Origin of the sequence: Streptomyces sp. 1222.5 (assembly GCF_900105245.1) — a bacterium.
GTDB lineage: Bacteria > Actinomycetota > Actinomycetes > Streptomycetales > Streptomycetaceae > Streptomyces > Streptomyces albidocamelliae.
The window spans coordinates 4,505,169-4,560,768 of the sequence record NZ_FNSZ01000001.1; the positions used below are offsets into that span (position 1 = coordinate 4,505,169).

Below are 55,600 nucleotides of genomic sequence, written 5' to 3' on the forward strand. Positions count from 1 at the left end.
CGCCGTCGCGCAGACCGAAGGGCGGGCGCCGTCCTTGGTGGCCGCCGTCGTACGGGGCGGACAGGCGGTGTGGCACGGGGCGCGGACCTCGGTGGACGGGCACGGGCCCGACGAGAATGTGCAGTACCGGATCGGGTCCATCACGAAGACCTTCACCGCCGTGCTGGTGATGCGGCTGCGGGACGAAGGCCTCCTCGACCTCGGGGATCCGTTGGAGAAGCATCTGCCGGGTACCGGCGCGGGGGAGGCGACGATCGCCCAACTGCTCGCCCACACCGCCGGCCTGGCCGCCGAGTCACCCGCGCCCTGGTGGGAGAGGACCCCCGGCTCACTGCGGCCCGAGCTCGGCGACGTGCTCGGCGAAGAGCCCCTGCTGCATCCCGTCGGCCGGCGGCACCACTACTCCAACCCCGGTTACACGGTGCTGGGTGCACTGGTGGAGGAACTGCGCGGGGCCCCCTGGGAGGAGGTGCTGCGCGCCGAGATCCTGGAGCCGCTCGGTCTGCGGCGGACGAGCGCACAGCCCGAGCCGCCGAACGCGGGAGGATGGGCCGTGCACCCCTGGGCCGACGCCCTGCTGCCCGAGCCGCTGGAGGACCTGGGCCGGATGGCCCCGGCCGGGCAGCTGTGGTCGACCACCGGTGACCTCGCGCGGTTCGCCGCCTTCCTGGCCCGCGGTGACGACCGGGTGCTGTGCGCGGAGTCCGTACGGGAGTTGCGGACCCCGGCGGCGCCCGCCGAGGCCGCCGATGTGCTGGAGGGGACAAGTTACGGACTGGGCATGCAGATCCAGCGCCGCGACGGCAGGCTGCTCGTCGGGCACTCCGGTTCGCTGCCGGGCTTCCTGGCGAACCTCACCATCGGTGTGGAGGACGACGTCGCCGCGGTGGTGCTCGCCAACTGCACCAGTGGGCCGCTGCTGGGTGCGGTGGGCGCCGACCTGGTGCGGATCGTCGCCGAGGCGGAACCCCGGATCCCCGAGCCGTGGCGGCCGCTGCGGGAGATCGAGCCGACGGTCCTGGAGCTGGCGGGGCAGTGGTACTGGGGGACGCACGCGTTCGGTCTGCGGGTGACCGCCGACGGCCTGATCGCCCTGGGGCCGCTGACCGGTGGCGGCCGCCGTGCCCGCTTCCGTTCCAACGGGGACGGCACCTGGACGGGCTTGGAGGGCTATTACGCCGGAGAGCTGCTGCGGCCCGTGCGGAGGCCGGACGGGTCACTGAGTCACCTCGACCTCGGTTCGTTCGTCTTCACCCGGCAGCCCTACGACACCCAGGCGCCGGTACCGGGCGGTGTGGACCCCGAAGGCTGGCGGGGCCTTCGGTAGTCGTCAACGCGTAGGGGGTGTTTCACGTGAAACACCCCCTACGCCCATCTGTTGCGGTCGGTCAGAGCCGCATCTTGAAACCCTCGTGCGAGGCCGTGAAGCCCAGCCGCTCGTAGAAGCGGTGAGCGTCGCTGCGCGTCTTGTCGGAGGTCAGCTGCACCATCACGCAGTCGAGCTGCCGGGACCGGTCCACCGCCCACTCGATGAGCCGGCTGCCCAGTCCGCCGCCGCGCTCGTCCGAGTGGATCCGCACGGCCTCGATGAGCGCGCGGGTCGCCCCTTTGTGGGAGAGCCCGGGAATGATCGTGAGCTGAAGGGTGCCGATCACCTGTCCCTCGCGCTCGGCGACGACGAGATGCTGGTTCGGATCGGCGTCCAGGCGCTCCAGCGCGGCCCGGTACGGACTCAGGTCGTGAGGTGACTCACGCTGGGCGCCGAGGGGGTCGTCGGCGAGCATGGCGACGATCGCCGGCAGGTCGCCGGGCGTCGCATCCCGTATTTCAAGATCTTCCATGCCCGCACCCTATGCGGGCACGTTGAGGGACTCCACGGCCCTTACCAGCGGCGCCAGTTCGGGGTTCCGGGAGGCGTCGTCCAGAGCCTCGCGCAGGGCGGCGTCGTTGGTCGGCCGTGCCTCCTCCAGCAGTCGCAGCCCCGCCTCGGTGACGTTGGTGTAGATGCCGCGCCGGTCCGTGGGGCACAGGTAGCGCTCCAGCAGGCCGCGGTCCTCCAGCCGGGTCACCAGGCGCGTGGTGGCGCTCTGGCTGAGCACGACCGCGTCGGCGACCTGTTTCATCTGCAGATGTCCGCCGTCGCCGTCGTGCTGCCGGCTGAGTACATCGAGCAGGGAGTACTCGCGCACGCTCAGGTCGTGCTTCGCCTGCAGGGCCCGCTCGATGTGCGCCTCGATCCTCCCGTGCAGCGCAGAGAGGGCGCACCAGCCCTGTGCGAGAGCGGTGAGCGCGGGGTCCGTCGCTGTCATGGGGTTCTCCTCCGTCCCGGAGCGGCTGCTCCAAGGGTAGAGCAAGTCCGCAATATCCTGCGGTTGCATATAACCCGCGTCTGCAACTATTGTGAACGCACGCAACGCGCTCCTGCAATCTTCTGGAAGGTGTACCCTCACATGCCTCTCGCGCTTCTGGCCCTCGCGATCGGGGCCTTCGGAATCGGAACGACCGAGTTCGTGATCATGGGCTTGCTTCCCGAGGTCGCGGGCGATTTCGGGGTCTCCATCCCCACGGCGGGCCTGCTCGTGACCGGCTACGCCCTCGGCGTGGTCATCGGAGCCCCGCTGATGACCGTGCTCGGCACCAAGGTCCCGCGCAAGCGCATGCTGATGCTGCTGATGGGCCTCTTCATCGCCGGGAACCTGCTCTCCGCGGTGGCCCCCGCATTCGGCGTCATGCTGATCGGACGCGTGGTCGCCTCGCTCGCCCACGGAGCCTTCTTCGGCATCGGCTCGGTCGTCGCGGCGGAACTGGTGGCACCCGACAAGAAGGCCGGCGCCATCGCCATGATGTTCACCGGCCTGACCGTCGCCAATGTCGTCGGCGTCCCGCTGGGCACCCTCGTCGGGCAGACCGTCGGCTGGCGGGTCACCTTCGCCGTCGTCGCCGCCCTCGGGGTCCTCGGCCTCGTCGGCATCGCCAAGCTGGTGCCCGACATGCCGCGGCCGGAGGGCGTGCATCTGCGGCACGAACTGGCCGCCTTCAAGAACGCCCAGGTCCTGCTCGCCATGGCGATGACCGTCCTCGGCTTCGGCGGCGTCTTCGCGGCCATCACCTACATCGCGCCGATGATGACCCACATCGCCGGCTTCGCCGACGGCTCGGTCACCTGGCTGCTGGTCCTCTTCGGCCTCGGCATGGTCGGCGGCAACCTGGTCGGCGGCAAGTTCGCCGACCGCGCCCTGATGCCCATGCTGTACGTCTCCCTCGGCGCCCTCGCGGTCGTCCTGGCGCTCTTCACGCTGACCGCCCACAACAAGATCGCGGCCGCCGTGACCATCGCCCTGATCGGCGCCCTGGGCTTCGCGACCGTTCCGCCGTTGCAGAAGCGCGTCCTCGACCAGGCGCACGGCGCGCCGACGCTCGCCTCGGCCGTCAACATCGGCGCCTTCAACCTGGGCAACGCCCTCTCCGCCTGGCTCGGCGGCATCGTGATCGCGGCGGGCCTCGGATACACCGCGCCCAACTGGGTCGGCGCCGCCCTCGCCGCGGCCGCCCTGGTCCTCGCCGTCCTCTCGGCGGCCCTGGAGCGCAGGGACGCACGGCACGGCACCGTGACCGTGTCCGGCTATCACGCCGAACAGCGGACGCCCGTCCATCACTGAGCCACCTCGGCTCACCCCCGTACGCCCGTACCGGGCGCGTCCCGGTTCGGCAGGCAACCACCCTCGGCACCACCAAGGAGAAAGCTCCATGAGCACCACCGTCGTCGCCCCGCTCACCATCGAGGACGCCGAGCTGCTCGTCGCCACGGCCCGTCGCGCGGCAGAGGACGCCGGAGTCACCGTCAGCGTCACCGTCCTGGACGCCGGCGGCCACCTGCTGGCCTTCCGCCGGGACGATCGGGCAGTGCTGATCTCCGGCGAGACCAGCACCCGCAAGGCCTACACGGCGCTGCAGCTGAACGCTCCCACCGCCGACCTGGTCGACGCCGTGCAGCCCGGCGGCCTCTTCCACACCCTGCCCACGGCTCTCGACCGCCCCCTGCTCTTCATCGCGGGCGGCCTGCCCGTGCACCGGGACGGCCGGCTGATCGGCGCGATCGGCGTCGGCGGCGGCGCGCCGGACCAGGACCACGGCTTCGCCACCGCGGCCGTGCAGGCGCTCGTCTGATCACCGAGCCCGGACGGACAACGCCGGCCCTCCACCGCTCCGGGCGGTGAAGGCCGGCGTTCGTCGTACGCCTCTCAGCCCGCGGCCACCGTCAGCGGGGCGAACCGCCGTGTCCAGTCTCCCGGGAGGTCCGTGATCCCGTAGGTCATCACGGCGTTGAACGCCACCGAGGCCAGCCCCCGGGCCTTCGCCCACGCCAGCAGCTCCTCGTGGCGTACATCGATGTCGGTGCGCAGCGGGCGGTCCGTAAGAGCGGCCAGGGACGCGATGAGGGCCTTGGCGGTCTCCGTGTCCCGGGCGATCAGCGGGCCGACCACATGGGTGTCCATGTTGGGCCAAGCGCCCGCGTACCCGATGACCCGGCCGTTCTCCTCCGCCACCCGCAGCTGGTCGGCGAAGGCGGGCAGCCGGGCGATGAGGGGCGTGCGATCGGCACCGAACACCTCCTCGTCGAGACGCAGGATCGCGGGAAGGTCTTCGGCGGTGGCGGCCCGTGTCGACACCCCCGGCTCCGCGGCACCGGGAATGAAGCGCCCCCTCAGCATCTCCGCCCGGCCCGTCGACTTGAAGCCCAGCTCCTCGTACAGGGGGCGTCCATAGGGCGTGGCGTGAAGAGTCAGCGGGGTGGTCCCCATGGCCGACACGACGTGCCGCATCAGGCGGCGCCCGATGCCCTTCCGTGCATGACGTTCGGCCACCAGGACCATGCCGATGGCGCCCAGTTCCGGCTGGTCCCAGGGTCCGTACTCGGTGACGACGCACGCGGCGACGAGACCGCCCTCAGGATCGTCGATACCGAAGCCCTTCCCGGCCGTCAGAAGGAAGCCCCACTTGTGTTCTTCACGGGGCCACCCCCGGTCCTCGGACAAGTCCGCGCACGAAGTCATATCGCGGAGGGTCAGACGGCGGATGGGCAGAGAGGCGAGGGAAGGAGTCGGCACGCAGGTCAGGCTGTCCGACCGGCACCCCCGGCGTCCACCCGTTTCGACGGAGACGCACGTGCTTTTGGCCATGTCGTAGCCCTCTGCTCAGCTCCCGGACAGCTGCCGGTGTTTCACGTGAAACACCGGCAGCCCGGTTAGCCTTCAGGGCCATGGCAAGACTTCATCTCTTCGATCTCGACGGCACACTGCTGCACGGCACCACGGCCCCGGTGGAGATCTCCCGCCAGCTGGGGCTGGAGGCGGAGACGGTCGCACTGGACCGCGCGATAGGGGCAGGGTTGATCGGGCCGCCGGAGTACGCGGCTCAGGTGTACGACCTCTGGGCGGGCCTGACCGAGGCGCATGTGACCGCCGCCTTTCAGGCGGCTCCCTGGCTTACCCGGATCCGCGAGGTGTGGGCGGAGATCCGAAGCGCGGGCGAGTACTGCGCCGTGGTGTCGTTGTCGCCTTCCTTCTTCGTGGAGCGCCTGCTGGAGTGGGGCGCCCACGCGGCGCACGGCTCCCGATTCCCGGCCGTGCCCTTCACCGAGCCCGTCGACCCCGCCGGGGCGCTCAGTGCCGCAGCCAAGGTGACCATCGCGGACCGGCTCTGCGCCGAGTTCGGCGTGGCGCGGGCGGACTGCGTGGCGTACGGCGACTCCTCGTCGGACAAGGATCTGTTTGCGGTCGTACCGGTTTCCGTTGCGGTCAACGCGGACGGTCACCTGGCCGGTCTCGCGACCCATTCCTACACCGGACGCGACCTGTGGGATGCCTATGAACTCGTAGCCGGACTCAGCTAGTTGAGGTAGGCCGAGCCAGTACTCCTCCCGGTCGGCAGGCGGCGCGGACCGGGGGACTTGTGTGCGCGCCGATGGCCGGTAGGGTCGACTCCGGTTCACGTCCGGGATCGAGTGCGCATCCCGTGCGGGCCGAGAGCAGGGCAGCAGCGTAACGGGGCGGAGAGATCGAAGGCCGCGTTTACGCGTACCCAGCCGCGGCATCCGATCCGGGTGGGAGGCTGCGGAGCGAGTGCTACGGGCCGGCCGCCCGCCGGGGGAAAGCAGGCACCTTCCGAGGAGGAGGTGCGCAGACCGACCGAGAGATGTTCGAGGCGAGGGCACCATGGACGCTCCGACCACCACGTCGGGGGAGTACGACACGTCGGACGGAGGCGGCTGGTTCGCGCCGCACCCGTCGTCATCCCCTCCGCCGCGCGGTGGTGATCAGCAGACGCATGCCGGCGCCCCAGCCCCGCAGCGTCTGCCGGAGCAGCGGACGATGCCGGCTGCGGGGACGGCGTCTCCGGACGCGGTGCGCATCCGCCGGACGATGGCCGAGATCGGACCCGTCGCCGACAAGGTCACCTCCTACTTCTACGCACTGCTCTTCGTCCGTCATCCCGAACTGCGGCCGCTGTTCCCGGCCGCGATGGACATCCAGCGGGACCGCTTGCTGAAGTCCCTCCTCATAGCGGCCGAGCATCTGGACAACACCGCCGTCCTCGTCGACTACCTGAAGAACCTGGGTCGCGGACACCGCAAGTACGGGACGCACGCCGCGCACTATCCGGCGGTCGGCGAATGCCTGATCGGCGCGCTGAGCCAGTACGCCGCCGACTGGAACCGGGAGACCGAGGCCGCCTGGGTCCGGGCGTACACGACGATCTCCCAGGTCATGATCGACGCGGCGGCGGCCGACGAACTGCGGGCGCCTGCCTCGTGGCAGGCCGAGGTCGTCTCCCACGACCTCAGGACTCCCGATGTCGCGGTCGTCACCGTCCGTCCGGACCAGCCCTATCCGTTCCTCGCCGGTCAGTACGCGAGTATCGAGACGCCCTGGTGGCCGCGGGTGTGGCGGCACTACTCCTTCGCCTCCGCGCCCCGCTCGGACGGCCTGCTGACCTTCCATGTGAAGGCCGTGCCGGCCGGCTGGGTCTCGCGTGCGCTGGTGCACCGCGCCCGCCCCGGCGACGTCATACGCCTCGGCCCGCCGACCGGGTCGATGACCGTCGACCACACCACCGACAGCGGGCTGCTCTGCCTCGGCGGCGGCACCGGTATAGCGCCCATCAAGGCACTCGTCGAGGACGTCGCCGAACGCGGTGCCCGTCGGCAGGTCGAGGTCTTCTACGGCGCACGCACCGACCACGACCTCTACGACATCGACACCCTGCTCAGGCTTCAGCAGGGCAATCCCTGGCTCTCGGTCCGGGCCGTGACCGATCAGCAGGCCCGCGTGCGGCTTCCCGACGCCATACGTGTCTACGGTCCCTGGAAGGAGTTCGACGCCTATCTGTCGGGCCCGCCCGGGATGATCCGCAGCGGTGTCCACGCGCTCCGGGACATCGGCATCCCGCCGGGCCGCATACGGCACGACTCGGTGGAGGAGCTTCTCCTCGCGGGGGACTGACCGCGCTAACCGAGGTCGGGAGCGTGCATGGCACGCACCCCTTCGATGTTGCCGTCCAGATAGTGGCGCAGAGACAGCGGGACGAGATGTACGGAAGCGATGCCGACACGGGTGAACGGGATCCGGACGATCTCGTACTCCCCGGCCGGCTCGTCCACTTCGGGGCCATGACGCAGGGACGGGTCCATGGACTCGAGCCGGCAGACGAAGAAGTGCTGCACCTTCACGCCGGTGGCGCCGCCGTCCTCGCCGATGTGCTCGACGGTGTCCACGAAACAGGGCACCACATCGGTGATCTTGGCGCCGAGTTCTTCGTACACCTCTCGGTGCAGGGCGTCCACGACGGTCGAGTCGCCGGGCTCGACCCCGCCACCGGGGGTCACCCAGTACGGATCGACACCAGGCTTGGTGCGCTTGATCAGGATCAGGTCGCCACCGTCCAGCAGAACGGCACGGGCGGTGCGCTTGACCACGGGTCGGACGGTCATGGGAGAAATGTGGCCCGGCTGGTTCCACGTGAAACATCGCGGAGCGTCCGCGGACGACCGCAGCGCGTGCACTCCCCTGTCGGGGCCCTCAGAACCAGGCCATGGCTGCCCGCCGCAGCCACTCGTGGGCCCGGGCGATATGCGGCATGGCCAGGGTGCCGCTGCGCACAGCCAGGAAGTAGGTGCGCAGCGGCGGCACGGCCGGCTCGTGCAGGGGCACGATCGCGCCATGATCGAGGGCGGGCGCGCACAGGTAGCGGGGCAGCACCGCCAGCCCCGCGCCCGCGATCGCACAGGAGAGCACGGCCCGTAGGTCGGGGACGACGACCGCGCCCGAAGCGGCGGGCCGGGAGTCGAAGACGGAGGCCCAGTAGCGCGCGACGAGCGGCAGCGACTCGTGCACCTCGACGACGGGCAGGTTCTCCAGAGCGGGCGCACCCCTCAGGCGCAGCGTTTCCGGACCGATCCGTTCCGCCCAGCGCGGCGCGGCGACCAGCACATGCTCCTCGTCGCAGAGCGGAGTCGCGGTGAGCAGGGCCCCGCGCGGCCGGGCCGTGCTGATGGCCAGATCATGGTGCCCGGCCGCCAGCCCGTCCAGCGCCTCCTCGGCGGTGCCGAAGGAGGCGCGCAGCATGAAGGCCTGGCCGTCGTCACCGGTCAGCTCCGTGAGGGCGGGCAGAGCGCGTTCGGCGGTGAACTCCGGCGGACCGGCGAGGTGCAGCGTCCGCAGTGACGAGTCGTCGTCCAGACCGCTCTCCGCTATCTCCACCAGGGCGTCGAGGTGCGGTGCGGCCTTGTGGGCCAGCTCGTCGCCGGTGGTCGTCGGGGTCACACCCCTGGCCCGGCGGAGAAAGAGGGGCCTGCCCAGCTGCCGTTCCAGCGTGCGGATCTGTGAGGTGACCGCCGGCTGGGAGAGCCCGAGCAGGGCTGCGGCGCGGGTGAAGGAACCGGCCCGGTGCACGGTGACGAAGGTCCGCAGCAAGGCCAGATCCATGGCGTGCCCTCCCTTGTCCCTGCCGTCCTCCGGCCCCCGGGCAGACACCAACTATAAATATGTCGATAGGTCTCTGTCTCTAGCGTGATTGGACACTGACACAGGGTCAACTAGCCTTGTGCGAACGGTTCTTCGCGCGCGGAACCGGGACGGTCCGAGCCACGAGGGGGGAGGTTCGGACCGTCCGCAGACATCAGCAGACAGACCCGTTCCCGGTCATTCGGCGGACGCGTCCAGAGCACGGAGCAGGTCGGCCACCAGGTCCTCGGGGTCCTCGGCGCCGACGGACAGACGGATGAAGCCCTCCGGGACCGCGTCCCCGCCCCAGCGGCGCCGGCGCTCGGCCGTCGAGCGCACCCCGCCGAAGCTCGTCGCGTCCTCCACCAGCCGCAAGGCCTCCAGGAAACGCTCCGCACGCGCGCGCGTGGGCAGCGTGAACGAGACGACGCAGCCGTAGCGTCGCATCTGCTGCGAGGCGATCTTGTGCGAGGGGTCGTCGGGCAGTCCGGGATAGCGCAGATCGGCCACCTCGGGCCGCTGCCGCAGCGCCTCGGCGACGGTGAGGGCCGTCGCGTTCTGCCGGTCCACACGCAGCTGCAGGGTGGCGATGGAGCGGTGCGCGAGCCAGGCTTCCATGGGACCGGAGATCGCGCCGACGATCTTTCGCCAGCGCCGTACGGCGGCCATCGCCTCGGCGTCGCGGCCGGCCACGTAGCCCAGCAGGACGTCTCCGTGCCCGGTCAGCTGCTTGGTACCGCTGGCCACGGAGAAGTCGGCGCCCAGCTCCAGCGGGCGCTGTCCGAGCGGCGTGGCGAGCGTGTTGTCGACGGCCACCAGGGCGCCGCGCGCGTGTGCCGCCTCCACGAGCCGCCGGATGTCGCAGACGTCGAGCCCGGGGTTCGAGGGGGTCTCGATCCAGAGCAGCTTGGCGCCGTCGAGGACCTCCAGCTGGGCGTCGCCGCCGGTGGGCGCGGTGCGCACCTCCACGCCGTACGCCTCCAGCTGGGCGCGGACCATCGGCAGCACCTGATAGCCGTCGGAGGGCAGCACGACGGCGTCCCCGGCACGGAGCTGGGAGAAGAGCGCCGCGGAGATCGCCGCCATGCCGGAGGCGAACACCAGCGTCTCGACGTCCTCCCGGCCGGGCGCCTCCAGCTCACCGATGGCGCGCTCCAGCAGGGTCCAGGTCGGGTTGTCGTCACGGCCGTACGAGTACGGTCCCGTCACCTCGCCGGGCAGGTGGAAGTGGGCCGCGAACACCGGGCCCGGCAGGGTCGGCTCGTGCTTGACCGGCTCGGGCAGCCCCGCCCGTACCGCGCGCGTGCCGTCGCCGGTGTGCCGCTCGTTGCTGGTCGCGTCGCTCATGCGGCCCGTCCTTCCAGTCGTTCCCGTACATCGGCGAGCAGGCCGGTGCTCGCAGCTTCAACCATCTCAAGACACTCCTCGAAGCCGTCCGGCCCCCCGTAGTACGGGTCGGGCACGTCGAGGTCGGCGGCGGCGGAGGGGTCGTACGAGCGCAGCAGACGGACCTTGCGGGCGTCCTCCTCGGTGGGCGCGAGCCGGCGCAGGGCCGTGAGGTGGCTGAGGTCGAGGGCGATCACCAGGTCCAGCCGGGCGAACCACGACGGCTGGAACCGGCGGGCGACGTGCCCGGCGTCGTACCCGTGCTCCTCCAGGATCCGGACGGTGCGCGGGTCGGCGGCCTCGCCCTCGTGCCAGCCGCCGGTGCCCGCGCTGTCGGCCTCCACCCGGTCCCCGAGGCCGGCCTCCGCCAGGCGCGCGCGGAACACGGACTCGGCCATCGGGGAACGGCAGATGTTCCCGGTGCACACGAAGCAGACGCGGTAGGTCATGGCGCGCTCAGTCCTCGTCGGGCAGGACGACGTGCAGGGCCCAGGAGACGATGGAGATGATCAGGCCGCCGAGCACGGCCGCCCAGAAGCCCTCGACGTGGAAGCTCAGGTCGAGCTTGCCGCACACCCAGGACGTCAACAGCAGCATCAGCGCGTTGACGACCACGGTGATCAGTCCCAGGGTCAGGATGAACAGGGGGAACGTGAGCACCTTGACTATCGGCTTGACCAGCCAGTTCACCAAGCCGAAGATCAGCGCCACGACGATCAGCGTGCCGGCCTTCTTGGCCGTGTTGTCACCGGTCAGGGTGATCTTGTCGAGCAGCCACACAGCGACCGCCAGGGCGCCCGCGTTGGCGATCGTCTTGACTACGAAATTCTTCATGTGTCTGATCGTGGCAGACCTGATCGGGAGTGGGCAGTGAGACGAGGGCGGCAGCGGCGATGAAGGCATTCCGGCTGGACGAACTGGAGGCGGAACGCGCCGCCAACGAGGGTGCCTACCTGCAATTCCTGCGCGAGCGGAACATGTCGGTCGGCCTCTACGCCCTCAACGCGGGCGAACACGACCCGCAGAATCCGCACAACCAGGACGAGGTGTACTTCGTCGTCAGCGGTCGCGCGTCGATCACGGTCGGTCTGGAGACGACCGAGGTGGCCCGGGGCAGCGTCGTGTACGTGCCCGCCGGTGTCGCCCACAAGTTCCACCACATCAGCGAGGACCTGAGGGTTCTGGTCGTCTTCTCTCCGCCCGAGGCGTGAGGCCGGACCTCGGGGTTCCCTAGGGGACGGGTCAGGGGACGACAAGGGATGCGGTTGCCCCATCGGACCCCTGCCCGGCCCTAGCATCGAGAGCGGAACATCGACAACGCACGAGACGCAAAGGACGAGGCGATGCGAGAGATCTTCGCGGGACTGCCGTGGTGGGTGAAGTGGGTCGCGGTGCCGGTCATCGCCCTGGTCGTGTTCGGCGGCCTGATAGCGACCGTCGTCGGTTTCGTGATCGGCCTGCTCTTCAAGGCGCTGGTCTTCGTCGCCCTGGTCGGCGGACTGATCTACATCGTGCGCAAGTTCATGTCGAACTCCTCCTCGCGCAGCGACTGGTGAGGCACCCGGGGACCGGGGACCCATGACGGGAACCGGTTCCCTCGGGCGGGGGAAGTTTCCCGATGAGGCCGACTGCGCGCGGTGGCGGGCCGTTAGAGTCCAAAACTCCTCGCGGGGTCCGGCCCCGTGGGCGGCGCAGCCCCCACCCGTGCACCTCCTGCGCACGGGCTGACCCCCCTCGCGCTTCGGGAGAGACCCTTGGCCACGGTTGACACCGCACCGGCGGAAGCCCACGCTCCCCCCACTCCACCGCGCTCCTGCGCACCCCCTGCTCCACCACGTTCGTGCCCACCCCCCGTCCACCGCCCGCCCGCGGTGACCGTCCCGGGGCAGCCGCACGCCACGGACCACCCGGAGCAACTCCCGGCGACGGGGCCGGCCGGCCGGCGGGTCTCCGCGGGTGTCACGGAGCCCCAGGGCGCCGTCACCCTCATCGGCTCCGTCCAGCGCGCCATGCGCCTGCTGGAGGCCGTCGCCACCCATGGCTACGGCGCCCCCGCCAAGCAACTCGCCCGCGAGACCGGTCTCGCCCTGCCCACCACGTACCACCTGCTGCGCACGCTGGTGCACGAGGGCTATCTGCACCGGGAGAAGGGGCTGTTCTTCCTCGGTGACGCGGCGGAACGGCTCAGCAGCAGCGGGGCGCAGCAGAAACGTCGCAGCACAGTGGCGGACACGCTGGCGCACTGGCGCGATTCCATCGGTGTCCCGGTGTACTACGCCATGTACCGCAACGGCGAGATCGACGTCATGTGCGTCTCCGACTCCCCCGAGGCGCCCGCGGTCGAGGAGTGGGCCGACTTCCGCGAGACCGGCCACGCGCACGCCATCGGCCAGTGCCTGCTCTCCCAGCTCGACGAGGACGCCCGGCGCGACCATCTCGCCCGCTACCCCACGCAGGCCCTCACGCCGTACACCGTGCGGGACAACGATGCCCTGCTCCGACGGCTCGGCCGGACGCGGCGCATGGAGGCCGTGGTGGAACGGCAGGAGTACGCGCTCGGCACCGTCTGCGCGGCGGTCCCGATCACGGTGGGCACCACCGCGGCCACCATGGCCATCTCCCTGCCCGCCCGCCATGCCGACCGGCTGCTGCCCGCGGCCGAGCGTCTGCAGGCGGAGATCGGGCGGCATCTGGGCTCTCTCACACTCTCTATCAGTATCTGAAAACTTACTCCTTGTGATCTGCTGTGTACTTTCAGCAAGATTTGACCACGGTCAGAGGGATCAATCCCGGCCAGTCGATGTCATATGACGGGATAGGCGATGCGCGAGTCCGTACAGGCAGAGGTCATGATGAGCTTTCTCGTGTCGGAGGAGCTCTCCTTCCGCATTCCGGTGGAGTTGCGCTACGAGACCGGTGATCCCTATGCGGTGCGCCTCACCTTTCATCTGCCGGGTGACGCGCCGGTGACCTGGGCCTTCGGTCGCGAGCTGTTGATCGACGGGGTGGGTCGGCCGTGCGGGGAGGGGGACGTGCACATCGCCCCGGCGGACGCCGAGGTGCTGGGGGAGGTGCTGATCCGTCTTCAGGTCGGTTGCGACCAGGCTCTGTTCCGGTCGTCGGCCCCGCCGCTCGTGGCCTTCCTCGATCGGACCGACAAGCTCGTGCCGCTGGGACAGGAGGGCGCGCTGGCCGACTTCGACGCTCATCTCGACGAAGCGCTGGACCGCATCCTCGCCGAGGAACAGAGCGCCGGCTGAGGCGTAGCGGCCACGGCACCGGACGCCCCGCTCTCCTTCGCGGAACTGTGCAGGAACGCTTCTGCACAGGGCGGGGGGTCTCACCGGGCCGATCGGCTACCGCTTCCGGCGGCGCCCCCGCCCCGTGCGGGCCGGGTCGGGCTGGGCCGTGCCGGCCGGAGCATGCGGGCCGGAGCGGTCGGCCGACACCACCAGCGCGGCGAGCGCGGTCGTGACGGGCACCGAGGCGACCAGGCCGATCGACCCCACCAGGGTGCGCACGATCTCCTCGGCCACCAGCTCGCTGTTGGCCACGGCCCCGACGCTGCTCTGCGCGATGGAGAACAGCAGCAGCAGCGGCAGCGCGGCACCGGCGTAGGCGAGGACCAGGGTGTTGACGACGGATGCGATGTGGTCGCGGCCGATGCGGATGCCGGCCCGGTACAACCCGCGCCAGCCCATCGCCGGATTGGCCTCGTGCAGTTCCCAGACCGCCGACGTCTGCGTCACGGTGACGTCGTCCAGCACGCCGAGCGAGCCGATGATGACGCCGGCCAGCAGCAGGCCGCTCATGTCGATCGACGGGTAGAGCCCATGGATCAGACCGGTGTTGTCGTCCGTGTTGCCGGTCAGGGCGGCCCAGTCGATGAACTCCGAGCCGAGGACGCCGATCAGCAGGAGGGAGACCAGGGTGCCGAGCACCGCGACCGACGTCCGGGCCGACAGCCCGTGGCACATGTAGAGCGCGATGAGCATGATCGCGCTCGCCCCGACGACGGCCACCAGCAGGGGATTCGAGCCCTGAAGGATCGCGGGCAGGATGAAGAAGGTGAGCACCATGAAACTCACGGCCAGCGCGACCAGCGCCATGACCCCGCGCAGCCGGCCCACCACGACGACCGCGATCGCGAAGATCCCGGCGAGCAGCGCCATCGGGAACTTCCGGTTCACGTCCGCCACGGAGTACTGCAGGTTCTTGGGTGCCGCGGGCTCGTAGGCGACCACGACCTTCTCACCCTGGTGCAACTGCCGTGACTGGTCGGGCTGCACGATCTCGGTGAACGTACGGCCCTCGTCCTTCCCGGTGTCGACACGGATGGTCGCCTTCTTGCAGGTGCCGCCCGTCTCCTGTGCCCCGGCGCCGCCCTCGGCGGTCGAGGTGTCGCCGGCCGGGGTGCCACCGGAGGCGTTCACCGACTTGCAACTCACCTCGACGACCCGGGTCACCGTGGCCTGCTGGGTCTGCCGGTCGAAGCCGACGCCGGTGCGCTTGTGCGACGGCGCTCCCCCGGGCCACAGCACCACCAGGCCGACGAGGACCGCCGCGGTGAACGGCACCAGGATCGCCGCGATGACCTTGCGCAGATGCCGGGAGACGGGCGCGGCGGGCCCATGGCTGTGGCTGTGACCGAGCGTCTGAGGGCGGGTGTGCGCCTCGTCGTGGCCGTGGTGAGGGTGGCCGTGCCCGTCACCCGCTTCCTGCCCGTGGGCGCGCTCGTCCCCTCGTCGGCTGCCCGCTGCCGGGCTGTCCGGGCGGCGCGGCTCGGGCGGCTGGTACGGGTACTGCTCCATCCTGGTCACCACCAGATCATCGCAAGAACGGCAGGGGCCCACTGTTCACCGCGCCACATATGACGCTAGCGTGGAGGCACCTTTGCACACGCGGGAGCTCGGAGCACCGGGCTGAGAGGGCGCTGACCTCCGTATTCGCGATGTTTCACGTGGAACGACGTCTCACGGGAAGCATCGGCCGACGGAAGCCGCTGCGTCGACCGCCGAACCTGTTACCGGGTAATGCCGGCGTAGGGAGTAGGTCTCATGACCAACAAGGACGCACGCACGCCTGCCTCCGTTCAGGGTGAGAAGACCCAGGAGGCCGGGAAGTCCATCGGCTGGCACAAGGCGTACGTCGAGGGTTCGCGCCCCGACATGCGGGTGCCGGTCCGTCAGGTGCACCTCACCAACGGGCAGTCGGTCACGCTGTACGACACATCCGGCCCGTACACGGATCCGCTCGTCGAAACCGACGTCCGCAGGGGCTTGGCGCCGCTGCGGGAGAACTGGATCGTCGGCCGCGGCGACACCGAGGAGTACGCGGGCCGTCCCGTCCGTCCCGAGGACGACGGCATCAAGCACACCTCGCCGCGCGGCGGGTTGCGGAACCTGGACGCGGTCTTCCCCGGGCGTCCGCGTCAGCCGCGCCGCGGTCGTCGCGGTGAGGCGGTGACCCAGCTCGCGTACGCGCGCCGCGGGGAGACCACGCCGGAAATGGAGTACGTGGCCATCCGGGAGAACGTGTCTCCGGAGGTCGTCCGCGAGGAGATCGCAGCCGGCCGCGCCGTGCTGCCGGCCAACGTCAACCACCCGGAGATCGAGCCGATGATCATCGGTAAGCGCTTCCTGGTGAAGGTGAACGCCAACATCGGCAACTCGGCCGTGACGTCCTCCATCGAGGAGGAGGTCGAGAAGATGACCTGGGCGACCCGCTGGGGCGCCGACACGGTCATGGACCTCTCCACCGGGCGCAACATCCACACCACCCGCGAGTGGGTGCTGCGCAACTCCCCCGTGCCCATCGGCACCGTGCCGCTGTACCAGGCCCTGGAGAAGGTCGACGGCAGGGCCGAGGAACTGACCTGGGAGATCTACAAGGACACCGTCATCGAGCAGGCCGAACAGGGTGTGGACTACATGACCGTCCACGCCGGGGTGCGGCTCGCGCATGTACCGCTGACGGCCAACCGCAAGACCGGCATCGTCTCCCGCGGCGGTTCGATCATGGCCGCGTGGTGCCTGGCGCACCACAAGGAGTCGTTCCTGTACGAGAACTTCGAGGAACTGTGCGAGATCCTCGCCGCCTACGACGTCACGTACTCGTTGGGCGACGGCCTGCGGCCCGGCTCCATCGCGGACGCCAACGACGAGGCACAGTTCGCGGAGCTGCGCACGCTCGGGGAACTCAACCGCATCGCCAGGCGTTTCGACGTACAGACGATGATCGAGGGCCCGGGGCACGTCCCGATGCACAAGATCAAGGAGAACATCGACCTTCAGCAGGAGATCTGCGATGAAGCTCCGTTCTATACGCTCGGCCCGCTGACGACGGACGTCGCGCCGGCGTACGACCACATCACCTCCGGCATCGGTGCCGCGATGATCGCCTGGTGGGGCACGGCGATGCTCTGCTACGTCACGCCCAAGGAGCACCTGGGCCTGCCCAACCGGGACGACGTCAAGACCGGTGTCATCACCTACAAGATCGCCGCCCACGCGGCCGATCTCGCGAAGGGCCACCCGGGCGCGCAGGAGTGGGACGACGCGCTGTCCGACGCACGCTTCGAGTTCCGGTGGGAGGACCAGTTCAACCTCGCCCTGGACCCCGATACGGCACGGGAGTTCCACGACGAGACCCTCCCGGCGGAGCCCGCCAAGACGGCCCACTTCTGCTCCATGTGCGGCCCCAAGTTCTGCAGCATGAAGATCTCGCAGGACATCCGCCGCGAACACGGCGGCAGCAAGGCCGAGATCGAGGAGGGCATGGCGCAGAAGTCGAAGGAGTTCGCGGCAGCGGGCAACCGGGTGTACCTGCCGATCGCCGACTGAGCGGTGCGGGGAGCGGCGGCCCGGGTGTGGCCGGGCTGTCGCTCCCCGCGGTGTCGGGGAGGTACCCCTGGGCCTGCGCGCACCGCAGACTGGCGGCATGACAGCGAGATCAATGAGCAAGGGCGCGAACCTTCCCGTCGGCTCCGCGGCGGTGCGCGCCGAGTTCGCCTGGTCCGAAGGGCCGGGCGTGCCCGACGCCGATGCCTCGGCGCTGTTGCTCACAGGGGCGGGGCGCGTTCGCGACGACGGTGATTTCGTCTTCTACAACCAGCCGCGGCACGGGTCCGGCGCCGTCAGACACCTCGGAAAGCAGCCAGGAGGGCCGGGGCGGGGCGTCACGACGGACACGGTCGAGGTGGATCTGCGGGCGCTGGAGCCGGCCGTCGAACGCGTGGTGCTGTGCGCGTCGGCGGACGGGGGGACGTTCGGCCAGATGCGCCAACTGACCCTGAGAGTTCTCGACTCGGGGACGGGGGAAGAGCTGGCCCGTTTCGACATGGAGGCCACGACGGAGACGGCGTTCATCGGTGGCGAGCTGTATCTGCGCGAGGGGCGGTGGAAGTTCCGTGCGGTCGGTCAGGGATACGACTCCGGGCTCGCCGGTCTGGCGACCGACTTCGGCATCACCGTGGACGACGCCCCGACGGCCCCGACGACCGCGACCGTCCCCGCCGCGCCGCCGGTGACACCGCCCGCCCCGTCCGTACCGGCGGGGGGCCCGGCCCTCGGCAAACCGGAGGACCGGCTGCCCGTGGACATGCGCAAGCGGCTCTCGTTGCGCAAGGAACAGGTGGCGGTCAGCCTGACCAAGCACGGTGCCGCCGGTGTCACCGCACGGGTCGTTCTGGTGCTCGACGCCTCCGGCTCCATGTCCCCCCTGTACGCGAAGGGTGTGGTGGCCGACGTGGTGGAGCGCATGGCCGCGGTCGCCGCCCAGCTCGACGACGACGGGGAGATGCAGGCCTGGACGTTCGCCTCGCATCCGGCCCGGCTGCCCGATCTGCACATCGGTGAGCTTCCCGACTGGCTGCGGCTCCATGTCCGCGTCGGTGAGCTGAGCGTCTTCCGCCGGAACAAGAAGCCCAGGAAGGGGCTGGAGCCGGGGCAGGTGGACATGCGGGCGGTCGGTATCCAGAACGAGGAACAGAAGGTGATCGCCCAGGTTCGGCAGTACGTCCGGGAGAGCCCGGCCGCCGCCCCCACCCTCGTGCTGTTCTTCTCCGACGGAGGCGTCTACCGCAACGCCGAGATCGAGCGGGAGCTGCGGGAAGCGGTGGAGGAACCGGTCTTCTGGCAGTTCGTGGGCCTGGGGCGGTCCAACTACGGCGTGCTGGAGCGCTTCGACACCATGCCGGGCCGCCGGGTCGACAACGTCGGGTTCTTCGCCGTGGACGACATCGAGAAGGTCCCCGACCCGGAACTGTACGACCGGCTGCTGTCCGAGTTCCCCTCCTGGATCACCGCCGCCCGTCAGGCCGGCATCCTCTGAGCCGGTGCTGCCGAGCCGGCTGGGGCCGCCGGAGTCCGGAGCGGGCTCGGCCGCGCACGGCACGGCCGGGTCCCGGTGGGCTCCCGGCCGGCGCGGGCGTCGTCACTCCGGCTGGTGCTCGGGGCCGCCGAAGTCCGGGCTCGTGTAGTCGGGGCTGGTGAAGCTCGGGCGGCCGGAGGCGGTGCCGTCGTCGGGGCTGGTGAAGCCGGGACGGTCGTAGCCCAGGCGCGGCATGCGTCCGGTCGGGGTGGGCGGGGTCGTGCGGTGCAGCGCCGCCGGGCCGGGCTCGGCGAGCGCCTCGCGCAGGAACGGCAGGATGCCCCGCTCCAGCAGGGCGTCCCGCCAGGCCTCTCTGGCCCTGGCCAGTTCCGTGTGCGCGGCGTCCCGTGCCTCGGCCTCCGCGGAGGTGCCGTTGCGCAGGGCGGTGAGCAGCAGGCCGACGGCGGCGACGAGGATCGCGGCCGCGGTGACGGCGCCGAAAACCCAGCCCGCGGTGAGCATGGTCCGGGCGAAGGACTGCCGGGGGTCCAGCATCTTCAGGATGTAGCCGACGAGCAGGAAGATCACCGCGGCGGTCCCGGACAGGACCGGAGCCAGTACGGCGACGACCGCGACGGCGCCCGCGCCGGTGGTCTCGGCCGTCTCCCCGAGGGCCGCGGCGAGGCTCGCCGTGTCCGGTGCGGGGTCCGTGGTGGTGGAGTCGCCGCCGGAGGCGGGGGCGGACAGCGCCGGGTGGCGCAGTTCGTCGCGGATCTTCAGGTAGTGCTGGTACTCGGCCGCCGCGGCCTCGGTGATCAGGGCGGTGGCGTTGAGCGCCATGGTGCGCAGTTGTTCGGGGTTGAGCCGCTGACCGACAGCGGCCAGTTCCGGTCGGGACGGTGCGGAGCGCAGCGCCTCGTCGAGGAGCCGCTCGAATTCCTGGCGGTCCTCGCTCTGCAGGTGCTGCGGAACGCTGTTCATGTGCATCCCCCGATGCTCCGTAGGGCTTGGGGCTCGCACGCCGGCGAGCCGTCGGGCAGAAACGGAGGGGAGCCTGCTACGGATAAGCCGATGGTAGAGCCGTGGCGGTACACGGTGACAGGGGGTTGACGGAAATTCGGTCACCTGCTCCGCGCGGACCTCGCCGGGATCCGCCCGCGCGGGGAACGGTCAGGCGTCCAGGGGCAGTTGCCGGACCAGCAGCTTCCCGGCCATGGTGACGCCGCCGTCCATGGCGATGGCGAGCCCGTCGGCGTAGATGTGCGGTCCCTCGACGACGGGGTCGGAGCTCTCCTCGCCGTCCTCCTCGGAGCCGACCTCGCCGAGGAGGTACGGGATGGGGCTGTGGCCGTGAACGACCCGGGTGCCACCGTACGTATCGAGAAGTGAGCGAACGGCGTCGGCGCCGCCCTCGTCGCGGAAGGAGAAGCGTTTGGTGAACTTGCGGAACAGGTCCCAGACCTCGTCGGCGTCGTTGCGGGTCAGGGCCTCGCGGACGGTGTCGTTGACCGCCTCGATCGAGTCGCCGTAGTCGAGGTAGGCGGTGGTGTCGGAGTGGACGAGCAGATAGCCGTCCACCTCCTCGACGGCGTCGAGGCGGGCCATCCACTGCAGGTGGTGGTCCTGGAGTCGGTCCATGTCGGTCTTCTGGCCGCCGTTGAGCAGCCAGGCCGCCTGGAAAGTGGCCGTGCCGGCGCCCGAGTTGACGGGGGTGTCGCCGAACCGCTTGGCGCCGAGCAGCAGGAGCTCGTGATTGCCCATGAGGGCCTTGCAGTAGCCGCCGGCGGCCGCGGCCTCGGCGGACAGCCGCATCACGAGGTCGATGACGCCGATGCCGTCCGGGCCGCGGTCGGTGAAGTCACCGAGGAACCACAGCCGGGCGGTGCCGGCGCACCACTGGCCCGCGGCGTCGACCAGCCCCTGCTCCCGCAGGGCGGCCATCAGTTCGTCGAGGTATCCGTGGACGTCACCGACGACGAACAGCGGTCCGGGCCCGGTCGTCGGCTGCGGTGCCGCGGCGGGAGCCGGTTCGACGGCCACCTGGACGGTGTCGCCGCGGTTGATGACCGGCAGGTCGCGCTGGGTGGGCGTGTAGCCCTCGGGGTACGCCTCGTCGAGGGGCGGGGCGGTGTCGCCCGGGTGGACGTCGTGGACGTCGTGGACGAACGGACCGGTCTCATGGACGTACGCCGGTACCCGGAAGTCGCGCAGCGTCGCCGTCCGCTCCACCTCGGGTCCCTGACCGGCCCCCTGAGTCATCAGACCCCTCCACCATCGCGCCGCATCTGCACCGCTTCGGACTGCCTGGTCGCAGCGGTCCACGGTGTCGTGCGCCCATCATAGGAATGCGCGGCGCGACGTGTGATGACCCAGGGGTGGTGAATCGGAACAAGACTCCGGTTCGCTGCGGCATTCGCCCCGTTTGGGCAGATGTTCGGACGGTCACCGGCCGTCTGCCGACGATCCCGTGCGCCCGCGGGCGCACGGGACGGGAGCACACCGACGGCCGCGCGCCCCGACCGTGCACCACGACACGCCCCCGGCCGCGGACCCTTCCCGCGCTGGGCCCGCCCGGCCTACTTGTCGTCCGGCGTGCGGGGCGGGCTGACCGTCGTGCGCGGGGGACGCCGCTGGGAGGAGGTGCGCACGATCAGCTCGGTCGGTATCACCTGCTCGACCGGCTGGTTCGACTCCACGCCCTCGATGGCGTCGATGAGCAGCTGGACGACGGCGGTGCCGATGCGGCGTGGCTTCAGGGACAGGGTGGTGATCGGCGGCTCGGTGCTGGCGTACACCGTGGACTCGCTGCAGCACACGAGCAGCAGGTCGTCGGGGACGCGGAGCCCGTAGCGGCGGGCGGCGGCGAGCAGGTCCGTGCCGTTGGGGTCGAACAGCCCGTAGACGGCGTCCGGCCGGTCGGGGCGGGCGAGCAGCCGGTCGGCGGCGACCGCGCCGGCGCACGGGTCGTGGGCGGGGTAGGCCTCGTAGACCGGGTCCTGGCCGACCCGCTCGCACCAGTGCAGGTAGGCGGTGGTCGACAGATGGGTGTACGTGTCCGTCGACGTGCCCGTGAGCAGGCCGATGCGGCGGGCGCCGGCGGCGGCGAGATGGTCGAGGATGCCGAGGACGGCGGCCTCGTGGTCGTTGTCCACCCAGGCGGTGACCGGGAGCGAGCCGGCCGGACGGCCGTCCGAGACGACCGGCAGTCCCTGGCGGACGAGCTCGCTGACGACCGGGTCCTGGTCGGAGGGGTCGATGACGACCGTGCCGTCCAGGGCGACGTTGGACCACACGTCGTGGCGGGAGGTCGCGGGCAGGATGACCAGCGCGTAGCCGCGGGCCAGCGCGGCCGAGGTGGCGGCGCGTGCCATCTCGGCGAAGTACGCGAACTCCGTGAAGGTGAAAGGTTCATCCCCGTACGTGGTCACGGTCAGGCCGATCAGCCCCGACTTGCCGGTACGGAGGGTGCGGGCGGCGGCCGAGGGTCGGTACCCCAGCCGGTCGGCGACCTCGCGTACATGGCGCCGGGTGGCATCCGGGAGCCGGCCCTTGCCGTTGAGGGCGTCGGAGACGGTCGTGATGGAGACCCCCGCGGCGGCGGCCACGTCTCTGATGCCGGCCCGGCCGGGCCGACTGCCTCGACGTGAGGTTTCCGCGCGGCTCACCTGGTGCTTCCCTGCTGCTGTCATGGCGAGCCGATAGTAGGGCTCATGCAGTGGGGTAGTGCGGACGCATATGCACGCGTTGACAGGCACGTTTCTGCATGGTCATCCTGTATCAACTGCCATGGAAAACAAGGAAGTTACGCGCTCCCATGCTAAGACGTGACTTGTCGACGCGCATGAGCCTGCCAAGTGCCCGATGTCTCGAAGAGGTCTCAACTCACCTTCACGGGTGATGCGCGCCACGGCGCAAGCCACCGGCGCATAGATATATGTATGGCGCGCCCCCGAAACGTGCGCCTTCGTACGGTGATGCCCCTGATGCCGGTGGGACGGACGAGCTTCACCCCGCGCGGTCCCGCACTCGTGCGCATCGCCTTCCCGTAGCCGTACGCATTGCCGTCCCGCACCTGTTCGCAGCGGCGCCGAATCCTCATAAGGTGAGGAGTATTGGAAGCCGGCGGTGTCGACAGGCCGCCGGTGGTCGCGAGGAGGACTGCGGTGAGCGAGATGAGCCCCAAGCTGCGCGCCGAGCTGGAGGGTGTCCCCACCTACAAGCCGGGCAAGCCCGCGGCGGCCGGAGGGCCGGTCGCCTACAAGCTGTCCTCCAACGAGAACCCGTATCCGCCGCTGCCCGGTGTGCTGGAGAGCGTCACCACGGCCGCGTGCGACTTCAACCGGTACCCCGACATGGCGTGCACCGGGCTGATGAACGAGTTGTCGGAGCGCTTCGGAGTCCCGCTCTCCCACCTGGCCACCGGTACCGGCTCGGTGGGTGTCGCCCAGCAGCTGATCCAGGCCACCAGCGGACCCGGCGACGAGGTCATCTACGCCTGGCGGTCCTTCGAGGCCTACCCGATCATCACGCAGATCAGCGGCGCCCGGTCGGTGCAGGTCCCGCTCACGCCGGGCGATGTGCACGACCTGGACGCGATGGCGGACGCGATCACCGACCGGACGCGTCTGATCTTCGTCTGCAACCCCAACAACCCGACCGGCACGGTGGTGCGGCGGGCCGAGCTGGAGCGGTTCCTCGACCGGGTGCCCTCTGATGTGCTGGTGGTGCTGGACGAGGCCTACCGGGAGTTCATCCGTGACCCCGAGGTGCCCGACGGTGTCGAGCTGTACCGGACGCGGCCCAACGTCTGCGTCCTGCGGACGTTCTCCAAGGCGTACGGGCTGGCGGGACTGCGCGTCGGTTTCGCGATCGCCCACGAACCGGTGGCGGCGGCGCTGCGCAAGACGGCGGTGCCGTTCGGTGTGAGCCAGCTCGCACAGGAGGCCGCCATCGCCTCGCTGCGGGCCGAGGACGAGCTGCTGGGCCGGGTCGGCTCACTGGTGTGCGAGCGCACGCGCGTGGTCGACGCGCTTGGCGCTCAAGGCTGGACGGTGCCGGAGACGCATGCCAACTTCGTGTGGCTGCGGCTGGGGGAGCGCACGGTCCCGTTCGCTCAGGCCTGCGAGAAGCACGGTGTGGTGGTCCGGCCGTTCCCGGGTGAGGGTGTGCGGGTGACGATCGGGGAAGCCGAGGCGAACGACATCTTCATGAAGGCGGCGGAGGCGTTCCGCAAGGAGCTGTAGGCGGCGCCTGCTCTACTCGTCGATCAGTTCCACCCGGATGGGGTCGCCGTCGCGCACGGTAGCCAGGACGCCGGCGTCCCCGTCCACGCTTCCCAGCACATTGCACGGGCTCGCGAGGCGGCACTCGGCCCCTCGCGAGATCGGTGTGGGCCCGTAGGGGAGGGCGAGCGCGTCGCCGTCCGTCCAGAAGGCCACCGTGCCCGGTTCCACGACCTCTCGGGCGTCCGTTTCACGTGAAACGGAGACTCCTGTGTCGAAATACACCTCCTTGCCCCATGTGTGCGCGGTCGAGGTGAGCGGCAGCGCCTTGGTGAGGGCCTGAGTGGTCGGGCTGTCTTCTTCGAGGGTCGCGGTGAGGTTCCCCGCGGGCCAGGAGATCCGTATCTGCATGGCGCGCAATTCAACAAGATGTTGAAGTCCCTGCCAAGGCCCTGACGCGAAGGCGAAGGAGGGACCCCCCTTCGATTGCCGAAAATCAGTGCGTCATAATAGCTTGTGAATGTGAACGCGTTCACAAGCGCGTCCCGTTTGCTCCGTATGCGTGCAGCAAAAGGGGCAAACCGCCGCTGTACCACGGCGTAGTAAGGAGAGTGACGACGTGGACCTGGCTCTGGCGCCGGAGACACTGGCGCGCTGGCAGTTCGGCATCACCACCGTCTACCACTTCCTGTTCGTCCCGCTGACCATCTCCCTGGCCGCCCTCACGGCCGGGCTGCAGACGGCCTGGGTGCGCACGGAGAAGGAGAAGTACCTCAGGGCGACCAAGTTCTGGGGCAAGCTCTTCCTGATCAACATCGCGATGGGCGTCGTCACCGGCATCGTGCAGGAGTTCCAGTTCGGCATGAACTGGTCCGACTACTCGCGCTTCGTCGGGGACATCTTCGGTGCCCCGCTCGCCTTCGAGGCCCTGATCGCGTTCTTCTTCGAGTCCACCTTCATCGGTCTGTGGATCTTCGGCTGGGACAAGCTGCCCAAGAAGATCCATCTGGCCTGCATCTGGATGGTCTCGATCGGCACGATCCTCTCCGCGTACTTCATCCTCGCGGCGAACTCCTGGATGCAGCACCCCGTCGGCTACCGGATCAACAAGGCGAAGGGGCGTGCCGAACTGACCGACTTCTGGGCCGTGCTGACCCAGAACACCGCCCTCAGCCAGGCCTTCCACACCCTGTCCGCGGCCTTCCTCACCGGCGGCGCCTTCATGGTGGGCATCGCCGCCTACCACCTGGCCCGCAAGAAGCACGTCCGCGAGATGAAGACCTCGCTGCGGCTCGGACTGATCACGGTGGTCATCGCCGGTCTGCTCACCGCGGTCAGCGGCGACACCCTCGGCAAGGTCATGTTCAAGCAGCAGCCGATGAAGATGGCCGCCGCCGAGGCGCTGTGGGACGGGCAGAAGCCGGCACCGTTCTCGATCTTCGCCTACGGCGATGTCGAGAAGGGCCACAACACCGTGGCCGTCGAGATCCCCGGTCTGCTGTCCTTCCTCGCCGACGACAACTTCACCTCCTACGTCCCCGGCATCAACGACGTCAACAAGGCCGAGCAGCAGAAGTTCGGTCCGGGCGACTACCGGCCCAACATCCCGGTCGCCTTCTGGGGCTTCCGCTGGATGATCGGCTTCGGCATGGCCTCCTTCGCCATCGGCCTGGCCGGCCTCTGGCTGACCCGCAAGAAGTTCATGCTGCCGCAGGCCCTCAGGGTCGGCGACGACGAGGTGCCGCACCTGGTGCTGTTCAGGAACAAGGCGCTCAGCCCGAAGCTCAGCCCCTGGTTCTGGCGTATCGCGACCTGGACCATGGCCTTCCCGCTGATCGCCAACTCCTGGGGCTGGATCTTCACCGAGATGGGCCGCCAGCCGTGGGTCGTCTACGGCGTCCTGCAGACCCGGGACGCGGTCTCCCCCGGCGTCTCCCAGGGCGAGGTCCTCACCTCGATGCTCGTCTTCACCGCGCTCTACGCGATCCTCGCCGTCGTCGAGGTCAAGCTGCTCGCCAAGTACGTCAAGGCCGGCCCGCCCGAGCTGACCGAGGCCGACCTCAACCCGCCCACGAAGATCGGCGGCGACACCCGTGACGCCGACAAGCCGATGGCCTTCTCGTACTAGGCCGAGGGAACAGTCATGGAACTTCACGACGTCTGGTTCGTCCTCATCGCCGTCCTGTGGACCGGCTACTTCTTCCTGGAGGGCTTCGACTTCGGGGTCGGCATCCTCACCAAGCTGCTGGCGCGCGACCGGCCCGAGCGCCGGGTGCTGATCAACACCATCGGACCCGTCTGGGACGGCAACGAGGTGTGGCTGCTCACGGCGGGCGGCGCGACCTTCGCCGCCTTCCCGGAGTGGTACGCCACGCTCTTCTCGGGCTTCTACCTCCCGCTGCTCCTCATCCTGGTCTGCCTTATCGTCCGCGGTGTCGCCTTCGAGTACCGGGCGAAGCGGCCCGAGGAGAACTGGCAGCGGAACTGGGAGACGGCGATTTTCTGGACCTCGCTGCTCCCGGCGTTCCTGTGGGGTGTGGCGTTCGCGAACATCGTGCGGGGCGTGAAGATCGACCGGCACTTCGAGTACGTCGGCGGCGTCGGGGACCTGCTCAATCCCTACGCTCTGCTCGGCGGTCTGGTGACGCTCACCCTGTTCACCTTCCACGGAGCGGTGTTCACCGCCCTCAAGACCGTCGGGGACATCCGGGTGCGGGCACGGAAGCTGGCGCTGTGGACCGGCCTCGTCGCGGCCGTCGTGGCGCTCGCCTTCCTGCTGTGGACGCAGGCCCACAGCGGTGACGCCAAGAGCCTGGTGGCGCTGGTCGTCGCGGTCGCCGCTCTGACGGCCGCGCTCGTGGCCAATCAACTCGGGCGCGAGGGATGGGCGTTCGCCCTGTCGGGCGTCACCATCGTGGCGTCCGTGGCGATGCTCTTCCTCTCGCTCTTCCCGAACGTCATGCCATCCACGCTCAACGGTGAGTGGAGCCTGACGGTCACCAACGCCTCGTCGAGCCCGTACACCTTGAAGATCATGACGTGGCTGGCGGTGATCGCCACGCCGATCGTCCTGCTCTACCAGGGCTGGACCTACTGGGTGTTCCGCAAGCGGATCGGTACGCAGCACCTCGCCGAACCCGCACACTGAGTCCGCCGAGGGTGTGTTTCACGTGAAACACACCCTCTGGGCCGAAGGGGCATGTTTCACGTGAAACCCATCGATCCACGCCTTCTGCGCTATGCGCGTGCCACCCGCCTCTTCCTCGCGGCGGTCGTCGGTCTGGGTGCCGTCGGCGCCGGACTGGTCATCGCGCAGGCGATGCTCATCGCCGACATCGTCGTCGGGGCGTTCCAGCACACGCAGTCCGTCGCCGAACTGCGCACTCCCCTGCTGCTGTTGGCCGCCGTCGCCGTGGGGCGATCGGTCGTCGCATGGCTCACCGAACTCGCGGCCCACCGGGCCGCCGCAGCGGTGAAGTCGGAGCTGCGCGGCCGCCTTCTCGACCGTGCGGCCGTGCTGGGCCCCGGCTGGCTGAGCGGACAGCGGACCGGTTCTCTGGTCACCCTCGTCACACGTGGCGTGGACGCCCTGGACGACTACTTCTCGCGCTATCTCCCGCAGCTGGGGCTCGCGGTGGTCGTGCCGGTGGCGGTGCTGGCGCGGATCGTCACCGAGGACTGCGTGTCGGCGGCGATCATCGTCGGCACGCTGCCGTTGATCCCGCTCTTCATGATGCTGATCGGCTGGGCGACCCAGTCCCGGATGGACCGTCAGTGGCGGCTGCTGTCACGGCTGTCCGGGCACTTCCTGGACGTCGTCGCCGGCCTGCCCACGTTGAAGGTGTTCGGCCGGGCCAAGGCACAGGCCGAGTCCATCCGCCGGATCACCGGCGAGTACCGCCAGGCCACCCTGCGCACCCTGCGGATCGCCTTCCTGTCCTCCTTCGCGCTGGAACTGCTCGCCACGCTGTCCGTCGCCCTGGTCGCCGTGACGATCGGTATGCGGCTCGTCCACGGCGACATGGACCTCTATATCGGCCTGGTCATCCTGGTGCTGGCGCCCGAGGCCTATCTGCCGCTGCGGCAGGTGGGCGCCCAGTACCACGCGGCGGCCGAGGGTCTCGCCGCCGCGGAGGAGATCTTCGCCGTGCTGGAGAACCCGCTTCCGGTGTCCGGCTCCGGCGCGGTGCCGCCGGCGGGTGCGGTGGCGTTCGAAGGGGTCACCGTGCGCTACCCCGGCCGGTCGAGTGACGCGGTGAACGGAGTGTCCTTCGGTGTCGCGCCCGGCGAGACCGTCGCACTGGTCGGGCCGAGCGGCGTGGGCAAGTCGACGCTGCTGGACGTACTGCTCGGGTTCGTACGGCCCACCGACGGCCGGGTGCGGATCGGGGGAGCCGAACTCGGCGCCCTCGACCTGGAGCAGTGGCGGTCGCGGGTCGCCTGGGTACCGCAGCGCCCGCATCTGTACGCGGGGACGATCGCGGAGAACGTGCGGCTGGCCCGGCCGGACGCGGACGACACGGCCGTACGGCAGGCCCTGCGGGACGCGGGCGCGCTGGAGTTCGTGGACGCGCTGCCCGAGGGTGCCGGCACGGTGCTCGGGGAGGACGGGGCCGGCCTGTCGGCGGGGCAGCGGCAGCGACTCGCCCTCGCCCGGGCCTTCCTTGCCGACCGGCCCGTGCTGCTGCTGGACGAGCCGACGGCCGCCCTGGACGGAGCGACGGAGGCGGAGGTCGTAGCGGCGGTACGGAGGCTCGCGGTGGGCCGTACCGTGCTGCTCGTCGTGCATCGGCCCGCGCTGCTGGAGGTGGCCGACAGGGTGGTGCGGCTGCGGGAGGCGCCGGAGTGCCGTGGGGAGGCCGGGCCTGCCGAAGGGCCCCGCTCCCCGGACCCTGTGTCCCGTCCGCTCGCCGATCGGCTCGGCGTGCTGGAGGCCCAGGCGCCGGGGGAACAGCCCGGTCCGATCGCGGGCGGGCCCCGCACGGGGGTGCTCGCCAGGGTTCGGGGGCTTGCCGGGGCACGGCGTGGCCGGCTGGCGCTCGCCCTTCTGCTCGGCAGCCTCGCGTTCGGCAGTGCCGTGGGTCTGATGGCGACCTCCGGCTGGCTCATCTCGAGGGCCTCGCAGCAACCGCCGGTGCTCTATCTGATGGTGGCCGTCACCGCGACGCGAGCCTTCGGGATCGGGCGGGCCGTGTTCCGGTACGCCGAGCGGCTGGTGTCGCACGACGCCGTACTGCGCATGCTGGCCGATACCCGGGTCGCGGTCTACCGCCGCCTGGAACGCCTCGCCCCCGCCGGACTGCGGACCGCCCGCCGCGGCGATCTGCTCACTCGGCTCGTCACGGATGTGGACGCGCTGCAGGACTACTGGCTGCGCTGGCTGCTGCCCGCCGGTGTGGCCGTGGCCGTCTCCGCGGTCTCCATCGGCTTCACGGCGTGGCTGCTGCCCGAGGCCGGGGCCGCCCTCGCGGTGGGGCTGCTGGCGGCCGGCGCCGGTGTCCCGCTGGTGACCGCCAAGGCGGCTCGGCGGACGGAGCGGCGTCTGGCACCAGCCCGGGGCGTGCTCGCGACCCGGGTGACCGATCTCCTCACCGGTACCGCGGAGCTGACCGTCGCCGGCGCGCTGCCCGCCCGGGTGGCCGCCGCTCGCGGGGCCGACGGCGTCCTCACCCGGATCGCCTCGCGCGCCGCCGCCGTCACCGGGCTCGGCGACGGACTCACCGCGCTGGTCTCCGGCCTGACGGTCACGGCCACCGCGCTGCTCGGCGCCCGGGCGGTGGCGGACGGCCGGCTCGACGGCGTGACGATGGCGGTCGTCGTCCTCACCCCGCTGGCCGCCTTCGAGGCCGTCCTCGGACTGCCGCTCGCCGTGCGGTACCGGCAGCGGGTGCGGCGGAGCGCGGAGCGGGTCCACGAGGTCCTGGACGCGCCGGAGCCCGTGCGTGAGCCCGAGCGGCCCCGGCAGGCACCCGCCTCGCCGTTCCCGCTGGTGATCAAGGACCTGGCGGCAGGGCATCCGGGGCAGCGCGGGGACGCGCTGGCCGGCCTCGGCCTCCGGCTGGAGCAGGGGTGGCGGATCGCCGTGGTCGGGGCGTCCGGCGCCGGCAAGACGACCCTCGCCCAGGTGCTGCTTCGCTTCCTCGACCCGCGGGCGGGCTCGTACACGCTCGCCGGTGTGGACGCGACCGCACTGACCGGTGACGACGTACGGCGGCTCGTCGGGCTGTGCGCGCAGGACGCACACCTCTTCGACAGCTCGGTGCGCGAGAACCTGCTGCTGGCCCGGAAGGACGCCACGGACGCCGAGCTGCGCGGGGCGCTCGCCCGGGCCCGGCTGCTGGACTGGGTGGACGGGCTGCCCGACGGTCTGGACACCTTCGTCGGTGAGCACGGCGCCCTGTTGTCCGGCGGTCAGCGCCAGCGGCTGGCGCTGGCTCGCGCACTGCTGGCCGACTTCCCCGTCCTGGTCCTCGACGAGCCCGCCGAGCATCTGGACCTGGCGACGGCCGATGCGCTGACGGCCGATCTGCTGGCCGCCACGGAGGGCCGTACGACGCTGCTCATCACGCACCGGCTGGCGGGCCTGGAGGCGGTCGACGAGGTCATCGTGCTCGACGGCGGCCGGGTGGTGCAGCGGGGCGCGTACGCGGAGCTGGCCGGGGCGGACGGTCCGTTGCGCGCGATGGCGCGGCGGGAGGCGGCGGCGGAGGTGCTCGCGGACGCGCGGTGAGGCGGTGCGCGGCACCGGAAGGCGACGGCCTGCCGGTGCCGCGGACGAACCGTGGATCAGGAGGCCGCGCGGCCCGCGAGGAGTTGCTCGATCACGACCGCCACGCCGTCGTCGTTGTTGGCGACCGTACGGCCCGACGCGGCGGCGATGACGTCCGGGTGGGCGTTGCCCATCGCGTACGACCGGCCGGCCCAGGTCAGCATCTCCACGTCGTTGGGCATGTCCCCGAAGGCGACGACCTCCTCGTGCGAGATGCCTCGCTCGGCGCAGCACAGGGCGAGGGTGCTGGCCTTGGAGACGCCTGGTCCGCTGAGCTCCAGCAGGGCACTGGGGCTGGAGCGGGTGACGTTGGCCTGGTCGCCGACGGCCAGGCGGGCGAGGGTGAGGAAGGCGTCGGGGTCGAGGGAGGCGTGGTAGGCGAGGATCTTCAGTACGGGCTGGTCGGCGTCGGGGCCGTCCGGAGCGAGCAGTTCCTCGGCCGGCAGGAGGTTGTCCGGTATCTCCATGTGCAGCTTGGGATAGTCCGGCTCCTGGTGGAAGCCGTAGGTCTGTTCGATCGCGAACACCGTGCCGGGTGCCGCCTCGCGCAGCAGCAGGGCGGAGTTCAGGGCGTTCTCCCGGGCCAGCTCGCGCACCTTCACGAAGCGGTGGGCGCCGGGGCCGCCGTGCAGGTCGACGACGGCGGCGCCGTTTCCGCAGATGGCCAGGCCGTGGCCGTGGACGTGATCGCTGACGACGTCCATCCAGCGGGCCGGGCGGCCGGTCACGAAGAAGACCTCGATGCCGGCCTCCTCGGCTGCGGCCAGCGCGGCGACCGTGCGGGGGGAGACCGACTTGTCGTCGCGCAGCAGGGTGCCGTCGAGGTCGGTGGCGATCAGCCGCGGGGGTACGGCGGCGGCAGGGGTCCCGTGCTGTCTGGTCGCTGAGGTCACCGGCTCATTCTCGCGCATATGTCCGCACGCCCGTGCGGGGCTCCGCACGGGCGTGGAGGGCGGGGATTCCGCGGGCGTCAGCGCAGCTGGGCGAGGGCTTCCATCGCGATCCGCTCGAAGACCTTCTGCTCCGCGGCGAAGTCGGAGTCCGGGATCGGCCAGTGGATCGCGATCTCGGTGAAGCCCAGCTCCTGGTGCCGGCCGGCGAAGTCCACGAAGGCGTCCAGCGACTCGAGGGGCCGGCCGCGGTCCGGGGTGAAGCCGGTCAGCAGGATCTTGTCGAGGTCCGCCACGTCCCGTCCGGTGGCGTCGCAGGCCTCGGTCAGCTTGGCGATCTGGCCGCGCAGCGCCTCCACGGACTGCTCTGGCGTACCGGTCTCGTACAGCTTCGGGTCGCCGGTGGTCACCCACGCCTGGCCGTGGCGCGCGGCGAGCTTGAGCCCGCGCGGGCCGGTGGCCGCGACCGCGAACGGCAGCCGCGGCCGCTGCACACAGCCGGGGATGTTCCGCGCCTCGTGGGCCGAGTAGAAACGGCCCTCGTGCGACACGGAGTCCTCGGTGAGCAGCCGGTCGAGCAGCGGCACGAACTCGGCGAGCCGGTCGGCGCGCTCGCGCGGGCTCCAGGGCTCCTGACCGAGGGCGGTGGCGTCGAAGCCGGTGCCGCCGGCGCCGATGCCCAGGGTGATCCGGCCGCCGGAGATGTCGTCGAGGGAGATCAGTTCCTTGGCGAGCGTCACCGGGTGCCGGAAGTTCGGAGAGGTGACCAGCGTGCCCAGGCGCAGCCGCTCGGTGGCGGCCGCGGCGGCGGTCAGGGTCGGGATCGCGCCGAACCAGGGGCCGTCCCGGAAGTTGCGCCAGGACAGATGGTCGTAGGTGTACGCCGTGTGGAAACCGAGTTGCTCGGCCCGTGTCCAGGCCGAACGACCGCCTTCGCTCCAGCGGCGGTAGGGCAGGATCACGGTGCTCAGACGCAGACTCATGGATCCGAGGGTAAGCGGCCTCACGGGTAACCCCGGAAACGGTCACCGTATGCGCCGGCGCAGCCACGGACCGAGCAGGAACGCCGGTACGTGCTCCTGTGGGCGCGGTCGCCGGGCAGCGGGACCACCAGGCGGTGGCCGGGCGGGAAGCGGCGGGTCCGGACGTGGGCGAGGCCGCCGAAGACGGAGCGGAGGAAGGCGGCACGTCGTCGCGCGCGATGTCGTGGCACTCGACGCCTTCGACGGTGATCAGCGCGTCGTCCTCCGAGCAGAGGTGCACGTCCACCCGCGGCAGACCGCCGAACGCGACGTGGGCCTCGTGCGGCAGGGAGCCGTCCGGGTCCGTGGTGACACCGACGCCCGCGGCGCTACGGCGCGAGGTCATGTCCGCGCCGATGACGTGGGTCACCTCGATCTCGCGTCCGTGGTGGGCCGCGAGGGCGCGCAGGGCGGTGACGGCGGCCTGGGTGGTGGGCAGGTGTTCCGGCGAGTGGTCCATACCGCCGATTCCCTGTCACCGGTCACGGTGCGGGGCGTCAGCGGCGGCCGGGCAGCCGCAGGTAGCCCGGTGGGACGGCCTTCGTCAGCCAGACGCCGTTGGCGCTGACGTGGAACACATGGCCGTCGCGGTGCATGGCGCCGGCGTCCACGGTGAGCACCACCGGGCGGCCTCGGCGGGCGCCCACGCGGGTGGCGGTCTCACGGTCGGCGGAGAGGTGCGCGTCGTGCCGGTTCATCGGCCGCAGGCCCTCGGCCCGGATGGCGTCCAGGTTGCGGGCGACGGTGCCGTGGTAGAGGTACGGCGGCGGGGTCGCCGGGGGCAGGCCGAGGTCGACCTCCACGCTGTGGCCCTGGCTGGCCCGGATCCTGCCGCCCTCGATCACGAAGCGCCGCTTGTCGTTGGTGGCCACCACGTGGTCCAGTTCCTCACGGGTGAACCGGAACCCGTGGGCGGCGGCCGCGGTGATCAGCGTGTCGATCCCCACCCAGCCGCCCGGGTCCAGTGCGAGTCCGATGCGCTCGGGCTGATGGCGCAGGTGCTTGGAGAGGTACTTCGACACCTTGACGGTGCGTCTTTCGTCCATGGCTCCAGCGTGCGCCAGAGACGCGGATCACGCAGTCGGTTTTTCGCCCGTAGGTTTGGTCCACAACCAAGTCGGGTTATCCACAGGTGAATTGACGAAACTGTGGACAACTGGTGCTGGTTTTAAGGAGGTTCGCCAACCTTCTTAGCTTTTACAGTGGTTGTAGCAAGTTCATCCAATGCTCGTGCGTGCACTTCCCGTTCGGCGGCCAGGGCGATGAAGGCAGCGACGCGCTCGGTGCCAACCAGCGCTTCTACGTCCTCGATCGTCCCGGTGGGAAGCGCGACCGTACGCGTGTCCGACCGGGGTTCCGAGGGGGCGCCGGAACCGAGGTGCGAGCGAAGGTGCCGGGTGGCGAAGACCCGCATGGCGCGCGCGAGTTCGGCGTCCACGGTCTGCTGCGCCAGGGGGCGCAGCCGGCGGATGAGCGAGGCCGCTTCCGCCGCGTGCGCGTCCGTGCGGTGACCCGGATCGTCCAGGTAGCGCGCGAAGACGTACTCGGTGGTGAACTCCAGGAAACGGGCGGCGATATGCTCCACCTGGCCCCTCAACTCCCGCAGATGACGCGAGATCGCTGACAGTGGCACCCCCGCAGCGTGCAACTCGGCCGCCACGGACAGTTCTTGGGGGCTCGGAACGAGAAACGTGTCCGCGTCGCCGTCGATCCGCTCCAGCACGCCGAGCTCGACCGCCTCGGCCACGGCGGCGTCGTCGGGCCCCCCGAAGCGGGCGTCCAGTTCGGTGCGGGTGATCCGGTCGGGCCGCTCGTCCGTCCAGGGGCCCTCGACCTCCGCGACCAGGCCGAGGACACCGCCCAGGCCGCGTCCGGTGTCCCAGGCCTCCAGGAGTTCCCTGATCGAGGCGAGGGTGTAGCCGCGGTCCAGGAGGTGGGCGATCTGGTGGAGCCGGGTGACGTGGGCCTCGGAGTAGAGGTTGGCCCGGCCATGGCGCTCCGCGCGGGGAAGGAGGCCGCGGTCCTGGTAGGCGCGGATGGTCCGCACGCTGGTGCCGGTCCGGTGGGCCAAGTCCTCGATGCGGTAGGTGTGGTGGGACGGGACTCCGGTCATGTTCCGCCTCCTCGACCGGTGCCGTGCGCGGCGGCCGGCCGGAACCGGACCGCCCGCCGCCGGCTCACAGCTTGGGTTCCACCCGGGCGATCCGCCGCAACACCCCCGGCAGGAAACGGGACATGAGATGGGCGCCGCGGGCCTCAGGGGTGACCGGGACCACCGCCCTGTTGCCCGCCACCGCGTCCAGGATCGCCTCGGCGACCTTCTCCGGCGGGTAGTTGCGCAGCCCGTACAGCCGGGCCGAGTTCTTCTGGCGGCGCCGCTCCTCCGCCTCGTCGACACCGGCGAAGCGGGCCGTGGAGGTGATGTTGGTGTTGACGATGCCCGGGCATATCGCGCTCACCCCGATGTCCTGGCCCGCGAGTTCGGCGCGCAGGCACTCGGAGAGCATCAGCACGGCCGCCTTCGAGGTGCTGTAGGCGGGCAGGGCGCGTGAGGGCTGGAACGCCGCCGCGGACGCGACGTTGACGATGTGCCCGCCCTGACCGCGCCCGGCCATGCGCGCCCCGAAGAGCCGGCAGCCGTGGATCACGCCCCAGAGATTGACGTCCAGGACCTTGCGCCAGTCCTCCGTCGTCGTGGCGAAGAAGGACCCCGACAGCCCGATGCCGGCGTTGTTGACCAGCACGTCCAGCACGCCGTACTCCCGGTGCACCTTCTCCGCGAGCTTCTCCATGGCCTGCTCGTCGGAGACGTCGGCCGTCTCGGCCCAGGCCTCGGGCGCGCCGACCAGCCGGGACAGCTCGGCCGTGCGGGCCGCGGACTCCGTGTCACGGTCGACGGCCACCACGCGTGCGCCGGCCTCCGCGAACGCGAACGCCGTCGCCCGGCCGATGCCGCTGCCCGCGCCGGTGACCAGGACCAGCTGCCCGCCGAAGCGCTGGGCGTGGCGCCCGGCGGTCCTCGGCTCGGGACGGCCGCCCTCCACGGAGGTGACGAACTCCGCGATCCACGCGGTCACCTGGTCGGGACGCGTGCGGGGGATCCAGTGCTTGGCCGGCAGAGTGCGCCGGGTCAGCCCGGGCGCCCACTGCTCCAGGTCGTCGTACAGCCGCTCCGAGAGGAACGCGTCCCCCTGGGGGGTGATGAGCTGCACGGGCGCGTGCGCGTACGCGTCGGGACGCGGCCTGCGCAGCCGGGCGCGGACGTTGTCCCGGTAGAGCCAGGCGCCGTGCGCCGCGTCGGACGGCAGGGACGCGGTCGGGTAGTCCCCACCGGGGACCCGCTCGACGCGCTCCAGGATCTTCGGCCAGCGTCTGCCGAGCGGGCCGCGCCAGGCCAGCTCCGGCAGGACGGGGGTGTGCAGCAGGTACACGTACCAGGACTTGGCGCCCTGGCCGAGGAGCTGTCCCACCCGGCGGGGCGTCGGCCGCTTCACGCGCGCGTTGATCCAGTGACCGAAATGGTCCAGGGACGGCCCGGACATCGAGGTGAAGGACGCGATGCGGCCCTCCGTGCGGCCCACCGTGACGAACTCCCACGCCTGCACCGAACCCCAGTCGTGCCCGACCAGGTGCACCGGCCGGTCCGGACTGACCTCGTCCACGACCGCCAGGAAGTCGTCCGTGAGCTTGGCGAGGGTGTAGCCGCCGCGCAGGGGTTTCGGCGCCGTGGAGCGGCCGTGGCCCCGGACGTCGTAGAGGACCACGTGGAAGCGGTCCGCCAGCCGGGCGGCGACCTCCGACCACACCTCCTTGCTGTCCGGATAGCCGTGCACCAGCACCACGGTCGGCTGCTGCGGGTCGCCCAGCTCGGCGACGCACAGCTCGACCCCGCCGGTCCGCACCCAGCGCTCCCGCGCACCTGTCAGCGTCACTTCTCCTCCGCCCAGCGCCGCACGTGCGGCAGATCGTCGTCCAGCCAGAACGCGCTGTCCTCCGGGTCCCGGGAATCCGTCACCACCAGGATCTCCTCGAACTTCGCGCCGGTACCCCGGAAACCGAGGTGCGGTTCGACCGCCCACAGGCCCGGCCGCGGCGGGTGGTCGGAGAAGCGGTACGGCGACCACAGCGGCGACCAGCCCTCGCGGTGGCCGTGCAGCGCGTCCGCGACGAGGCCCTTCAGGGACTGCGTGCCGAACCCGAAGAGGTGGGGCGACCAGCGGCGCTGCGCCACCCGGTCCACCTTGTGGGCGATCACCCCGAACGGGTAGGCCCGGTGCCGGTTGGTGTAACCCTGGCGCACCATGAGCCGGTCCACGTCCTCGTAGATCTCCCGCAGCGGGCGCTTCTCGCGCACCTCGCGCAGGATCAGCTCGCGGTGCGCCTCCAGGTCGGCCATCAGCCGGTCCTGCACCGGGTTCACCCCGAGCGAGCCCGAGTAGCCGATGTCCGCCGTGTATCCCTCGTACACCGGGGCCATGTCCAGGATGAACGGCATCCCGGGCTCCAGCGCGCGGTCGGTCGGGAAGAACTGCAGCGGGATGCGGAAGTTCGCGAAGGCCGTGCGATCGCCGAACCAGGCGAACGGGAGGTGGAACCAGTCCCGCACCCCCCGCTCGCGCAGCCAGGCACGCTGCATCCGCGCCGCCTCGCGCTCGGTCACGCCCGGCTCCAGCCGCGCCGCGACCGCCTCCGCGCACTCGTAGGCGAGGCGCTGCACCCGTCTGAACCCCCGCAACTCCGCGGAGAGTCCGCTGCTCACTGCCGTCGTCATGCCGCCCCGTCCCGTCGACTGCGGTACGCGTCCGTAACTTGACACTGGTGAATGTGACAGTTGTTAGAGTCGGCGTCAATAGGCGGGGTGCGGCTGTGGACGGCCGCGGGGGCGGTCAAAGGCCGAGCCCTCCCCCGGGGGGACCCCTAGGGCCCCGTAATACCTGGGTCTGACGCCGAGACGGCTCTGAGGTCTGACGACCGCGGTGGTCGGGGTCACTACCTTCGAGGGGTGACTGTGATCGCGACCGAAAGCCTGAGCAAGCGGTTCCCCCGGGTGACCGCGCTCGACCGGCTGTCCATGGACATCGGAGCCGGTGTGACCGGACTCGTCGGGGCCAACGGCGCCGGCAAGTCCACCCTGATCAAGATCCTGCTGGGTCTGTCCCCCGCCACGGAGGGCCGCGCCGAGGTGCTCGGCCTCGACGTCGCCACCGAGGGCGCCGCCATCCGGGAGCGCGTCGGCTACATGCCGGAGCACGACTGCCTGCCGCCCGACGTCTCGGCCACCGAGTTCGTCGTCCACATGGCCCGCATGTCCGGTCTGCCGCCCACCGCCGCGCGCGAGCGCACCGCGGACACCCTGCGCCACGTCGGCCTGTACGAGGAGCGCTACCGCCCCATCGGCGGCTACTCGACCGGCATGAAGCAGCGGGTGAAGCTGGCCCAGGCGCTCGTGCACGACCCGCAGCTGGTCTTCCTGGACGAGCCGACCAACGGCCTCGACCCCGTCGGCCGCGACGAGATGCTGGGCCTGATCCGGCGCGTCCACACCGACTTCGGCATCTCGGTCCTGGTCACCTCCCACCTGCTCGGCGAGCTGGAACGCACCTGCGACCACGTCGTCGTCATCGACGGCGGCAAGCTGCTGCGCTCCAGCTCCACCACCGACTTCACCCAGACCACGACCACCCTCGCGATCGAGGTCACCGACAGCGACTGTCACCCCGACGGCACCCGCGCGGTCCGCGACGAGCTCCACGCGCGCGGGGTCGACACGCACGCCGAGGCGGGCGGACTGCCCGGGGCCGGGCACATCCTGCTGCTGACCGCCGAGGGCGACGCGACGTACGACCTCGTCCGGGACGTGGTGGCCGACCTCGGCCTCGGCCTGGTGCGCATGGAGCAGCGCCGGCACCACATCTCCGAGGTGTTCAGCAGTGACGAGCAGCGGAAGGAGGCCGTCGGCCATGGCGGTTGAGCATCCCCTGGCGACGCCTTCCGGCGACCAGACCCGTATCCACGACATCGGCTACCGCGGCTACGACGGCCCGCGCCTCGGCCGCTCCTACGCCCGCCGGTCCCTGTACTCGCAGTCCCTGCGCGGTGCCTACGGCCTCGGCCGCTCGGCCAAGTCCAAGGTGCTGCCGATGCTGCTGTTCGCGGTGATGTGCGTGCCCGCGGCCATCATGGTGGCCGTGGCGGTGGCCACCAAGGCGCACGAACTGCCGCTGGCCCACGCCTACACCCGCTACGCGCTCGTCATGCAGGCGGTGATCAGCCTGTACGTCGCCGCGCAGGCCCCCCAGTCGGTCTCGCGCGACCTGCGCTTCAAGACCGTCCCGCTGTACTTCTCCCGGCCCATCGAGACCGCGGACTACGTCGTGGCGAAGTTCGCGGCGCTGGCCTCGGCGCTGTTCGTCCTCACCGGTGCCCCGCTGCTGGTGCTGTACGTGGGCTCGCTGCTCGCCAAGATGGGCTTCGCCCACCAGTCCGGGGAATTCGCCCAGGGGTTGGTCTCCGTGGCCCTGCTCTCGCTGCTCTTCGCCGGCATCGGCCTGGTCATCGCCGCCGTCACCCCGCGCCGCGGCTTCGGCATCGCCGCCGTGATCGCCGTGATGACCATCTCCTACGGCGCGGTCTCCACCCTCCAGGCCATCGCCGACGTCCAGGGCAGCAGCGGTGCCGTCCCCTGGCTCGGCCTGTTCTCGCCGGTCACGCTGATCGACGGCGTGCAGTCCACCTTCCTCGGCGGCAGCTCCGGCTTCCCCGGCGGCACCGGCCCGTCCGGCGGCGAGGGCGTGGCGTACGCCCTGGTCGTCCTCGGTCTGATCGCCGCGAGCTACGGCCTCCTGCTGCGCCGCTACAAGAAGGTGGGACTGTGACCACGCCCGTCCCGTCGCCCGCCACCAACCTCCCGAGGAACGGGCTGCGCCCATGACCACTCTCACCATCGACCACGTGTCCCGCTGGTTCGGCAACGTGGTGGCCGTCAACGACGTCACCATGACCATCGGCCCCGGCGTCACCGGCCTGCTCGGCCCGAACGGCGCCGGCAAGTCCACCCTGATCAACATGATGGGCGGCTTCCTCGCCCCCTCCACCGGCTCGGTGACCCTGGACGGGAAGCCGGTGTGGCGCAACGAGTCCGTCTACCGGCACATCGGCATCGTCCCCGAGCGGGAGGCGATGTACGACTTCCTCACCGGACGGGAGTTCGTCGTCGCCAACGCCGAACTGCACGGACTCGGCGCCAAGGCCGCCGGGCGGGCCCTCGCCACCGTCGAGATGGAGTACGCGCAGGACCGGAAGATCTCGACGTACTCCAAGGGCATGCGCCAGCGCGTGAAGATGGCTTCCGCGCTGGTCCACGACCCCTCGCTGCTCCTGCTGGACGAGCCGTTCAACGGCATGGACCCGCGCCAGCGGATGCAACTGATGGACCTGCTGCGGAAGATGGGCGACGAGGGCCGCACGGTGCTGTTCTCCTCGCACATCCTGGAGGAGGTCGAGCAACTCGCCCGGCACATCGAGGTGGTCGTCGCCGGACGGCACGCGGCCAGCGGCGACTTCCGCCGGATCCGCCGCCTGATGACCGACCGCCCGCACCGCTACCTGGTGCGCTCCAGCGACGACCGCGCCCTAGCGGCCGCGCTGATCGCCGACCCGTCGACGGCCGGCATCGAGGTCGACACGGCCGAGGGCGCGCTGCGCGTCCAGGCCGTCGACTTCGGCCGCTTCACCGCCCTGCTGCCGAAGGTCGCCAGGGACCACGGCATCCGGCTGCTCACGGTCTCGCCGTCCGACGAGTCCCTCGAGTCCGTGTTCTCGTACCTGGTCGCGGCGTAGGAGGCCGAAGATGTACGACCCCACCGTCGCCCGGCTCACCTACCGGGCCCTGCTGGGCCGCCGCCGGGCCCTCATCCTCGGCGCGCTGCCCCTGCTGCTCATCGTGATCGCGGTCGCCGTGCGCGCTCTGACCGGAGCCGACGACCAGACGGCCTCCGACGTGCTCGGCGGCTTCGCCCTCGCCACCATGGTGCCGATCATCGGCGTCATCGCGGGCACGGGCGCGATCGGCCCGGAGATCGACGACGGCTCCGTCGTCTACCTGCTGTCCAAGCCGCTCAAGCGGCCCACGATCATCTTCACCAAGCTCATCGTGGCCATCGCCGTGACCATGGTGTTCTCGGCCGTGCCGACCCTGATCGCGGGACTGATCCTGAACGGCAACGGCCAGCAGATCGCCGTCGCCTACACGGTCGCCGCGCTGGTCTCCTCCATCGCCTACTCGGCGCTGTTCCTGCTGCTCGGCACGGTCTCCCGGCACGCCGTGGTGTTCGGGCTGGTCTACGCCCTCGTCTGGGAGGCGCTGTTCGGCTCCCTGGTGCCGGGAGCGCGCACGCTGAGCGTCCAGCAGTGGTCGCTGGCCGTCGCCCACAAGGTCGCCGGCGGGGACATGGTGACCTCCGAGGTGAGCCTGACGACGGCCACCGTGCTGCTGGTGGCCGTCACCGTCCTGGCCACCTGGTACGCCGGCCAGAAGCTGCGGTCGCTGAAGCTCGCGGGCGAGGAGTAGGCCGCCCGCGGTCTTGACGGGGACTTCACTCGGGGCCGGGCACACTGGGCGAATCGGACACACGGCTGGGAGGCCGCAGATGGGTGAGGAGATACCGCAGCGCGAAGGGCGGGAGCGGGCCGAGGCCGCCTGGGACGACATCGTCCTGGACGAGGCCTTCGTACGCGCCGCGGAGTCCTCCGAGCCGTCCGCCCGGGCCCGGATGCTCGCCGCGCGCTGGCGGGCGGAGGGACCGCAGCCGCAGCCCTGGCGCTCCGACGGGCCGCCGGCCGGCTGGTTCTTCAGCAAGGCCCGGCGGCGCGGACGGCGCCGTCGTTAGCGGCGCTCCGGCAGCCCCCGGCTAATTCGGTGGCGCCCGACTCGGCGGCGGGGCAGAGTGGTTGTGGCCCGTCCGCCGGGATCGTCCCGGCGCCACGCACTGGGAGAGGAGATGGGCGATGTCCATGCACGGCAGTACGCCCAGCTCCCGACAGGGCAGCCCGAGGCCGGCTCCGGAGTGATCGCCACTCCTCCGTGACGCCCGTGGAGCTGCCCGGGGCGGCCGCTTCGAGCACGCGATGTCCGCATCCGCGTGGGCCGCCCACCCGGAGGATTGGCCGAGTGGTAAGGCACTGGCTTGCTAAGCCATGGTCGGGTCCGAAAGGCCCGCGCACGTTCGATCCGTGCATCCTCCGCAAGACGTTGTCACCTGACCCGGCCGGCTCGCCGGCCGGGGGATCTCAGGCCAGCAACCGCTCCAGCACCACCGCGATGCCGTCGTCCTCGTTGGAGGACGTCACCTCGTCCGACACCGCCTTGAGTTCCGCGTGGGCGTTGGCCATGGCCACGCCGTGGGCCGCCCAGACGAACATCGGGACGTCGTTGGGCATGTCGCCGAAGGCGATCGTGTCGGCGGCCTTCAGGCCGAGGCGGCGGGCGGCGAGCGACAGCCCGGTGGCCTTGGACAGGCCGAGCGGCAGCAGCTCCACGATGCCCTCGCCCGCCAGGGCCACCGTGACGAACCCGCCGGCCGTCTGCCGGGCGACGGCCGCCAGCTCGTCGTCGCCCAGCGTCGGATGCTGGATGTAGATCTTGTTCAGGGGCGCGGTCCAGAGGTCGGACGCGTCCGTGAACGGAGTCGCCGGGAGCCGCCCGGTGACCGCGTATCCCGGCCCCACCAGCACTTCGCCGTCGAGACCGTCACGGCTGGCCGCCAGGTACAGCGGGCCCACCTCGGCCTCGATCTTGGCGAGGGCCACCCCTGCCAGCTGCCGGTCCAGGGTGACCGAGGTCAGCAGGCGGTGCGCCCCGGCGTCGTAGACCTGCGCGCCCTGGCCGCAGACGGCGAGGCCGTCGTAGCCGAGGTCGTCCAGGATGTGCCGGGTCCAGGGGACGGCCCGGCCGGTGACGACGATGTGCGCCGCGCCCGCCGCGGTGGCCGCGGCGAGCGCGTCCCGGGTGCGCTGCGAGATCGACTCGTCGGAGCGCAGGAGCGTCCCGTCGAGGTCGGTGGCGACGAGCCCGTAGGGGAAGCTCACCGGGTCACCGGCGCCAGGACCTCCCGGCCGCCCAGGTACGGGCGCAGGACCTCGGGAACCCGGACCGAGCCGTCGGCCTGCTGGTGGTTCTCCAGGATGGCCACGATCGTGCGCGGTACGGCGCACAGGGTGCCGTTGAGCGTGGCGAGCGGCTTGACCTGCTTGCCGTCGCGAACCCGGATGGACAGGCGGCGGGACTGGAACTCGGTGCAGTCCGAGGTCGAGGTCAGCTCGCGGTACTTGCCCTGGGTCGGGATCCACGCCTCGCAGTCGAACTTGCGGGCGGCGGAGGCGCCGAGGTCGCCGGTCGCGACGTCGATGACGCGGAACGGCAGCTCCAGCGAGGTCAGCCACTGCTTCTCCCACTCCAGCAGGCGCTGGTGCTCCGCCTGGGAGTCCTCGGGAGCGACGTACGAGAACATCTCGACCTTGTCGAACTGATGCACGCGGAAGATGCCCCGTGTGTCCTTGCCGTGCGAGCCGGCCTCACGGCGGAAGCAGGGCGAGAAGCCCGCGTACCGCAGCGGCAGCCGGTCGGCGTCGATGATCTCGTCCATGTGGTAGGCCGCCAGCGGCACCTCGGACGTGCCGACCAGGTAGAGGTCGTCCTTGTCGAGGTGGTAGACGTCCTGGGACGCCTGGCCGAGGAAGCCGGTGCCCGCCATGGACTGCGGGCGGACCAGCGCCGGGGTGAGCATCGGCGTGAAGCCGGCCGCGGTGGCCTGGGCGATGGCCGCGTTCACCAGGGCCAGCTCCAGCAGGGCGCCGACGCCGGTGAGGAAGTAGAAGCGGGAGCCGGAGACCTTGGCGCCGCGCTCGACGTCGATCGCGCCGAGGATCTGGCCGAGCTCCAGGTGGTCCCGGGGCTCGAAGCCCTCGGCGGAGAAGTCACGGATGGTGCCGTGCGTCTCCAGCGTGGCGAAGTCCTCCTCGCCGCCGACGGGCACGTCGGGGTGGACGAGGTTGCCGAGCCGGAGCAGCAGCTCCTGGGTCTCGGCGTCGGCCGCGTCGCGCTCGGCGTCGGCGGCCTTGACGTCCGCCTTCAGCTGCTCGGCGCGCTTGAGCAGCTCGGCCTTCTCGTCGGCGGAGGCCTTGGGGATCAGCTTGCCGAGCTGCTTCTGCTCGGCGCGCAGTTCGTCGAAGCGGACGCCGGAGGACCTGCGCCGCTCGTCGGCAGACAGGAGGGAGTCGACGAGCGCGACGTCCTCTCCACGGGCGCGCTGGGACGCGCGCACACGGTCGGGGTCCTCACGGAGCAGGCGAAGGTCAATCACGGGGCCCAGGCTACCGGTGCGCGGTTGCCGCTCACGAATCCCTATTCCGGAGAGTTCAGATACGCGGCTTACGTTCCGTTATGCGCTAATTGCCGAGCGTGTCAAGGAAAAGTGTCTCACTCCCTGGGACGGGGCATGCCTCGGGCGCCCGGTTGACTGGATTTCCTTGTGGGGAACGGGACTTGGGATGTGCGTTGTCCACAGGGATCCACACCCCCGGAAGGGTTATCCACAGGCTGTGGGGAAGGTCTGTGGACGTCGGAATTGATCACTCCGGAAGCGTCGAACGGATGGAAGAATTCCCGGGTCAAACCCCATCCACACCCACTTTCGGGTGGAAACCGGTCGCCCCAAAAGATGAACCATGGGAAACGGGTGGACGAAGGGTGACTCATGCGCTGGTGACACCGCCTGGGGGCCGTAGGGCGATTTGTCGACCGAACGGCACTTCCTTGTCGACTTGTCCCCAGGTCGAGAAGGGCACCTGTGGATAACACCTGTGGATAACGATGATCCGCAGGTACGACTGGCTAGAAGCGGCCGTCCTGGCAGCGCGCCACCCAGTCCGCCGCCGCCGTGAACTCCTCGTCCGAGGTCCCCGGAAGCGTCGGTCGGGCCTCGGCCGGGGTGATGTCGGCACGCGGATAGGAGCCGAGGAAACGCACCTGGAGACAGATCCGCTTCAGACCTCTGAGGGCCTCCGCCATCCGCCGGTCGGAGATATGGCCCTCGGCGTCGATGCAGAAGCAGTAATTGCCGATACCGGCACCGGTGGGCCGGGACTGCAGCAGCATGAGGTTGATGCCGCGCGAGGCGAATTCACCGAGCAGGTCGCGCAGGGCTCCGGGATGGTCGTCGCGCTGCCACAGCACCACGGAGGTCTTGTCGGCGCCGGTCGGCGCCGCGGGCCGGGCGGGGCGGCCGACCAGCACGAACCGGGTCTGGGCGTTCTCCGCGTCGTGGATCCCCGTCTCCAGGGCGCGCAGCCCGTAGCGGGCGGCGGCGAACTCGCCCGCGAAGGCGGCGTCGTAGCGGCCCTCCTGGACCAGGCGGGCGGCGTCCGCGTTGGACGCGGCAGACTCCCAGGTCGCGTCCGGCAGATGAGTGCGCAGCCAGTTGCGTACCTGCGGCTGGGCCGCCGGGTGGGCGGAGACGGTCTTGATGTCCGTGAGCTCGGTGCCCGGCCGGACCAACAGCGCGAAGGTGATCGACAGCAGCACCTCGCGGTAGATGGTCAGCGGTGCGCCGGCGACGAGTTCGTCCAGGGTGGTGGTGATGCCGCCCTCGACGGAGTTCTCGATCGGCACGAACGCCGCCTCGGCCTCACCGGCGCGGACGGCGTCCAGCGCGGACTGCACCGACACGTACGGGATCAGCTCCCGGGTGGCCGCCTCCGGGAGCGTCCGCAGGGCGACTTCGGTGAAGGTGCCCTCGGGGCCCAGGTACGCATAGCTCGCTGGCATGTCCTCACCCTAACGGCGGCACGGCGGCCCGTCGCCTCCGTCTCACGACGGCCACCCGACCGGGTGGTTTGAACGCGGAACGGCCCCGGGTGCACCGCTGCCTCGCGTATCGGAACGCCCTCCGGGCCGCCGCGGACGTGCGTGCCGGCTCATCCCTCCAGCAGCCGCTGCCCCACGTACTCGCCCTTGGCCGCCCCGCCCGGCACGGCGAACAGCCCGCTCGCCTCGTGCCGGATGTACTGCGAGAGCGCGTCGCCCCGGTCGAGCTTGCGCTGCACCGGGACGAAGCCGCGCAGCGGGTCGGCCTGCCAGCAGACGAACAGCAGACCGGCGTCGGGCGTGCCGTCCGCGTCGATGCCGTCGTGGTAGGAGAACGGGCGCCGCAGCATCGCCGCACCCCCGTTGCGGTCGGGCCGGGTGATCCGCGCGTGCGCGTTGACAGGGACAAGGTATTCGCCCTTGGCGTCCGTCTTCTCCAGGTCCATCTCGGTCGTCTCGTCGCCCCCGGACAGCGGCGCCCCGTCGGCCTTGCGGCGCCCGATGACCTGCTCCTGGGCGGTGCGCGACAGCCCCTCCCAGTCGTCCAGCAGCATGCGGATGCGGCGTACGACGGCGTAGGAGCCGTTCGCCATCCAGGCGGGCCCGGTGGTGGAGGGCACGAAGATCCGCTGGTCGAAGTCGGCGTCGGCCGGCCGGGGGTTGCGGGTGCCGTCGAGCTGGCCCATGAGGTTGCGGGCCGTCATGGGGTGGGCCGTGGCGCCCGGAGAGCGGTTGAAGCCGTTCATCTGCCAGCGCACCCGTGCGGCCGACCCGGCGTCCTTCTGGATCGCCCGCAGGGCGTGGAAGGCGACCAGGGCGTCGTCCGCGCCGATCTGCACCCACAGGTCGCCGTCGCTGCGGGCCTTGTCGAGGTGGTCGGAGGAGAAGGCCGGCAGCGGGTCCAGCGCGGCCGGCCGCTGCTTCTCCAGGCCCGTCCTGCCGAAGAAGCCGTACCCGAAACCGAAGGTGACCGTCAGCGAGGAGGGCCCCGCGTCACGGGCCACGTCGGTGTCGTCGTGCGGGGCGGCCTCGCCCGCCATCAGCCGCTCGGCCGTCGCCGACCAGCGGCGCAGCAGGGCCGCCGCCTCCTTGCGGCCCGCGCCCGGCGCCAGGTCGAAGGCGACGAGATGGCCGCGCGCCTGGAGCCCCTCGGTGATACCGGGCTGATGTTTCCCGTGAAACACCGCCCGGTCGGTGCCCACCGAGGTCAGCGGAGTGGCCCCGGCGGGCGCGGCGGCGTAGCCCACTGCGCCGCCGGTCGCGCCGAGCACGAGCCCGGTGGCGCCGGCGGTGCCGAGCAGGGCACGCCGGGAGACGCCCCGGCCGGTGCCGGGGTCGCCGGCGGGCTCGCGCACGGCGGACTCGGGCGTACGGGCCTCGGGGAGGGACTGGTCGGGCATGGTGTCGTTCAGCCGATCTGCGCGTTCTTGGAGACGGTCACCTGGTCGATGTCGGAGGTCCGCACGGTCACCGCGATCTTCCAGTCGCCGGCCATGGGGATCTGCACTGCGCTCGCCGACCAGTGGCCGGTGGTGATGTGGTCGGGGTTCACGGGGAGCGGGCCGATCTTCTTCGCCTCCAGGGTGAAGGAGACCTTCACCTCGGGGACGTCGAAGGCCCGGCCGTTGGGCCGCTCGACGTAGACGTGCATCTCGTTGCCGCCCACGCGCGCGGGGTCGAGGTCGATGCGCGCGACGCCCTTGCCGTCCGTGCCGCCGGTGTCGAAGGGCATGTCCAGGGTGAGCGCACCGGACGCGGGGGAGGACGGGGACGACGAGCGGGCCGACGCGGACGTGGCGGCCTCGGCCTGCTGCTCGGTGCGGCCCGGCTCGGTCTGCGTCAGCACGGTGGTGACGGCGAGCAGCACGACCGCGACGCCGGCCTCGGCGAGCACCGAGCGGCGCAGCCCGAACCGGTTCGGGTCGGCGTCCCGCAGCCGCTTGCGCCGGGCGGCGTCGGCCGCGGCCCGCTGCCGGGCCAGCTGTGCGGCGCGCCAGGAGTCACCGGTGCCCTCACCCTTGTCGCCCTCGGCGCCCGCGTCCCCGCCGGCCGGCCCGTTCGCGCCGGAGGACTGCTCGGCCGGTGCCTTCACGGCCGCCCCGGCCGAGGCCTTGGCGGCCGGGGCGGCCGCCGCGGAGGCGACCCGTTCCTTCCGCGGCCGGTCGGCCCCGGCGCCCGTGCCCGTGTCGGCGAGCCGCGCGGTCCACCGCCGCGAGACCGCCGCGACGCCGACGAGCAGCGCCACCAGGCCGATCTTGACCAGCAGCAGCTGCCCGTACCGGGTCTCGGTGAACGCCGACCAGGAGCCGAGCTGCCGCCAGGACTGGTAGACGCCGGTGACGACCAGCGCGAGGACCGAGCCGAAGGCCAGCCGGGAGAAGCGGTGCACGGCGGCGGCCTCGACCGGCGTCTCGGCGGGCGCGCGGTACAGGGCGGCCAGGAGCGCGGTGAGACCGCCCAGCCAGCCGGCGACGGCGAGCAGATGGACGACGTCGACCGGCATGGCGATGCCCGGCTGGAGCCCGACCGAGGCGTGCTCGGCCATGGCCCAGCTGGAGGCGAGACCGGCCGCGACGACCGTGCCGCCGACGGCGAGCCCGAAGGTCAGGTCGCGCTTCTCCTCGCCCTCCTCCCGCCGGGTGTACGCGCCGAAGAGGACGGCGACGAACAGCGCGGCGGCGGCGAGCAGCAACAGCCGGGAGACCAGCGCGGCACCGGTCTTGGTCTGGAGCACCTGGCCGAGCAGATCGAGGTCGGGGACGTCGGCGAGCTTGCCCGAGGTGGTGTACGCGCCGCGCAGGAGCAGCAGCCACAGGGTGGCCGCGGTCAGCGCCAGCCAGCCGCCGACGACCAGCCGCTGCAGGGCCCGTACGCCCGCGCCGCGCCGCCAGCAGGCGAGCACGAAGGCCGCGCCGCCCGCGAGCACGATGAAGCCGGCGTAGGACACGTACCGTCCGAACCCGTAGAGCACACCCACGGTCCCGCCGCCCGCGGCCGGCCCCGCGTCGGAGACCACGGTCGCCGAGGGCGCCCCGACGGAGAAGGTGTAGGCCCCGGCGACGGGGTGGCTGTCGGCCGAGACGACCTGGTAGGCGACCGTGTAGGTGCCTTTGGCCAGGCCGCTCTTGAGCTGCACGGCGTAGGTCGTCCCGCTCACGTTGGCGGGCGTGCCCGTCTGGACCGGCCGGCCCTTCGGGTCGAGGACCCGCACGGAGTCCCCGGTCATCGCGACCGTCTCGGAGAAGGTGAGCGACACCTGGCTGGGCGCCTTCTTGACCACCACCCCCTGCGCGGGGTCACTGCCGGTCAGCGCCGCGTGCGCGGAGGCCGGTCCGGCGCCCGCGAGCAGCGCGCCGGTGACGGCGAGCAGCAGCAGTACCAGGGTCCGCAGGCGGGGGGTGATGGTCCGCGTCAAGGTGGTCCCTCCCTCAGTGGCCGGTCGACGGGTTGTACGTGGCGGACTTCACCGGCATCTCGACGGTGAGGGGGCCGGACTCGGCGAAGGTGAGCTTCACCGTGACGGTCTGGCCCCGCCGAGGCTTGCGCTTCAGCTCCTCGAACATCAGGTGGTTGCCACCGCTCCTGAACACGAGCCGGCCGTGGGCCGGTATGGCGAAGGAGGACTTCTCGGCCATCGCACCGCCGACGGTGCTGTGCATGGTGACCCGGCCGGCGACGTCACTGCTGACCGAGGTCAGCTCGTCCTCGGCCGTGCCCTCGTTGGTGATCGTCAGGAACCCGGCGGCCATGTCGGCGGAGACCGGCTGGGGCATGTAGGGGGAGCTGACCGACAGGCCGGCCTTCCCGGAGTCCGCCCCGGAGCCGGAGCAGCCGGCGAGGGCGAGGGCCCCGGCGAGGGCGGCCGCGGCCGGGACGGCACGCCTCACGGCTTGGCTCCCTCGACGAGCTTGGGCAGGTCCTTGGTGTAGTCGTCGACCGTGGCGCCCTCGCCGTAGAGGACGTATCCGCCGTCGGTCTTCGGCGAGAACGCGATGACCTGGGTGCCGTGCACGGAGACGACCTTGCCGTTCTTGTCCTTCGTCGTCGGCTCGATGGAGATGCCGACGGACCGGGCCCCGGCCTGGATGGTGGAGAAGTCCCCGGTCAGACCGACGAACGCCGGGTCGATGCCCTTGAGCCACTTGCCCAGCTCGGCCGGGGTGTCGCGGTCGGGGTCGGTGGTGACGAAGACGACCCGCAGATCGCTCTGCTCGGCCTTGGGCAGCGCCTTCTTGGCGACGGCGATGTTGCTCATCGTCGTGGGGCAGATGTCCGGGCAGTGCGTGTAGCCGAAGTAGAGCAGGGTCGGGTGGCCCTTGGTCTCGGCCCGCAGGTCGTACTTCTCGCCGTGCGTGTCGGTGAGGACCAGGTCGGGCTTCTCGAAGGGCCGGTCGAGCACGGTGGCGGCCTTGCCCGAGTCGGACTCGGAGACCACGGAGACCGATGACTTGCCGTCGTTCCCGCTGCCGCAGGCGGAGAGGGTCAGGGTGGCGGCGGCGAGCAGCGCGGCCGCGGCGAACGTCTTGTTGCGCATAGAAAAATGTCCCAGATGTGAGAACTCCGGCGCGCACCGGGGTCGTACGACAGCGTCGCACGGCCCCGGCGCGCGGACGGAACCTTGGCTCAGGCGGCGGTCCGGCGGCGGCCGGCGAGGACGCCGTAGGCGACGCCCGCGACGCCGATGACGATGCCGACCACGCCGAGCACGCGTGCGGTGGTGTCACTGCCGCCGTCGGAGCCGGAGTCCGCGGCGGCGGCCGTCTTCTCGGTCTTGGCGGCGGTGTCCTCGGCGGCCGCCGTGCCGTGGTGGTCGCCGGTCGCGGCGGACAGCTCCAGCACGGGGGCCGGGTTCTCCGGCTCGTCCTCGCCCTCCTTGGGCACCTCGATCCAGCGCACGACCTCCTTGTTGGAGTACGTCTGGACGGCCTTGAAGACGAGCTGGTCGGCGTCCTCGGGCAGGGCGCCGACGGAGAGCGGGAACTTCTGGAAGTAGCCGGCCTCGATGCCCTTGCCGTCGGCGGTCCAGGTGACCTTGGAGACGGCCTCGTCGATCTTCTCGCCGTGCATGGTCAGCGGCTTGTCGAGCTTGGACCTGGTGACCTGGATCTTCCAGCCCGGGATGGGCTGCGGCATCACCGAGGCGATCGGGTGGTCGGCCGGGAGGTTGACCTCGACCTTGGTGGTCGAGGCGTCGTCGCGCTCGTTGGGGACCTTGAAGTCGACGACCGCGTAGCCGCCCTTGGCCGCGGCGCCCTCGGGCTGGACGGTGACGTGCGCGAAGGCCGGGGCCGACAGGGTCAGTACGGCCGTGCCGGCGACGGCAGCGGCGGCGGCGACACGGGAGACGGTACGGCGAGAGGCGACACGAGAAGCCTGCATGGCAGGGGCACTCCACTCTGAGTGAAATCCGATGGTGGTCACGGTGGTGCTGAGAGATACGCGTGCGTGCGCGGTGCCACTCGCGGTGGTCGCGGTGGTCGGCGGTGCGCACGGGTGCGGCCGCGCGGACGCGGCCCTCTCCCACCGGCGGTGTGGAGTGGTGCGGTCGCGTCAGGCGGCGAGGGCGTACCCGGCGGCGGGCGGGCCGCGCCGGATCACCGTGTGCTGGAGTGCGCTGGTGCGGGGGGTGGGTGCCTCGTCCCGGGCGGTGCGGCGCCCGCACGGGGGCGGCTCGACGGCGGGCAGCAACCCGGCGCACAGGGCGTGCACCAGCGCCAGTGCCCCGCGCAGGGATCGTACGAGCGCCGCTTCGGCGACTCCGTGCGCCGACAGCTCGATCAACCGCAGCACGGCCAGGTCGCCCCGGCGCAGCAGCCAGCCCGCGGCCACGGCCGCGAGGACGTGGGCGAGCAGCATCGGCGGCGAGGGCAGCAGCGAGGCGGTGGAGGCGGCGGGATCGGCCATGTGCTGCATGGCCGGCATGGTGCCCACGGCCCGGCGCGAGGGGTCGATCAGATGCGCGTCGAGCAGCAGGCGGTAGGCGTGTCCGGGGGTGAGCACCGACGGCCCGGACCCGCACACGAGCCGCGCCGCCCGCTCGACGAGCTCGGTGCTGCTCAGCGAACCGTCCGGCGCGGCCATCGGCATTCCGCCCGAGGTCATCGCGGTGCCCCCGTGCCGGCCCAGCCCGAACAGCGTGTGCAGGGCGGTCTGGCCGAGTGCGAGGAGCGTGGCGATGGCCGGCATCGAGCGGGCCCGCCCGGCGAGCGGGGCCACGAGCAGCAGGGCGCCGGCGAAGCCCGCGCCGAGCGTCCACAGCGGCACGGTCGCGCAGGCTGCCAGACTGTGCCCGGCCGCGGCCAGCACGACGCAGACCGCGGCGAACACCGCGGCCCGCAGGATCCGGAGTCCGGCTCCGGGACGCGCCGTGCGCGGGTGGGGGGCAGTCATGGCGGCCTCATCATCGCACTGCCTGCCCCGCCGGCGTCCGCCAGGTGGCCGGAAGCGTCCCTCATACACCGATTCCTCCCCCCGCGCATCGACCGTATGGGCGGAGTCACGTCGACGCAGTGCTTACGGCCGCCTACGCGCGGCAATACGTAACGGTATGTCGAGCCGCGGCCTGGAGGCTGGAGCATGAGCATCTGGTGGTCACTCCATCTGCGCCGCGAGGCCGCGAGCGTGCCCCTGGCCCGGCGCCTGCTGATCGGCACGATGGAGACGGCGGGCGTCGACCCGGAGATTTCCTTCGACCTGTCCGTCGCGCTCAGCGAGGCCTGCGCCAACGCCGTGGAGCACGGCGGAGCCGGGGCGTCGGGCGGCGCCTCGGAGGCGTACCGGGTGACCGCCTACCTCGACGGCGAGAAGTGCCGCATCGAAGTGGCGGACTCCGGACCGGGGTTCACGCGCACCACCGACATCCGGCCCGTTCGGGCGGACGCCGAGCACGGCCGCGGACTCTGCCTCATCCGGGAGCTCGCCGACCACGTCCACATCGGTGCCGGTCACGGCCGGGGCGGCACGGTGGTCAGCTTCGACAAGATGCTCAAGTGGCGCGGTGGCGCGCCGTCCGTGGCGGTGTGAGACCTGCGCGGTCCGTTTCCCCCCGGGTGGTCCGTCCGGGGCCCGGCGCCCCTAGGGTGCGCGCCGAGACCGAGGAGCTGTCCGGCGGCGTGACGCTGCGGCTGCTCGCGCGCGGTGACGTGGACGCGATGTGCGCGGCCTATGTCGCGAACCGCCGGCATCTCCAGCCGTGGGAGCCGGTCAGGCCCGAGTCGTTCTTCACCGCGGCCGGTCAGTCCCGGCGGGTGCACGGACTGCTGCGGCAGTTCGCCGAGGGCACCGCACTGCCCATGGTGCTCGTCGCGGAGGACGGCCGGATCGTCGGGGCCGGCCCCTGTCGGGGATCTCCCGGGGCCCGTTCCTGAGCGCCCACCTCGGGTACTGGACCGCCGCCGACCGGCAGAACCGCGGACTGGCCAGTGCCATGGTCGAGCGGATGTGCCGGCTCGCACGGGACACGGTGGGACTGCACCGGATCGAGGCGTCCACGCTGGTGCACAACACCGGGTCGCAGCGGGTCCTGGCGAAGTGCGGGTTCGAGCCGATCGGCCTGGCCCCCGCCTATCTGCACATCGACGGCGCCTGGCGGGACTGCCGGCTCTTCCAGCGGATCCTGCACGATCGCGCCCCCGCGCTCTGACGCGCCGCCGGTCCGCGGGCCGCCGCCGGTCAGCCCACGAGCGCCGCTTCCCCCGCCGCCCGGGGCGCCCGGCGCCGCGCCGCCCGGCGCGCGGCCGGACCCATCGCGTACGACGCCACCGGCATCAGCGCGCCCAGCAGCAGCCAGCCGGGCGTGCCCCAGCCCAGCAGCAGCCAGGTCACCACCAGCGGGCCGAGCGTGCGGGCGACGGTCACGCCGGTGCCGAAGAAGCCCTGGTACTCGCCCATCCGGTCGGCCGGGGCCAGGTCGAAGGACAGCTGCCAGGAGCCCGCCGACTGCTGCATCTCCGCCATCACCTGGAGCACCGCGCCGGCGACCAGGATCGCCGCGGCGGGCCAGGCGGACCGTCCCGCCGACAGGGCGAACACCGCGCAGGAGGCGAGCATGACCAGGCCGGACCGGCGCAGCACCCGCACCGCGCTGCCGATCCCGTTGACGGCCCTGGCCGCCCGCACCTGGAAGAGCGTCACCGTCAGGGTGTTGAGCACGAACAGACCGGACGCCAGCCAGGCCGGTGCCCCGGTCCGCTCGGTGATCCACAGAGGCAGCGCGAGGCTCAGCAGCGGCAGCCGCAGCAGCAGCACGGCGTTGAGCAGCGCCACCACGGCGTACGGCCGGTCCCGCAGCACCGCGAACCGCCCGGTGCCGGCGACGAGGCCCAGCGGCCGTACGGCGGGCAGCCGCAGCAGGATCAGCGCGCACACCAGGAAGCACATCGCGTCCAGTGCGAGCACGCCCCGGTACGCCGCCGCCCGGGCGCCCAGCGCGAGCCCGCCGAGTGCCGCCCCGACCGCGAGCCCGCCGTTCAGCGTCGACTGCAGCCGCGCCAGCAGACCGGTCCGCTCGCCGGCCGGGACCAGACCGGCGAGCAGCGCCTGCCGGGCCGCGGCCAGACCCGACTGCGCGGAGGCGTACACGCAGGCGGCCAGGACGAACGGCAGGAAGCCCCGCACCAGGAGGAACGAGGCGACCGCGGCCGAGGTCCCCAGGGCCAGCAGCACCGACGTGCCGCGCGGCCCGCGCCGGTCCGCGAGCCGCCCGAGCGGCACCCCGACCAGCGAACCGACCGCCCAGCCGAGGGTCAGCCCGAGCCCCACGCGCGCCGGGGCGATCCCGGCGACCTGGGTGAAGTACAGCGCCGAGGTCACGTAGTAGGCGCCGTCGCCCACGGAGTTGGCGAGCTGGGCCAGGGCCAGGAGCCGCTGCGGTCGGTTCGTCATACCGATCACGGTAGGAGCCCGGGTGGACCTCCGGGCAGACCCAATCGACTGCCCTCTCAGTGGTCCACTTCTGGTGGCGGGGTCAGCCGTCCAGCACCTTCGCGAGCACTTCCAGGGCCTCCGGATAGGTCCGCTCCCGGGGGGTGCCGTAACCGACGACCAGGCCCTGCGGCCGGCCGGTGCCCGGAACGTGCCAGTGGTCGCCGAGGGCGCCGAGCGCGAGGCCCTCCGCCTCCGCGCGGGCCAGCGCGTCGGCCTCGTCGGGCACGTCGATCAGCGCGTGCAGGCCCGCCGCGATCCCGCGCACGCTGCGGCTCGGTCCCAGCCGGTCCAGGAGGTGGTCGCGGCGGCGCCGGTATCGCAGCCGGCACGCGCGCACGTGCCGGTCGTAGGCGTGGCTGTCGATGAGTTCGGCGAGCGCCAGCTGGCCGATGGTCTCGGTGTGGTGGTCGCTGTGCAGCTTGGCGTCGGCGACCGCGTCGACCAGGTGCGGCGGCAGCACCATCCAGCCCAGGCGGAGCGCGGGACCGAGCGTCTTGGAGGCGGTGCCCAGGTAGACGACCTGGCCGGGCGCCATGCCCTGCAGCGCGCCCACGGGCTGCCGGTCGTAGCGGAACTCGCCGTCGTAGTCGTCCTCGACGATCAGCGCGCCCCGGGCGCGGGCCCAGTCGGTGAGCGCGCGCCGCCGTTCGGGGTGCAGGGTGACCCCGGTCGGGTACTGGTGGGCGGGGGTGACCACCACGGCGGCCGCCTCGCCGAGTTCCTCCGGGCGTATCCCGCGCGCGTCGACGGACACCGGCCGCACGGTGCCGCCGTTGTGCCGCACCACCTCGCGGTGGAAGGGCAGCCCGGGGTCCTCCATGGCGACGGCCGAGCCGTCGAGCACCCGGGTCAGGAGCGCGAGGCCCTGGACGTACCCGGAGGTGATGACGATCCGCTCCGGGGGCGCGAGCACCCCGCGCGCCCGCCCCAGATAGCCGGAGAGCGCGGTGCGCAGTTCGATCCGCCCGCGCGGATCGCCGTAGTCGTACGCCAGTGACGGCGCGGTCGCTATGGCGCGGCGCAGCGCCCGCAGCCAGGCCGCTGCGGGGAACGCGCCGACATCGGGGCTGCCCGGGCGCAGGTCGAAACGCGGGGCACGCGCGTGTGCGTGCGGCCGCGGCGCCTCGGAGTCGACGGAGGGCAGGGAGGCGACCCGGGTGCCCGAGCCCTGCCGTGCCGTCAGATAGCCCTCTGCGACGAGCTGGTCGTAGG

At 71.4% G+C, this 55,600-nt stretch carries 53 protein-coding genes, 1 tRNA gene, 1 pseudogene and 1 riboswitch (2 of these 56 only partly in view); of the genes and pseudogenes, 24 read left to right on the forward strand and 31 right to left on the reverse strand.

What is annotated here, in order from left to right:
* Window positions 1-1,327 carry the 3' portion of a serine hydrolase domain-containing protein gene (locus BLW57_RS20150; RefSeq protein WP_093476303.1) on the forward strand. 59 nt of this gene lie to the left of the window's left edge, so only the last 1,327 of its 1,386 coding nucleotides appear in the window; its start codon lies off the left edge, out of view; its stop codon occupies window positions 1,325-1,327.
* Between the two features lie 61 nt (window positions 1,328-1,388).
* Here the strand turns inward: BLW57_RS20150 and BLW57_RS20155 are convergent, their stop codons facing one another.
* A complete protein-coding gene (locus BLW57_RS20155) occupies window positions 1,389-1,841 on the reverse strand; it encodes a GNAT family N-acetyltransferase (protein WP_093476304.1) in 453 nt (150 codons plus the stop codon).
* A gap of 9 nt (window positions 1,842-1,850) precedes the next feature.
* Entirely contained in the window at window positions 1,851-2,309 is a 459-nt protein-coding gene (locus BLW57_RS20160) for a MarR family winged helix-turn-helix transcriptional regulator (RefSeq protein WP_093476306.1), read from the reverse strand.
* Between the two features lie 141 nt (window positions 2,310-2,450).
* Between BLW57_RS20160 and BLW57_RS20165 the strand changes: the two genes are divergently transcribed.
* Window positions 2,451-3,659, forward strand: coding sequence for an MFS transporter (locus BLW57_RS20165; RefSeq protein WP_093476307.1), 1,209 nt, complete (start codon window positions 2,451-2,453; stop codon window positions 3,657-3,659).
* 88 nt (window positions 3,660-3,747) lie between these two features.
* Entirely contained in the window at window positions 3,748-4,167 is a 420-nt protein-coding gene (locus BLW57_RS20170) for a GlcG/HbpS family heme-binding protein (RefSeq protein ID WP_073887245.1), read from the forward strand.
* A gap of 74 nt (window positions 4,168-4,241) precedes the next feature.
* On the opposite strand, the gene BLW57_RS20175 is transcribed toward BLW57_RS20170, so the two are convergent.
* On the reverse strand, window positions 4,242-5,108 hold the full coding sequence (locus BLW57_RS20175; protein ID WP_093476309.1) for a GNAT family N-acetyltransferase: 867 nt from the start codon (window positions 5,106-5,108) through the stop codon (window positions 4,242-4,244).
* A 152-nt stretch (window positions 5,109-5,260) separates the two neighbouring features.
* Between BLW57_RS20175 and BLW57_RS20180 the strand changes: the two genes are divergently transcribed.
* Window positions 5,261-5,893 (forward strand): HAD family hydrolase, encoded by a 633-nt coding sequence (locus BLW57_RS20180; protein WP_093476310.1) that lies wholly within the window; start codon window positions 5,261-5,263, stop codon window positions 5,891-5,893.
* Window positions 5,894-6,092: 199 nt separating this feature from the next.
* Complete coding sequence (locus tag BLW57_RS20185) at window positions 6,093-7,502, forward strand: globin domain-containing protein (protein WP_371127862.1); 1,410 nt, start codon at window positions 6,093-6,095, stop codon at window positions 7,500-7,502.
* 5 nt (window positions 7,503-7,507) lie between these two features.
* On the opposite strand, the gene BLW57_RS20190 is transcribed toward BLW57_RS20185, so the two are convergent.
* The 5 genes from BLW57_RS20190 to BLW57_RS20210 all read right to left on the reverse strand — a co-directional run bounded on the left by BLW57_RS20190 (window position 7,508) and on the right by BLW57_RS20210 (window position 11,222).
* Window positions 7,508-7,990: an NUDIX domain-containing protein gene (locus BLW57_RS20190; RefSeq protein ID WP_093476312.1), complete on the reverse strand. Its 483-nt coding sequence runs from the start codon at window positions 7,988-7,990 to the stop codon at window positions 7,508-7,510.
* 88 nt (window positions 7,991-8,078) lie between these two features.
* Window positions 8,079-8,984 (reverse strand): LysR family transcriptional regulator, encoded by a 906-nt coding sequence (locus BLW57_RS20195; protein WP_093476313.1) that lies wholly within the window; start codon window positions 8,982-8,984, stop codon window positions 8,079-8,081.
* A gap of 216 nt (window positions 8,985-9,200) precedes the next feature.
* Window positions 9,201-10,349: a cystathionine gamma-lyase gene (locus BLW57_RS20200; protein WP_093476315.1), complete on the reverse strand. Its 1,149-nt coding sequence runs from the start codon at window positions 10,347-10,349 to the stop codon at window positions 9,201-9,203.
* Complete coding sequence (locus BLW57_RS20205) at window positions 10,346-10,837, reverse strand: low molecular weight protein-tyrosine-phosphatase (protein ID WP_093476316.1); 492 nt, start codon at window positions 10,835-10,837, stop codon at window positions 10,346-10,348. The genes BLW57_RS20200 and BLW57_RS20205 overlap by 4 nt, the downstream gene beginning before the upstream one ends.
* Window positions 10,838-10,844: 7 nt before the next feature.
* Complete coding sequence (locus BLW57_RS20210) at window positions 10,845-11,222, reverse strand: phage holin family protein (RefSeq protein ID WP_093476318.1); 378 nt, start codon at window positions 11,220-11,222, stop codon at window positions 10,845-10,847.
* A gap of 59 nt (window positions 11,223-11,281) precedes the next feature.
* On the opposite strand from BLW57_RS20210, the gene BLW57_RS20215 reads away from it, so the two are divergent.
* The 4 genes from BLW57_RS20215 (at window position 11,282) to BLW57_RS20230 (ending at window position 13,648) form a co-directional block, all read left to right on the forward strand.
* The gene (locus BLW57_RS20215; RefSeq protein ID WP_093476319.1) at window positions 11,282-11,599 is read left to right on the forward strand and encodes a cupin domain-containing protein; all 318 of its coding nucleotides are present in this window, start codon (window positions 11,282-11,284) and stop codon (window positions 11,597-11,599) included.
* Window positions 11,600-11,731: 132 nt separating this feature from the next.
* Entirely contained in the window at window positions 11,732-11,944 is a 213-nt protein-coding gene (locus BLW57_RS20220; protein WP_073887226.1) for a DUF5326 family protein, read from the forward strand.
* A gap of 198 nt (window positions 11,945-12,142) precedes the next feature.
* Window positions 12,143-13,111 (forward strand): IclR family transcriptional regulator, encoded by a 969-nt coding sequence (locus BLW57_RS20225; protein ID WP_371127800.1) that lies wholly within the window; start codon window positions 12,143-12,145, stop codon window positions 13,109-13,111.
* Window positions 13,112-13,210: 99 nt separating this feature from the next.
* Window positions 13,211-13,648 carry an SsgA family sporulation/cell division regulator gene (locus BLW57_RS20230; RefSeq protein WP_073887224.1) on the forward strand — a complete coding sequence of 146 codons (438 nt, stop codon included), beginning with the start codon at window positions 13,211-13,213 and terminating at the stop codon, window positions 13,646-13,648.
* A 96-nt stretch (window positions 13,649-13,744) separates the two neighbouring features.
* On the opposite strand, the gene BLW57_RS20235 is transcribed toward BLW57_RS20230, so the two are convergent.
* Window positions 13,745-15,199, reverse strand: coding sequence for a YibE/F family protein (locus BLW57_RS20235; RefSeq protein ID WP_093476321.1), 1,455 nt, complete (start codon window positions 15,197-15,199; stop codon window positions 13,745-13,747).
* Window positions 15,200-15,279: 80 nt separating this feature from the next.
* Window positions 15,280-15,453, forward strand: a riboswitch (TPP riboswitch).
* Here BLW57_RS20235 and thiC point away from each other — a divergent pair.
* Both thiC and BLW57_RS20245 read left to right on the forward strand, forming a co-directional pair.
* Window positions 15,446-17,230 (forward strand): phosphomethylpyrimidine synthase ThiC, encoded by a 1,785-nt coding sequence (gene thiC / locus BLW57_RS20240; RefSeq protein WP_093476322.1) that lies wholly within the window; start codon window positions 15,446-15,448, stop codon window positions 17,228-17,230. It overlaps the preceding riboswitch by 8 nt.
* A 97-nt stretch (window positions 17,231-17,327) precedes the next feature.
* The gene (locus BLW57_RS20245) at window positions 17,328-18,719 is read left to right on the forward strand and encodes a VWA domain-containing protein (RefSeq protein ID WP_093476324.1); all 1,392 of its coding nucleotides are present in this window, start codon (window positions 17,328-17,330) and stop codon (window positions 18,717-18,719) included.
* A gap of 102 nt (window positions 18,720-18,821) precedes the next feature.
* Here BLW57_RS20245 and BLW57_RS20250 read toward each other — a convergent pair whose 3' ends face one another.
* The 3 genes from BLW57_RS20250 to BLW57_RS20260 form a co-directional block, all read right to left on the reverse strand.
* Window positions 18,822-19,685: a hypothetical protein gene (locus tag BLW57_RS20250; protein ID WP_093476325.1), complete on the reverse strand. Its 864-nt coding sequence runs from the start codon at window positions 19,683-19,685 to the stop codon at window positions 18,822-18,824.
* A gap of 183 nt (window positions 19,686-19,868) precedes the next feature.
* Window positions 19,869-20,957 carry a metallophosphoesterase gene (locus BLW57_RS20255; protein ID WP_093476327.1) on the reverse strand — a complete coding sequence of 363 codons (1,089 nt, stop codon included), beginning with the start codon at window positions 20,955-20,957 and terminating at the stop codon, window positions 19,869-19,871.
* Window positions 20,958-21,274: 317 nt separating this feature from the next.
* Complete coding sequence (locus BLW57_RS20260) at window positions 21,275-22,387, reverse strand: LacI family DNA-binding transcriptional regulator (RefSeq protein ID WP_093476328.1); 1,113 nt, start codon at window positions 22,385-22,387, stop codon at window positions 21,275-21,277.
* A gap of 474 nt (window positions 22,388-22,861) precedes the next feature.
* Here BLW57_RS20260 and hisC point away from each other — a divergent pair, with 474 nt between their 5' ends.
* Window positions 22,862-23,941 (forward strand): histidinol-phosphate transaminase, encoded by a 1,080-nt coding sequence (gene hisC, locus BLW57_RS20265; RefSeq protein WP_093476329.1) that lies wholly within the window; start codon window positions 22,862-22,864, stop codon window positions 23,939-23,941.
* 12 nt (window positions 23,942-23,953) lie between these two features.
* Here the strand turns inward: hisC and BLW57_RS20270 are convergent, their stop codons facing one another.
* Window positions 23,954-24,331, reverse strand: coding sequence for a cyclophilin-like fold protein (locus BLW57_RS20270; RefSeq protein WP_093476331.1), 378 nt, complete (start codon window positions 24,329-24,331; stop codon window positions 23,954-23,956).
* Between the two features lie 208 nt (window positions 24,332-24,539).
* Between BLW57_RS20270 and BLW57_RS20275 the strand changes: the two genes are divergently transcribed.
* Genes BLW57_RS20275 through cydD form a run of 3 tightly spaced genes read left to right on the forward strand, consistent with a single transcriptional unit; the run spans window position 24,540 to window position 30,650 of the window.
* On the forward strand, window positions 24,540-26,048 hold the full coding sequence (locus BLW57_RS20275; protein WP_093476332.1) for a cytochrome ubiquinol oxidase subunit I: 1,509 nt from the start codon (window positions 24,540-24,542) through the stop codon (window positions 26,046-26,048).
* A gap of 15 nt (window positions 26,049-26,063) precedes the next feature.
* Window positions 26,064-27,068, forward strand: a complete 1,005-nt coding sequence (cydB, locus tag BLW57_RS20280) for a cytochrome d ubiquinol oxidase subunit II (RefSeq protein ID WP_093476334.1) — start codon at window positions 26,064-26,066, stop codon at window positions 27,066-27,068.
* Window positions 27,069-27,119: 51 nt separating this feature from the next.
* Window positions 27,120-30,650 carry a thiol reductant ABC exporter subunit CydD gene (cydD, locus tag BLW57_RS20285; protein ID WP_176985662.1) on the forward strand — a complete coding sequence of 1,177 codons (3,531 nt, stop codon included), beginning with the start codon at window positions 27,120-27,122 and terminating at the stop codon, window positions 30,648-30,650.
* 56 nt (window positions 30,651-30,706) lie between these two features.
* Here cydD and BLW57_RS20290 read toward each other — a convergent pair whose 3' ends face one another.
* The 7 genes and pseudogenes from BLW57_RS20290 to BLW57_RS20320 all read right to left on the reverse strand — a co-directional run bounded on the left by BLW57_RS20290 (window position 30,707) and on the right by BLW57_RS20320 (window position 37,372).
* Window positions 30,707-31,600: an HAD-IIB family hydrolase gene (locus tag BLW57_RS20290; RefSeq protein ID WP_176985663.1), complete on the reverse strand. Its 894-nt coding sequence runs from the start codon at window positions 31,598-31,600 to the stop codon at window positions 30,707-30,709.
* 59 nt (window positions 31,601-31,659) lie between these two features.
* Entirely contained in the window at window positions 31,660-32,562 is a 903-nt protein-coding gene (locus BLW57_RS20295) for an LLM class flavin-dependent oxidoreductase (RefSeq protein WP_093476337.1), read from the reverse strand.
* Window positions 32,563-32,604: 42 nt separating this feature from the next.
* Window positions 32,605-33,061 (reverse strand): annotated as a pseudogene (locus BLW57_RS42390) (hypothetical protein).
* Window positions 33,062-33,098: 37 nt separating this feature from the next.
* A complete protein-coding gene (locus BLW57_RS20305; protein WP_093476338.1) occupies window positions 33,099-33,647 on the reverse strand; it encodes an RNA 2'-phosphotransferase in 549 nt (182 codons plus the stop codon).
* A gap of 122 nt (window positions 33,648-33,769) precedes the next feature.
* Window positions 33,770-34,714, reverse strand: coding sequence for a MerR family transcriptional regulator (locus tag BLW57_RS20310; protein ID WP_093476340.1), 945 nt, complete (start codon window positions 34,712-34,714; stop codon window positions 33,770-33,772).
* Between the two features lie 64 nt (window positions 34,715-34,778).
* Entirely contained in the window at window positions 34,779-36,533 is a 1,755-nt protein-coding gene (locus BLW57_RS20315; RefSeq protein WP_176985664.1) for an SDR family oxidoreductase, read from the reverse strand.
* Window positions 36,530-37,372: a M24 family metallopeptidase gene (locus BLW57_RS20320; RefSeq protein ID WP_093476341.1), complete on the reverse strand. Its 843-nt coding sequence runs from the start codon at window positions 37,370-37,372 to the stop codon at window positions 36,530-36,532. Before BLW57_RS20320 ends, BLW57_RS20315 begins: the two co-directional genes overlap by 4 nt.
* Window positions 37,373-37,609: 237 nt before the next feature.
* On the opposite strand from BLW57_RS20320, the gene BLW57_RS20325 reads away from it, so the two are divergent.
* The 6 genes from BLW57_RS20325 to BLW57_RS20350 all read left to right on the forward strand — a co-directional run bounded on the left by BLW57_RS20325 (window position 37,610) and on the right by BLW57_RS20350 (window position 41,844).
* On the forward strand, window positions 37,610-38,572 hold the full coding sequence (locus BLW57_RS20325; RefSeq protein WP_093476343.1) for an ABC transporter ATP-binding protein: 963 nt from the start codon (window positions 37,610-37,612) through the stop codon (window positions 38,570-38,572).
* A complete protein-coding gene (locus tag BLW57_RS20330; protein ID WP_093476344.1) occupies window positions 38,562-39,476 on the forward strand; it encodes an ABC transporter permease subunit in 915 nt (304 codons plus the stop codon). Before BLW57_RS20325 ends, BLW57_RS20330 begins: the two co-directional genes overlap by 11 nt.
* 52 nt (window positions 39,477-39,528) lie before the next feature.
* Window positions 39,529-40,440, forward strand: coding sequence for an ABC transporter ATP-binding protein (locus tag BLW57_RS20335; protein ID WP_093476346.1), 912 nt, complete (start codon window positions 39,529-39,531; stop codon window positions 40,438-40,440).
* Between the two features lie 10 nt (window positions 40,441-40,450).
* Entirely contained in the window at window positions 40,451-41,170 is a 720-nt protein-coding gene (locus BLW57_RS20340; RefSeq protein ID WP_093476347.1) for an ABC transporter permease, read from the forward strand.
* A 79-nt stretch (window positions 41,171-41,249) separates the two neighbouring features.
* Entirely contained in the window at window positions 41,250-41,489 is a 240-nt protein-coding gene (locus BLW57_RS20345) for an SGM_3592 family protein (protein ID WP_093476349.1), read from the forward strand.
* Between the two features lie 267 nt (window positions 41,490-41,756).
* Window positions 41,757-41,844: transfer RNA gene (locus BLW57_RS20350), tRNA-Ser, on the forward strand.
* Window positions 41,845-41,889: 45 nt separating this feature from the next.
* On the opposite strand, the gene BLW57_RS20355 is transcribed toward BLW57_RS20350, so the two are convergent.
* From BLW57_RS20355 to BLW57_RS20395, 9 genes are all read right to left on the reverse strand, one after another.
* Entirely contained in the window at window positions 41,890-42,687 is a 798-nt protein-coding gene (locus BLW57_RS20355; RefSeq protein WP_093476350.1) for an HAD family hydrolase, read from the reverse strand.
* The gene (gene serS, locus BLW57_RS20360) at window positions 42,684-43,961 is read right to left on the reverse strand and encodes a serine--tRNA ligase (RefSeq protein ID WP_073887185.1); all 1,278 of its coding nucleotides are present in this window, start codon (window positions 43,959-43,961) and stop codon (window positions 42,684-42,686) included. The genes BLW57_RS20355 and serS overlap by 4 nt, the downstream gene beginning before the upstream one ends.
* A 530-nt stretch (window positions 43,962-44,491) precedes the next feature.
* The gene (pheA, locus tag BLW57_RS20365; protein WP_093476352.1) at window positions 44,492-45,424 is read right to left on the reverse strand and encodes a prephenate dehydratase; all 933 of its coding nucleotides are present in this window, start codon (window positions 45,422-45,424) and stop codon (window positions 44,492-44,494) included.
* A gap of 149 nt (window positions 45,425-45,573) precedes the next feature.
* Window positions 45,574-46,863, reverse strand: a complete 1,290-nt coding sequence (efeB, locus tag BLW57_RS20370; RefSeq protein WP_093476353.1) for an iron uptake transporter deferrochelatase/peroxidase subunit — start codon at window positions 46,861-46,863, stop codon at window positions 45,574-45,576.
* Between the two features lie 8 nt (window positions 46,864-46,871).
* On the reverse strand, window positions 46,872-48,878 hold the full coding sequence (locus tag BLW57_RS20375) for a copper resistance CopC/CopD family protein (protein ID WP_093476355.1): 2,007 nt from the start codon (window positions 48,876-48,878) through the stop codon (window positions 46,872-46,874).
* 13 nt (window positions 48,879-48,891) lie between these two features.
* Window positions 48,892-49,350 (reverse strand): copper chaperone PCu(A)C, encoded by a 459-nt coding sequence (locus tag BLW57_RS20380; protein ID WP_093476356.1) that lies wholly within the window; start codon window positions 49,348-49,350, stop codon window positions 48,892-48,894.
* Entirely contained in the window at window positions 49,347-49,997 is a 651-nt protein-coding gene (locus BLW57_RS20385) for an SCO family protein (RefSeq protein ID WP_093476358.1), read from the reverse strand. The genes BLW57_RS20380 and BLW57_RS20385 overlap by 4 nt, the downstream gene beginning before the upstream one ends.
* An 89-nt stretch (window positions 49,998-50,086) precedes the next feature.
* Window positions 50,087-50,842, reverse strand: a complete 756-nt coding sequence (locus BLW57_RS20390) for a YcnI family copper-binding membrane protein (protein WP_093476359.1) — start codon at window positions 50,840-50,842, stop codon at window positions 50,087-50,089.
* A gap of 171 nt (window positions 50,843-51,013) precedes the next feature.
* Entirely contained in the window at window positions 51,014-51,853 is an 840-nt protein-coding gene (locus tag BLW57_RS20395) for a hypothetical protein (protein ID WP_093476361.1), read from the reverse strand.
* A 186-nt stretch (window positions 51,854-52,039) separates the two neighbouring features.
* On the opposite strand from BLW57_RS20395, the gene BLW57_RS20400 reads away from it, so the two are divergent.
* Genes BLW57_RS20400 through BLW57_RS42400 form a run of 3 tightly spaced genes read left to right on the forward strand, consistent with a single transcriptional unit; the run spans window position 52,040 to window position 53,105 of the window.
* Window positions 52,040-52,486, forward strand: coding sequence for an ATP-binding protein (locus BLW57_RS20400; protein ID WP_093476362.1), 447 nt, complete (start codon window positions 52,040-52,042; stop codon window positions 52,484-52,486).
* A 56-nt stretch (window positions 52,487-52,542) separates the two neighbouring features.
* A complete protein-coding gene (locus BLW57_RS42395) occupies window positions 52,543-52,830 on the forward strand; it encodes a GNAT family protein (RefSeq protein ID WP_256339541.1) in 288 nt (95 codons plus the stop codon).
* Between the two features lie 47 nt (window positions 52,831-52,877).
* Window positions 52,878-53,105: a GNAT family N-acetyltransferase gene (locus BLW57_RS42400; protein ID WP_371127863.1), complete on the forward strand. Its 228-nt coding sequence runs from the start codon at window positions 52,878-52,880 to the stop codon at window positions 53,103-53,105.
* 29 nt (window positions 53,106-53,134) lie between these two features.
* Here BLW57_RS42400 and BLW57_RS20410 read toward each other — a convergent pair whose 3' ends face one another.
* Complete coding sequence (locus BLW57_RS20410; protein ID WP_093476364.1) at window positions 53,135-54,346, reverse strand: MFS transporter; 1,212 nt, start codon at window positions 54,344-54,346, stop codon at window positions 53,135-53,137.
* Window positions 54,347-54,428: 82 nt separating this feature from the next.
* Window positions 54,429-55,600: the 3' portion of a MocR-like pyridoxine biosynthesis transcription factor PdxR gene (locus tag BLW57_RS20415; RefSeq protein WP_093480789.1), read on the reverse strand. The gene runs 193 nt beyond the window's last position; 1,172 of the gene's 1,365 nt are visible here — the last part of the coding sequence; its start codon lies off the right edge, out of view; the stop codon is at window positions 54,429-54,431.

Excerpts from the sequence above, each read along its gene's own strand:
- BLW57_RS20155 (WP_093476304.1), bottom strand. The coding sequence starts at position 1,841 with ATGGAAGATCTTGAAATACGGGATGCGACGCCCGGCGACCTGCCGGCG.
- BLW57_RS20160 (WP_093476306.1), bottom strand. The coding sequence starts at position 2,309 with ATGACAGCGACGGACCCCGCGCTCACCGCTCTCGCACAGGGCTGGTGC.
- BLW57_RS20165 (WP_093476307.1), top strand. The coding sequence starts at position 2,451 with ATGCCTCTCGCGCTTCTGGCCCTCGCGATCGGGGCCTTCGGAATCGGA.
- BLW57_RS20170 (WP_073887245.1), top strand. The coding sequence starts at position 3,748 with ATGAGCACCACCGTCGTCGCCCCGCTCACCATCGAGGACGCCGAGCTG.
- BLW57_RS20180 (WP_093476310.1), top strand. The coding sequence starts at position 5,261 with ATGGCAAGACTTCATCTCTTCGATCTCGACGGCACACTGCTGCACGGC.
- BLW57_RS20190 (WP_093476312.1), bottom strand. The coding sequence starts at position 7,990 with ATGACCGTCCGACCCGTGGTCAAGCGCACCGCCCGTGCCGTTCTGCTG.
- BLW57_RS20195 (WP_093476313.1), bottom strand. The coding sequence starts at position 8,984 with ATGGATCTGGCCTTGCTGCGGACCTTCGTCACCGTGCACCGGGCCGGT.
- BLW57_RS20200 (WP_093476315.1), bottom strand. The coding sequence starts at position 10,349 with ATGAGCGACGCGACCAGCAACGAGCGGCACACCGGCGACGGCACGCGC.
- BLW57_RS20205 (WP_093476316.1), bottom strand. The coding sequence starts at position 10,837 with ATGACCTACCGCGTCTGCTTCGTGTGCACCGGGAACATCTGCCGTTCC.
- BLW57_RS20210 (WP_093476318.1), bottom strand. The coding sequence starts at position 11,222 with ATGAAGAATTTCGTAGTCAAGACGATCGCCAACGCGGGCGCCCTGGCG.
- BLW57_RS20215 (WP_093476319.1), top strand. The coding sequence starts at position 11,282 with ATGAAGGCATTCCGGCTGGACGAACTGGAGGCGGAACGCGCCGCCAAC.
- BLW57_RS20220 (WP_073887226.1), top strand. The coding sequence starts at position 11,732 with ATGCGAGAGATCTTCGCGGGACTGCCGTGGTGGGTGAAGTGGGTCGCG.
- BLW57_RS20230 (WP_073887224.1), top strand. The coding sequence starts at position 13,211 with ATGCGCGAGTCCGTACAGGCAGAGGTCATGATGAGCTTTCTCGTGTCG.
- BLW57_RS20235 (WP_093476321.1), bottom strand. The coding sequence starts at position 15,199 with ATGGAGCAGTACCCGTACCAGCCGCCCGAGCCGCGCCGCCCGGACAGC.
- thiC (WP_093476322.1), top strand. The coding sequence starts at position 15,446 with ATGACCAACAAGGACGCACGCACGCCTGCCTCCGTTCAGGGTGAGAAG.
- BLW57_RS20245 (WP_093476324.1), top strand. The coding sequence starts at position 17,328 with ATGACAGCGAGATCAATGAGCAAGGGCGCGAACCTTCCCGTCGGCTCC.
- BLW57_RS20250 (WP_093476325.1), bottom strand. The coding sequence starts at position 19,685 with ATGCACATGAACAGCGTTCCGCAGCACCTGCAGAGCGAGGACCGCCAG.
- BLW57_RS20255 (WP_093476327.1), bottom strand. The coding sequence starts at position 20,957 with ATGACTCAGGGGGCCGGTCAGGGACCCGAGGTGGAGCGGACGGCGACG.
- BLW57_RS20260 (WP_093476328.1), bottom strand. The coding sequence starts at position 22,387 with ATGACAGCAGCAGGGAAGCACCAGGTGAGCCGCGCGGAAACCTCACGT.
- BLW57_RS20270 (WP_093476331.1), bottom strand. The coding sequence starts at position 24,331 with ATGCAGATACGGATCTCCTGGCCCGCGGGGAACCTCACCGCGACCCTC.
- cydB (WP_093476334.1), top strand. The coding sequence starts at position 26,064 with ATGGAACTTCACGACGTCTGGTTCGTCCTCATCGCCGTCCTGTGGACC.
- cydD (WP_176985662.1), top strand. The coding sequence starts at position 27,120 with ATGTTTCACGTGAAACCCATCGATCCACGCCTTCTGCGCTATGCGCGT.
- BLW57_RS20290 (WP_176985663.1), bottom strand. The coding sequence starts at position 31,600 with ATGCGCGAGAATGAGCCGGTGACCTCAGCGACCAGACAGCACGGGACC.
- BLW57_RS20295 (WP_093476337.1), bottom strand. The coding sequence starts at position 32,562 with ATGAGTCTGCGTCTGAGCACCGTGATCCTGCCCTACCGCCGCTGGAGC.
- BLW57_RS20305 (WP_093476338.1), bottom strand. The coding sequence starts at position 33,647 with ATGGACGAAAGACGCACCGTCAAGGTGTCGAAGTACCTCTCCAAGCAC.
- BLW57_RS20310 (WP_093476340.1), bottom strand. The coding sequence starts at position 34,714 with ATGACCGGAGTCCCGTCCCACCACACCTACCGCATCGAGGACTTGGCC.
- BLW57_RS20320 (WP_093476341.1), bottom strand. The coding sequence starts at position 37,372 with ATGACGACGGCAGTGAGCAGCGGACTCTCCGCGGAGTTGCGGGGGTTC.
- BLW57_RS20330 (WP_093476344.1), top strand. The coding sequence starts at position 38,562 with ATGGCGGTTGAGCATCCCCTGGCGACGCCTTCCGGCGACCAGACCCGT.
- BLW57_RS20335 (WP_093476346.1), top strand. The coding sequence starts at position 39,529 with ATGACCACTCTCACCATCGACCACGTGTCCCGCTGGTTCGGCAACGTG.
- BLW57_RS20340 (WP_093476347.1), top strand. The coding sequence starts at position 40,451 with ATGTACGACCCCACCGTCGCCCGGCTCACCTACCGGGCCCTGCTGGGC.
- BLW57_RS20345 (WP_093476349.1), top strand. The coding sequence starts at position 41,250 with ATGGGTGAGGAGATACCGCAGCGCGAAGGGCGGGAGCGGGCCGAGGCC.
- pheA (WP_093476352.1), bottom strand. The coding sequence starts at position 45,424 with ATGCCAGCGAGCTATGCGTACCTGGGCCCCGAGGGCACCTTCACCGAA.
- efeB (WP_093476353.1), bottom strand. The coding sequence starts at position 46,863 with ATGCCCGACCAGTCCCTCCCCGAGGCCCGTACGCCCGAGTCCGCCGTG.
- BLW57_RS20385 (WP_093476358.1), bottom strand. The coding sequence starts at position 49,997 with ATGCGCAACAAGACGTTCGCCGCGGCCGCGCTGCTCGCCGCCGCCACC.
- BLW57_RS20390 (WP_093476359.1), bottom strand. The coding sequence starts at position 50,842 with ATGCAGGCTTCTCGTGTCGCCTCTCGCCGTACCGTCTCCCGTGTCGCC.
- BLW57_RS20395 (WP_093476361.1), bottom strand. The coding sequence starts at position 51,853 with ATGACTGCCCCCCACCCGCGCACGGCGCGTCCCGGAGCCGGACTCCGG.
- BLW57_RS20400 (WP_093476362.1), top strand. The coding sequence starts at position 52,040 with ATGAGCATCTGGTGGTCACTCCATCTGCGCCGCGAGGCCGCGAGCGTG.
- BLW57_RS20410 (WP_093476364.1), bottom strand. The coding sequence starts at position 54,346 with ATGACGAACCGACCGCAGCGGCTCCTGGCCCTGGCCCAGCTCGCCAAC.